General features: G+C 71.1%; 48 protein-coding genes and 3 pseudogenes. 21 read left to right on the plus strand and 30 right to left on the minus strand.

Annotated features, from left to right (window positions below):
• A pseudogene (locus tag ACIQD6_RS14055) lies at positions 1-840 on the minus strand (hypothetical protein); the annotation flags it as partial.
• A 415-nt stretch (positions 841-1,255) separates the two neighbouring features.
• Positions 1,256-1,458: pseudogene (locus ACIQD6_RS14060) on the minus strand (DNA-binding protein); the annotation flags it as partial.
• Positions 1,459-1,632: 174 nt separating this feature from the next.
• Here ACIQD6_RS14060 and ACIQD6_RS14065 point away from each other — a divergent pair.
• Positions 1,633-2,369: pseudogene (locus ACIQD6_RS14065) on the plus strand (LLM class flavin-dependent oxidoreductase).
• Positions 2,370-2,424: 55 nt separating this feature from the next.
• Here the strand turns inward: ACIQD6_RS14065 and ACIQD6_RS14070 are convergent.
• Positions 2,425-3,444, minus strand: coding sequence for a LysR family transcriptional regulator (locus ACIQD6_RS14070; protein WP_401881761.1), 1,020 nt, complete (start codon positions 3,442-3,444; stop codon positions 2,425-2,427).
• 411 nt (positions 3,445-3,855) lie between these two features.
• Between ACIQD6_RS14070 and ACIQD6_RS14075 the strand changes: the two genes are divergently transcribed.
• The 6 genes from ACIQD6_RS14075 to ACIQD6_RS14100 all read left to right on the plus strand — a co-directional run bounded on the left by ACIQD6_RS14075 (position 3,856) and on the right by ACIQD6_RS14100 (position 11,288).
• Positions 3,856-4,848, plus strand: coding sequence for an aminotransferase class I/II-fold pyridoxal phosphate-dependent enzyme (locus ACIQD6_RS14075; protein ID WP_401881763.1), 993 nt, complete (start codon positions 3,856-3,858; stop codon positions 4,846-4,848).
• A gap of 277 nt (positions 4,849-5,125) precedes the next feature.
• Positions 5,126-6,148, plus strand: a complete 1,023-nt coding sequence (locus ACIQD6_RS14080; RefSeq protein WP_401881764.1) for a polyprenyl synthetase family protein — start codon at positions 5,126-5,128, stop codon at positions 6,146-6,148.
• 2 nt (positions 6,149-6,150) lie between these two features.
• Entirely contained in the window at positions 6,151-7,263 is a 1,113-nt protein-coding gene (locus ACIQD6_RS14085) for a UbiA family prenyltransferase (protein WP_401881766.1), read from the plus strand.
• On the plus strand, positions 7,257-9,023 hold the full coding sequence (locus tag ACIQD6_RS14090; protein ID WP_401881768.1) for a prenyltransferase/squalene oxidase repeat-containing protein: 1,767 nt from the start codon (positions 7,257-7,259) through the stop codon (positions 9,021-9,023). The genes ACIQD6_RS14085 and ACIQD6_RS14090 overlap by 7 nt, the downstream gene beginning before the upstream one ends.
• Positions 9,020-10,327, plus strand: coding sequence for an FAD-dependent oxidoreductase (locus ACIQD6_RS14095; RefSeq protein WP_401881770.1), 1,308 nt, complete (start codon positions 9,020-9,022; stop codon positions 10,325-10,327). The genes ACIQD6_RS14090 and ACIQD6_RS14095 overlap by 4 nt, the downstream gene beginning before the upstream one ends.
• 100 nt (positions 10,328-10,427) lie before the next feature.
• Entirely contained in the window at positions 10,428-11,288 is an 861-nt protein-coding gene (locus ACIQD6_RS14100) for a TauD/TfdA dioxygenase family protein (RefSeq protein WP_401881772.1), read from the plus strand.
• Positions 11,289-11,473: 185 nt separating this feature from the next.
• Here the strand turns inward: ACIQD6_RS14100 and ACIQD6_RS14105 are convergent, their stop codons facing one another.
• Positions 11,474-12,487, minus strand: coding sequence for a sulfotransferase family protein (locus ACIQD6_RS14105; protein WP_401881773.1), 1,014 nt, complete (start codon positions 12,485-12,487; stop codon positions 11,474-11,476).
• Between the two features lie 207 nt (positions 12,488-12,694).
• On the opposite strand from ACIQD6_RS14105, the gene ACIQD6_RS14110 reads away from it, so the two are divergent.
• The gene (locus tag ACIQD6_RS14110) at positions 12,695-16,060 is read left to right on the plus strand and encodes a glycoside hydrolase family 2 TIM barrel-domain containing protein (protein ID WP_401881775.1); all 3,366 of its coding nucleotides are present in this window, start codon (positions 12,695-12,697) and stop codon (positions 16,058-16,060) included.
• 121 nt (positions 16,061-16,181) lie between these two features.
• Here the strand turns inward: ACIQD6_RS14110 and ACIQD6_RS14115 are convergent, their stop codons facing one another.
• From ACIQD6_RS14115 to ACIQD6_RS14130, 4 genes are all read right to left on the minus strand, one after another.
• Complete coding sequence (locus ACIQD6_RS14115) at positions 16,182-16,517, minus strand: SCO5918 family protein (RefSeq protein WP_401881777.1); 336 nt, start codon at positions 16,515-16,517, stop codon at positions 16,182-16,184.
• A 279-nt stretch (positions 16,518-16,796) separates the two neighbouring features.
• Positions 16,797-17,000: a cold-shock protein gene (locus ACIQD6_RS14120; RefSeq protein WP_006604711.1), complete on the minus strand. Its 204-nt coding sequence runs from the start codon at positions 16,998-17,000 to the stop codon at positions 16,797-16,799.
• A 339-nt stretch (positions 17,001-17,339) separates the two neighbouring features.
• Entirely contained in the window at positions 17,340-17,687 is a 348-nt protein-coding gene (locus tag ACIQD6_RS14125) for a MerR family transcriptional regulator (RefSeq protein ID WP_401881779.1), read from the minus strand.
• A 291-nt stretch (positions 17,688-17,978) separates the two neighbouring features.
• Positions 17,979-18,158, minus strand: coding sequence for a hypothetical protein (locus ACIQD6_RS14130; protein WP_401881781.1), 180 nt, complete (start codon positions 18,156-18,158; stop codon positions 17,979-17,981).
• Positions 18,159-18,407: 249 nt separating this feature from the next.
• On the opposite strand from ACIQD6_RS14130, the gene ACIQD6_RS14135 reads away from it, so the two are divergent.
• Positions 18,408-19,562: a sensor histidine kinase gene (locus tag ACIQD6_RS14135; RefSeq protein WP_401882843.1), complete on the plus strand. Its 1,155-nt coding sequence runs from the start codon at positions 18,408-18,410 to the stop codon at positions 19,560-19,562.
• Positions 19,550-20,194 carry a response regulator gene (locus tag ACIQD6_RS14140; RefSeq protein WP_401881783.1) on the plus strand — a complete coding sequence of 215 codons (645 nt, stop codon included), beginning with the start codon at positions 19,550-19,552 and terminating at the stop codon, positions 20,192-20,194. Before ACIQD6_RS14135 ends, ACIQD6_RS14140 begins: the two co-directional genes overlap by 13 nt.
• 99 nt (positions 20,195-20,293) lie before the next feature.
• Here the strand turns inward: ACIQD6_RS14140 and ACIQD6_RS14145 are convergent, their stop codons facing one another.
• Entirely contained in the window at positions 20,294-22,894 is a 2,601-nt protein-coding gene (locus tag ACIQD6_RS14145; protein WP_401881785.1) for an FtsX-like permease family protein, read from the minus strand.
• Positions 22,891-23,718 carry an ABC transporter ATP-binding protein gene (locus ACIQD6_RS14150; protein WP_401881787.1) on the minus strand — a complete coding sequence of 276 codons (828 nt, stop codon included), beginning with the start codon at positions 23,716-23,718 and terminating at the stop codon, positions 22,891-22,893. The genes ACIQD6_RS14145 and ACIQD6_RS14150 overlap by 4 nt, the downstream gene beginning before the upstream one ends.
• A 208-nt stretch (positions 23,719-23,926) precedes the next feature.
• On the opposite strand from ACIQD6_RS14150, the gene cutA reads away from it, so the two are divergent.
• Positions 23,927-24,250 carry a divalent-cation tolerance protein CutA gene (cutA, locus tag ACIQD6_RS14155; RefSeq protein ID WP_401881789.1) on the plus strand — a complete coding sequence of 108 codons (324 nt, stop codon included), beginning with the start codon at positions 23,927-23,929 and terminating at the stop codon, positions 24,248-24,250.
• A gap of 54 nt (positions 24,251-24,304) precedes the next feature.
• Here the strand turns inward: cutA and ACIQD6_RS14160 are convergent, their stop codons facing one another.
• Entirely contained in the window at positions 24,305-25,237 is a 933-nt protein-coding gene (locus tag ACIQD6_RS14160; RefSeq protein WP_401881791.1) for a cupin domain-containing protein, read from the minus strand.
• Between the two features lie 185 nt (positions 25,238-25,422).
• On the opposite strand from ACIQD6_RS14160, the gene ACIQD6_RS14165 reads away from it, so the two are divergent.
• The gene (locus tag ACIQD6_RS14165; RefSeq protein WP_401881793.1) at positions 25,423-25,821 is read left to right on the plus strand and encodes a nuclear transport factor 2 family protein; all 399 of its coding nucleotides are present in this window, start codon (positions 25,423-25,425) and stop codon (positions 25,819-25,821) included.
• 80 nt (positions 25,822-25,901) lie between these two features.
• On the opposite strand, the gene ACIQD6_RS14170 is transcribed toward ACIQD6_RS14165, so the two are convergent.
• Complete coding sequence (locus tag ACIQD6_RS14170; protein ID WP_401881795.1) at positions 25,902-26,534, minus strand: TetR/AcrR family transcriptional regulator; 633 nt, start codon at positions 26,532-26,534, stop codon at positions 25,902-25,904.
• A gap of 95 nt (positions 26,535-26,629) precedes the next feature.
• Here ACIQD6_RS14170 and ACIQD6_RS14175 point away from each other — a divergent pair, with 95 nt between their 5' ends.
• Entirely contained in the window at positions 26,630-27,376 is a 747-nt protein-coding gene (locus tag ACIQD6_RS14175; protein ID WP_401881797.1) for an SDR family NAD(P)-dependent oxidoreductase, read from the plus strand.
• A 114-nt stretch (positions 27,377-27,490) separates the two neighbouring features.
• On the opposite strand, the gene ACIQD6_RS14180 is transcribed toward ACIQD6_RS14175, so the two are convergent.
• The 9 genes from ACIQD6_RS14180 to ACIQD6_RS14220 all read right to left on the minus strand — a co-directional run bounded on the left by ACIQD6_RS14180 (position 27,491) and on the right by ACIQD6_RS14220 (position 40,007).
• The gene (locus tag ACIQD6_RS14180; RefSeq protein ID WP_401881799.1) at positions 27,491-27,769 is read right to left on the minus strand and encodes a hypothetical protein; all 279 of its coding nucleotides are present in this window, start codon (positions 27,767-27,769) and stop codon (positions 27,491-27,493) included.
• 87 nt (positions 27,770-27,856) lie between these two features.
• Positions 27,857-29,275: a metallophosphoesterase gene (locus tag ACIQD6_RS14185; protein ID WP_401881801.1), complete on the minus strand. Its 1,419-nt coding sequence runs from the start codon at positions 29,273-29,275 to the stop codon at positions 27,857-27,859.
• A 51-nt stretch (positions 29,276-29,326) separates the two neighbouring features.
• Positions 29,327-31,555, minus strand: a complete 2,229-nt coding sequence (locus ACIQD6_RS14190) for an MMPL family transporter (protein WP_401881803.1) — start codon at positions 31,553-31,555, stop codon at positions 29,327-29,329.
• 193 nt (positions 31,556-31,748) lie between these two features.
• Complete coding sequence (locus ACIQD6_RS14195) at positions 31,749-33,026, minus strand: alpha/beta hydrolase (protein WP_401881806.1); 1,278 nt, start codon at positions 33,024-33,026, stop codon at positions 31,749-31,751.
• A complete protein-coding gene (locus ACIQD6_RS14200; RefSeq protein ID WP_401881808.1) occupies positions 33,023-34,162 on the minus strand; it encodes an NAD-dependent epimerase/dehydratase family protein in 1,140 nt (379 codons plus the stop codon). The genes ACIQD6_RS14195 and ACIQD6_RS14200 overlap by 4 nt, the downstream gene beginning before the upstream one ends.
• Positions 34,137-36,515 carry an MMPL family transporter gene (locus ACIQD6_RS14205; RefSeq protein ID WP_401882845.1) on the minus strand — a complete coding sequence of 793 codons (2,379 nt, stop codon included), beginning with the start codon at positions 36,513-36,515 and terminating at the stop codon, positions 34,137-34,139. The genes ACIQD6_RS14200 and ACIQD6_RS14205 overlap by 26 nt, the downstream gene beginning before the upstream one ends.
• Positions 36,515-38,260, minus strand: a complete 1,746-nt coding sequence (locus ACIQD6_RS14210) for an FAD-dependent monooxygenase (protein WP_401881811.1) — start codon at positions 38,258-38,260, stop codon at positions 36,515-36,517. Before ACIQD6_RS14210 ends, ACIQD6_RS14205 begins: the two co-directional genes overlap by 1 nt.
• Entirely contained in the window at positions 38,257-39,027 is a 771-nt protein-coding gene (locus ACIQD6_RS14215) for an HAD family hydrolase (RefSeq protein WP_401881814.1), read from the minus strand. The genes ACIQD6_RS14210 and ACIQD6_RS14215 overlap by 4 nt, the downstream gene beginning before the upstream one ends.
• Positions 39,024-40,007: a ScbA/BarX family gamma-butyrolactone biosynthesis protein gene (locus ACIQD6_RS14220; RefSeq protein WP_401881817.1), complete on the minus strand. Its 984-nt coding sequence runs from the start codon at positions 40,005-40,007 to the stop codon at positions 39,024-39,026. The genes ACIQD6_RS14215 and ACIQD6_RS14220 overlap by 4 nt, the downstream gene beginning before the upstream one ends.
• 344 nt (positions 40,008-40,351) lie before the next feature.
• Here ACIQD6_RS14220 and ACIQD6_RS14225 point away from each other — a divergent pair, with 344 nt between their 5' ends.
• The 6 genes from ACIQD6_RS14225 to ACIQD6_RS14250 all read left to right on the plus strand — a co-directional run bounded on the left by ACIQD6_RS14225 (position 40,352) and on the right by ACIQD6_RS14250 (position 46,021).
• The gene (locus tag ACIQD6_RS14225) at positions 40,352-41,134 is read left to right on the plus strand and encodes a BTAD domain-containing putative transcriptional regulator (protein ID WP_401881820.1); all 783 of its coding nucleotides are present in this window, start codon (positions 40,352-40,354) and stop codon (positions 41,132-41,134) included.
• A 426-nt stretch (positions 41,135-41,560) separates the two neighbouring features.
• The gene (locus ACIQD6_RS14230) at positions 41,561-42,424 is read left to right on the plus strand and encodes an oxaloacetate decarboxylase (RefSeq protein WP_401881822.1); all 864 of its coding nucleotides are present in this window, start codon (positions 41,561-41,563) and stop codon (positions 42,422-42,424) included.
• A gap of 347 nt (positions 42,425-42,771) precedes the next feature.
• Positions 42,772-43,107 carry a hypothetical protein gene (locus ACIQD6_RS14235; protein WP_401881825.1) on the plus strand — a complete coding sequence of 112 codons (336 nt, stop codon included), beginning with the start codon at positions 42,772-42,774 and terminating at the stop codon, positions 43,105-43,107.
• Positions 43,108-43,130: 23 nt separating this feature from the next.
• Complete coding sequence (locus ACIQD6_RS14240; protein ID WP_401881828.1) at positions 43,131-44,192, plus strand: bile acid:sodium symporter family protein; 1,062 nt, start codon at positions 43,131-43,133, stop codon at positions 44,190-44,192.
• A 113-nt stretch (positions 44,193-44,305) separates the two neighbouring features.
• Entirely contained in the window at positions 44,306-45,112 is an 807-nt protein-coding gene (locus tag ACIQD6_RS14245; RefSeq protein WP_401881830.1) for a hypothetical protein, read from the plus strand.
• Positions 45,113-45,196: 84 nt separating this feature from the next.
• Positions 45,197-46,021, plus strand: coding sequence for a triphosphoribosyl-dephospho-CoA synthase (locus ACIQD6_RS14250; protein ID WP_401881832.1), 825 nt, complete (start codon positions 45,197-45,199; stop codon positions 46,019-46,021).
• A gap of 125 nt (positions 46,022-46,146) precedes the next feature.
• On the opposite strand, the gene ACIQD6_RS14255 is transcribed toward ACIQD6_RS14250, so the two are convergent.
• The 8 genes from ACIQD6_RS14255 to ACIQD6_RS14290 form a co-directional block, all read right to left on the minus strand.
• Entirely contained in the window at positions 46,147-47,736 is a 1,590-nt protein-coding gene (locus ACIQD6_RS14255; protein ID WP_401881835.1) for an aldehyde dehydrogenase (NADP(+)), read from the minus strand.
• 91 nt (positions 47,737-47,827) lie between these two features.
• Positions 47,828-48,802 (minus strand): MASE1 domain-containing protein, encoded by a 975-nt coding sequence (locus ACIQD6_RS14260; protein ID WP_401882848.1) that lies wholly within the window; start codon positions 48,800-48,802, stop codon positions 47,828-47,830.
• Positions 48,803-48,955: 153 nt separating this feature from the next.
• Positions 48,956-49,810, minus strand: coding sequence for a PP2C family protein-serine/threonine phosphatase (locus ACIQD6_RS14265; protein ID WP_401881837.1), 855 nt, complete (start codon positions 49,808-49,810; stop codon positions 48,956-48,958).
• Positions 49,811-50,035: 225 nt separating this feature from the next.
• On the minus strand, positions 50,036-51,214 hold the full coding sequence (locus ACIQD6_RS14270) for an LLM class flavin-dependent oxidoreductase (RefSeq protein WP_401881839.1): 1,179 nt from the start codon (positions 51,212-51,214) through the stop codon (positions 50,036-50,038).
• 49 nt (positions 51,215-51,263) lie between these two features.
• A complete protein-coding gene (locus ACIQD6_RS14275; protein WP_401881842.1) occupies positions 51,264-52,529 on the minus strand; it encodes an acyl-CoA dehydrogenase family protein in 1,266 nt (421 codons plus the stop codon).
• Between the two features lie 34 nt (positions 52,530-52,563).
• Entirely contained in the window at positions 52,564-53,127 is a 564-nt protein-coding gene (gene ssuE, locus ACIQD6_RS14280; protein WP_401881845.1) for an NADPH-dependent FMN reductase, read from the minus strand.
• 108 nt (positions 53,128-53,235) lie between these two features.
• Entirely contained in the window at positions 53,236-54,375 is a 1,140-nt protein-coding gene (gene sfnG / locus ACIQD6_RS14285; protein ID WP_401882851.1) for a dimethylsulfone monooxygenase SfnG, read from the minus strand.
• 362 nt (positions 54,376-54,737) lie between these two features.
• Complete coding sequence (locus ACIQD6_RS14290; RefSeq protein WP_401882854.1) at positions 54,738-54,830, minus strand: putative leader peptide; 93 nt, start codon at positions 54,828-54,830, stop codon at positions 54,738-54,740.
• A gap of 160 nt (positions 54,831-54,990) precedes the next feature.
• On the opposite strand from ACIQD6_RS14290, the gene ACIQD6_RS14295 reads away from it, so the two are divergent.
• Both ACIQD6_RS14295 and ACIQD6_RS14300 read left to right on the plus strand, forming a co-directional pair.
• A complete protein-coding gene (locus ACIQD6_RS14295; protein WP_401881848.1) occupies positions 54,991-56,031 on the plus strand; it encodes a LysR family transcriptional regulator in 1,041 nt (346 codons plus the stop codon).
• A 166-nt stretch (positions 56,032-56,197) separates the two neighbouring features.
• Complete coding sequence (locus ACIQD6_RS14300; protein ID WP_401881851.1) at positions 56,198-56,551, plus strand: hypothetical protein; 354 nt, start codon at positions 56,198-56,200, stop codon at positions 56,549-56,551.
• 14 nt (positions 56,552-56,565) lie between these two features.
• Here the strand turns inward: ACIQD6_RS14300 and ACIQD6_RS14305 are convergent, their stop codons facing one another.
• Positions 56,566-57,456, minus strand: coding sequence for an SDR family oxidoreductase (locus ACIQD6_RS14305; protein ID WP_401881854.1), 891 nt, complete (start codon positions 57,454-57,456; stop codon positions 56,566-56,568).
• Positions 57,457-57,671 lie beyond the last annotated feature (215 nt).

Genomic DNA, 57,671 nt, shown 5'->3' on the forward strand with positions numbered 1-57,671 from the left:
CCGCTGGTACCGCATCGGCAACCGCCAGCCCTCGTGCCGGGCCAGCCTGGACGCGTCTCGTGCTTCGGCCTCCGAGATGCCGCCCTTGGCCGTCAGCATGTCCAGCAGGCGGTCTTCCGGCGTGTCCGGGCACTGCTCGCACGCGACGCAGATCCGCCACACGCGGCCCCGGATCTCCAGCTCGACGGCATCCGGCTGGGCCGGCCCTCCGCAGTAGGCGCATCCCCATGCCGTACGAGCGGCGACCGTGGGACGGACGGTACGCGGAAGCGGGCCGACCGGTGGCAGGTCGCGCAAGAGCCCTTCCAGGATGGCCAGTTCCGCGGGGAGCGGTTCCTCCGGCCGCGGCTTCCGAACCGTCGGCGCGTCCTGGAGCGGGAGTTGAGGAGCCAGTGGACGCAACCCCAGGACGGCGCGCAGGGCATCGACACGTGCCTCGTCGGCGATCGGATGGCCCGTCACCGTGCCGTACACCTGGGGCCGTCGTTCGGTGACGCACAGCTGGTCGGTGGCCTCGGCCAGGAACCTGGCCGGGATCCGGCGCTTCTCCACGGCGGCTTTGACCAGAGGCAGGACCTTCCGGATCTCCGGCCCGTCCATGGCCAGGAGGATGCGGTGGGCGGCGTTCACCCCCTGGTCGCCGATCTGTTCCCCGCCCGGCCAGCTCCGCAGGGAGGCGCACGCCATCGCCAGGTACTTGAACGCCTCGCGTCGGCACTGGGCGGCGTAGCGGACCCTGCTCGCCTTCTCCGCCGGGCCTGCCTCGCGGACACGCCGTCGGGTGTCGTCCACCCGCGCGGCCCACTGCTCCAGTCCGGCCTGAATTTCCTTCGTCAGCATTCCGGTTCATCAGAGGGTCGTAGCGGCTCGGGCGGTTCTCGATCACGTATCGCCTTGCTGTGGACAACGTCCACAGCAAGGCGAACTCATTCTGGACCGCGGCCGCTCGACCAGTACGGCGGAACGGGGTCTGGATCACCCGTCCGAGTGCATAGCCGCCAGTAGGCCCTGGGACGAAATACTCATTCCGGTCACTGCGGCTGGGGGCGCTGAAGATCTCGCGCGAGCCTGGCACGGATCTTCAGTGCGCTCCCGGCGGAAGCCACGCGTCCTTGGCGGCGCTGCCCGCGGGCGACATCGAGGAGGTCCCTGGGCGCACGTCGAGCGCCGTACAGCGGACCTCCCATGAGCCAGGACTGAGCCAGAACGTACGGGCCGACTCACGTTCCCGGGGTGTTCGGGTCCTGGGCGTCGGCTACACGGCGACGAGGCGCACTTGTCGCCACAGAGCTTCGTCATGTCATCGATGTCCGAGGTGAGCATGACCACCGGGCGGCGCTGCCGCAGCGCCATCTCGGCCACCGCGGCGTCGATGGCGTATTTGTGGCCGTGCAGCCCGGCGTTGATCAGCATGGTCGAGGCGGAGTTGGCCTCCTCTTGAGTGTCGGACACAGGCACGGGCACAGGCGCCGGCACGGGCGGTGGCACGGGCACGGGCGGTGGGACGGGCGGTGGGACCGACGCGGATCGGGCGCGTGGACTGGACGCGGCGCTTGAGGTACTGGCCGATCACGCGCTGGTCTGGCCGGACGGTACGGGACTGCTACGTATGGCGGCGCCGTTGCTGGGTGCGTGGGACGCGCCGTTGGGGTTGGACCGGCCGCTGGCGGAGCTGCTGACGGGCATGAACTCCGACGAACTGCGGCGCATGCTGACGGCGTTGGGCATCAAGCCGCCCGGCACCAAACAGCAGCGGCTGGAGGCATCTCCTCGCCCGTCGTCGTGCTCGCGGCGGCCTCCCAGCGCACCAGCCGTATCCAGTTGGGCACCGCGGTCATCCCACTGGGCTGGGAGAATCCGCTGCGGCTGGCCGAGGACCTGGCGACCGTCGACATCCTGTCCGGCGGCCGCCTCAATCCGGGTGTCAGCGTCGGGCCGCCGATGGGATACGAACGGGTGCGGCACGCGCTCTATCCCGACACCGCCGACAGCGAGGACTTCAGCTACGAGCGGGTGCGACGGCTCATGGCGTTCGTGCGCGGGGAGCGTGCCACCGACTTCAGCGGTACGGAGGGGTTCGAGGCGTTCTCCGAGCCAGGAAGCGGCTGCCGCGCACTGCCACGCCGCAGGGGCCGGCCCGCCTGATGTTCGCGCCCGACCTCGTCGGAAGTTCCGCCGAGATCGCCGAACGGCTCTACGCCCAGGCCGCTTTCCGGGAGGTCGACGAGGTCGCGTTCGCGTTGCCCTTCACCTTCGAGCATGACGACTACGTCCAGATCCTCACCGACATCGCCACCGAGCTCGGCCCCGCACTCGGCCGGCGAGCGGAGTCGGCCGCTCCCGCCGCCGACTCCGCGAAGAAGGGCTGACCGCGCCGGTGTTGCCCGCGCGTCCGGCACGTCCGGCACGTCCCGCGCGTCCTGCTCAGGCCGACGGCCGGAACTCCGACGGTTGGATCAGGGACAGCGGCGCCACGTCGTCACGATCAGCGGCGGTGCCGGTGCCGGTGCCGTCGGTTCCGGTGCCGAGGCCGACCGCGGCGTCGGCTGCCATGCGGGCGTCCGCCGTCGCTCGTACCGCGGAGACCAGTGCCATCACCGCCGGGACCTTCATCGTCTCCGGGCGCAGTACCGCGTGCACCCGCCGTACGGGCCAGTCCCGGAGCGGGCGGATCGCCACCCGGGGGTCCTGGTACGGCGGGAGGGCCAGGCCGTGGGTCAGGGCCACCCCGACGCCGTGGGCCACGAGGCCATGGGCCGTGGCGTGGTCCTCCGTGATCGCGGCCGTCCTCGGCGAGAAGCCGATCTCCGCGCAGGCCGACAGGAACTCCGACCGGCCGCTGTCCAGGATCCACTCCTCGTCGAACAGGTCCGCGAGGCCCAACGTCCGCTGTTCGGCGAGGTGATGACCGGCCGGCAGCAGTACGCAGCGCAGGTCGCTGAGCAGGGGGATGCTCACCGTCGTGCTGACATCGTCCGGCTCGGACTCGGTCTCCGTCTCGACCACCAGGGCGAGATCCGTCGTGCCCTCCCGCAGGGCCCGGTACGCGTCGCCCGATGTCGCCTTGTCGGCCACGACGCCCACGTCGGGGCGGGCAGCCCGCAGCCTCGCCACGGCCTCGGGCAGCAGGGCGACGCAGACGCTGGGGATCGCCGAGACCCTGACCGTGCCCCGGGCCTGGGCGGCGTACGCGCCGAATTCGTTCTCCACGGCCCGCAGGGTGGCCAGGATCGTTTCGGCACGTTCGGCCAGCCGGTGCCCCGCCGGAGTGAGCCGGACTCCCCGCCCGGACCGGACGGTCAGGGGGACACCAATGGCGCGTTCCAGCGAGCGCATACGGTAACTGACAGCGGGCTGGGTGTAACCGAGTAATTCGGCGGCGGCGGTATACGACCCGGCGCGGGCCACCCCCGCTATTACGGCCAACTGCTGGATATCGAGCACGCCAACACTGTAAGAGGTGTTGATGAATGCGCGAAAAACTCTTATTGGACGTGCAGTCGTGTCGGCGGCAGACTCTCTGCAGGCAACAGCGGCGCGACGACCGTCAACCGAACCAAAGAGCCCTCACCCCGCACAACCTCGCACACGAGACGCTCGGTTCCGGGCCAACCACCGGACACCGAAGCCCGCGCCCCGCCCTGCCGCGCCCCGCCCTTCAATGCCCTCAGCACCCTTCAGTCCTTTTCCCGGCCCCCACCACGAGCGGCGGCACCGGAATCCCTCCCGGCTGTCCTGTCGCTTTTGACTTCACGGGATTCTTGCACGGAATTCCGGATTGGATGGAATATGTCCGACGAAGACGGCTGGAACCGAATGCAACCTGTGGTGGCACAGGGTGTGACATACCATCAGATGTCATTGAACGAGACCTTCTACCCGCCGCTGGAAACCGTGCGGCGAGCCGTCCTGGACACGACCGCCGAGGCGCACCGCACCCTGGACGCCCTGAGCACCGGGCTGGCCGGGACGATCGCCGGACACCTGGGGGTCCCGGCGGGGGACGTCCTCGTCGGCCCCGGTTCCGGCGCGCTGCTGCAACAGTTGTTCTCCGCCTGTACCGGCCCGGAGACCGTGACCGTGCACGCCTGGCCGTCCTGGGAGGCGTACCCGATGATGGCGGCGAACGCCGGCTCCGGCACCGTACGGGTACCGCTGCGCGACGACGTCCATGACCTCGACGCCATGGCCGACGCCGTCACCGACGCCACGGGCATGGTCCTGATCTGCAACCCGAACAACCCGACCGGCACCACCGTGGGCCAGAGCGCGCTACGGCGCTTCCTGGACCGGCTGCCTTCCCACGTCACGGTCCTGATCGACGAGGCGTATCTGGACTTCGCGGACACGGACCCCGAAGCCGCCGCCCACGGCGTGGAGTTGTACCGCGACGACGAGCGAGTGTGTGTCGTGCGCACGTTCTCCAAGTCGTACGGACTGCTCAGTCTGCGCGTCGGTTACGTGGTCGGCCACGAGCGGGTGCTCGCACCGCTGCGCGGAGTCCAGCCCTTCTTCCGGGTCAGCGCCGCGGGGCAGGCCGCGGCGATCGCGGCGATCGCCGGCCACGACGAGATACGCGTACGGTGCGCCGCGACCGTCGAGGAGCGCGAACGCCTGCGCGGGATCCTGCTGGAGCAGGGCCTGCGGGTGACGCCGAGTCAGGCCAACTTCCTGTGGCTGCCCATGGAATCGGGTGTGGAGGCCTTCACCCAGTTCTGCGCGGACCACGGGGTGCTCGTCTGCGGGAAGCCGGGCGAGGGCGTCCGGGTGACCGTCGCCGAACGCGAGGCGAACGACGCCTTCGCGCTGCTCGCCGGGAAGTTCCACGCGGTCGACGGCGGGATCTGAGCGGCCGTTCCGGTCTCCGGTGCGCCATGCCCTGGTGCCGCGTACCGGCCCTGGTGCCGCCAGCCAGCCCTGGTGCCGCGTGCCGCCACGCCACTGCGTCGCGCGCCGGTGCCACGTACCCCGCTGCATACGCCCGTCCGCCGCTCCGCCCGGACCGCACCCGTACGCGCATCCGCGCCCGCACGCGTATCCGTACCCGTACGCGCATCCGCGCCCCCGGCCCCGTACTCCCGGATCCGTCCCCCGGACTGTCGGCACTCCCGAAAATGGTGGTCGTATGACTCCGCCGTACCCGGCGACAGAAGTACCCCCCAATCTTCTCTCCACCGCCCGACCGACCATCACCCGGCTCGTCCGCGCGCTGGACGAACGCCTGCCGCAGAGCGGCGAACGCCTCCACGAGATCGCCCGCTACGCGCTCCTTCCGGCCGGAAAGCTCCTGCGTCCGCTGCTGCTCGTGGAGTCCGCCCGCGCCGTGGGCGGTGACTACGACGAGATCATCCCCGCCGCGCTCGGCGTGGAGTACCTGCACGCCGGATCGCTCGTCCACGACGACGTGATCGACGGCGACGTACTGCGGCGGGGCCGCCCGACCGTGGTGGCCCGTTACGGCGTCGAGGACGCGGTGGTGACGGGCGACGCCCTGATCATGGGCATGTTCGCGGCCGTCACCGACTGCGCCGACCACGGTCTGCCCGCCGACCGGCTGGTCGACGCCGTACGCGTCCTCGCCCGCGCCGGTGTGGATCTCTGCCGGGGCCAGGCCATGGAGGCGGAACTGCGCGGCGACCCGCGCTGCGGTCTCGACCCCTATCTGACGATGATCGCCCTGAAGACCGGGGCGCTGTTCCGGGGCGCCTGCCAGGCCGGTGCGGTCCTGGGCGGCGGGTCACCCGCCGAGCAGCGCGCGCTCACCGAGTTCGCCGAACACCTCGGGCTCGCCTTCCAGATGCACGACGACCTGCTGCCGCACACCAGCGACGCCGGGACCACCGGCAAGTCCGGCCTGAGCGACATCGCCAACGGCCGCCCCACCTTCCCCGTCCTGATGGGCTACGCGATGACCGGACCGGCCGGGCGCGACGCGCTGGAAACGGCGCTTGACGGGACGCTGCCCGCCCCGGAGGCGCTCGCAGTCGTACGGGAACTGCTGGAGTCCACCGGGGCCCTCGACGCGGCCCGGGAACGGGCCCGCGCCGAGGTGCTTCGTGCCAAGGAGTGCCTGACGGTACTGGACGACTCACCGAGTACGACGGTGCTCGCCGCCGTCGCCGACTTCTCGATCGACCGGGAGCTGTGAGCGTGGCCGGCGCGATGGCCCGCGCCTTCGGTGCGCATCTGCGGACCTGGCGGCCCTACACCCTGGCCTACCCGGGCCTGGTCGGTCTGGCCGGGGCGGCGCTGGCCGCCGGATCGCCGTCCGGCGGAGCGGCGTTCAGCGGAACTGCGTCCGGCGTACCGCTGCTGGTCGCCTGGGCCGCGCCCACCCTGAGCTGGCTGGCCGCCCACTATCTCGGCGACTACTTCGACCGTCATCTGGACGCCATCAGCAAACCCCAACGCCCCATACCATCCGGTCAGTTGAGCCCGCGTACCGCCGTGGTGTGCGGGGTGCTCTGCGCCCTCGCGGCGGCCTTCGTGACCGTACTGGCCAACTGGCGGGCGCTGTTGCTCGTGGCGGGCGCCATGGCGGGCATCGTGGCCTACAGCCTGGTGCTGAAGGGGCGCGGACTGTCCGGGAACGCCATACGCGGCGTGCTGACGGCGCTCACGGTGGTCTACGGGGCGATGACGGCCTCGGCCGACCCGCCCTGGCAGGCCGTCGTACCGTTCGCCCTGGTGTTCCTGGCGCACGACGCCGCCTCCAACCTGGTGGGCACCCTCCGGGACGTCGAGGGCGACCGCAGCGGCGGTTACCGCACGCTGCCGGTACTCCGGGGCCTGCGGGTGGCGGCCCGTACGGCGGCGCTGCTCTACCTGGGGGCGATCGCCGTCGCCGCGCTGTCGGTCCCGCTGGTCCCGGCCGATCCGGTGGGTTTCGCCGCGCTGCTGCTCCTCGCTGCGGTGTGCGGCGGCTTCGCCTTCTCCCTGGTGCTGCGCCGCGAGCTGTCGGTCACACCGGCGCTGGCGCTGCGCGCCCATGAGGTACTCGTGGCGGAACGGCTCATCCTCGCGGGCGCGGTGATGGCCGGGGGCTGGGGAGCGGGTGTCGCGGGAGCGGTGACCGGCCCCCTGCTCGTCGTCAGCCTGCTGACGCAGGGGCGGATGCGCCGCCGCCACGAGTTCCCGCCGGACGCCGGGTCGGCGGCGGGCGCCGGGGTCGCAGCGGACATCCCCGACCCGCCCGGTACGGAACTGTCCCGTACAGCTCCGTCCCGTACGGCACGACGGAAGGATGACGCCACCCCATGCTGAACCCCACCCTGGCCGAACAGGTCGACAAGGCCGTCACGTCCGGCGCCGAGGCACTCTTCGCCCGGCAGCGCCCCGGCGGGGTCTTCGCGCCCGGCCCCGACCGCTACTCCCCCGCGAACACCGCCGTGGCCCTCATCGCCCTGCACCTGGCCGAACAGGCCGACGGCAAGAACCCCGACGGGCAGGTCGACGACGGGCTGGTCGAGCGGGGCGTCACCCGGCTGTGCGAGACCCAGCGGGAGGACGGCGGCTGGGCCATGCCCGGTGTCCCCACCGAAGTGCTGTCCACCGCCGTCGTCACCGACGCGCTCCAGCTCATCGCTCCGGAGCGGGCGGCGTCCGCCGTACGGGCGGGCCGCGAGCGGCTCGCAGCGCTCGGCGGGCCGCAGGCCCTCGCCGAACCGGCGATGACCGGGCTCATCCGGCAGTTCGACGCCCTCGCCGGCCTCGGCGACGAGGCGGAGCTGCCCCGGCTGCCACTCGAACTGCTGCTCCTCCCCGGCCTGTCCCGCCGTCTGCTGAGCCTGCGCCTGCCGATCTTCGCGAGCATGGCGCTCGGCCAGGCCGCCCGGCGCCGCCAGGGCCCGCTGCGCAGACGGCTGAACGCGCTGGCGCGGCCCGCCGCGCTCTCCGTGGTGCGCCAGGCGTACGAACGCGAGGGCTCCACCGGGGGGTTCAGCGCCGACCCCTGGCTCACCAGCCTCATCTGCATCGGCGTCACGCGGTCCGGCCTCGCCCCCGACATCTCCCGGGCCGCCGCCCGGCGCCTGCGGTCCATGGCGCGCCCCGACGGCTCGTGGGACCTGATGGAACTGGACATCACCTGGTCCGGCTTCGCGGCCTCCGCCCTGCTGGAGGCGGGCCGGGCCGACGATCCACGGCTCGCCGGAACCCGCGCGATGTTCCACGAGCGCCAGCAGAACACGCCCTTCACCGCCCTCGGTTGTCCGGGCGGCTACTGGGGCTTCTCCAGCGCGCGCAGCTGGCCGATGGCGCTGGAGACCGCCGAGATCAGCTCCGCGCTGCTGCGGCTGCCCGGCGGCGCAGGCGACAGCGACGGGCACGACAGCGACGGGCACGGCGACGACCACGTACGGCGCGGCATCGCGTGGCTGACCTCCGTACAGGACTCGGCCGGGTCCTGGAGTCTGGCCGTACGCAACAGCCGGCCGGGCGGGTTCGGGCCCTGCCCCTACATGACGGCCAAGGCGGTGGACGCGCTGCTGGACTCCGGCGTGGGTACCGACGACCCGCGCGTCACCAGGGCGGTGCGCTGGCTGCTCGCGCGGCAGGCACCGGACGGCTCGTTCGAAGCCCTCTGGTACCGGGGCCGTACGCCGGGCACGGCGGTCGTACTGGAGACGCTCTGCCGGACCGTCGGCGCCACGCACCCGGCGGCCGAACGGGCCCGGGAGCGGCTGGTCGGCACCCAGCGGGACGACGGGTCGTGGGGTACGGGGGACGACGCCGAGCCAGGTACCGGAGAGGACGCCAAGGGCAGCACCGAGGAAACCGCCTGGGCGCTCCACGCGCTGCTCGCGGCGGGCCTCGGGCCCGGGGACCGGACCGTCGAGTCCGCCGCACGCCGGCTGGCCGGCGCCCAACGGCCGGACGGCGGCTGGGCCGGAGCCCCGGTGAACGAGTACATCCGGTTCTGCTACCGCTACGCGGACGACCAGATCGCCTCCGGCCTGGCCGTACGCGCGCTGGCGCGGCTGCGGACGGCGGCCACCCGGGACCCCGAAGGAGCAGCGGCATGAGCGGCGACAGGAATGCCGACGACGGTTCGCACTACGACGTCGTGGTCTGCGGCGCGGGCGCGGGCGGACTGGCCTCGGCCCGCGCCCTGGGCGGCCTGGGACTGCGCGTCCTCGTCGTCGACAAACAGCGCGTCCAGCGCCCGGTCGCCAAGGGCGAGGTGCTCCAGCCCGGGGCGCTGCGCGTGCTGCGGGAGTGGGGGACCGAGAAGCTCCTGGAGGAGCGGGCCGGGGAGCGGCTGGGGCGGCTGGTGGTACGCGACCCGTCCGGCGGTCCGCTGATGTCACTGGACTACGGCCAACTCCCGCCCGATGACCGCTGGTTGCTGGCCCATGACCATCTGGAGATCCTCGACGCGCTCGCCGCCGGCCTCGGCCCCGGTGTGGAGGTGCGCCGAGGTGTTCTCGTCGAGGAGCCGCTGCGCGACGCGTCGGGCCGGGTCACCGGCGTACGGCTCGCCGAGGGCGGGCGGCGGTACGACGTGCGCGCGTCGCTGACCGTCGCCGCGGACGGCATCTCCTCGCGGCTGCGCCGGGCCGTCGGCATCGACGCCAAGCGCGTGGACTACCCGCACCGGCTGCTCTCCTTCGAGCTGAGCGGGGTCACGCCCCGGCCCGACGACTTCTCGGCGTATCTCAGCGACCGCGGGCTGCGCCTGGTCTACCCGCTGCCGGGCGACCGGGTCAGGCTGTACGTCCAGGCCGGGCCCGACGAACTGCGCGGCGTGGACCGGGCGGAGCTGGCGGGCTGGTGCGAGCGGATGCTCGCCGAGGTGCCCGCGCTCGAACCGCTGACCGGGCCGCTGCTCGGCGCGCTGGACAGCCGCCAACTGCTCCCGGTCTCACGGTTCCTCTCCCCCACGCTGTCGGTGCCCGGTCTCGCGTTCGTCGGCGAAGCGGCGTACGCCGTGCACCCGATGGCCGCGCAGGGGATGAACACCGCGATCACCAGCGCCGCTTCCCTGGCCGGGCGGCTCGCGGACCGGCTGGACGGGGCGCGGGGCATGTCCGATGTGGACGCCTCCGTGGACGCCGCGTTGCGCGACTACCAGGAGGAGAGGCAGCCCATCCTGGCGCACGCCGCCCGTACCAGCGACAACGCGGCGCGCATGGTCACCGACCTGTCGTGGCGCGGCCGGGTCCTGGGCCGGCGGGCCGTCAGACACACCGGGGCCAATCCCCGGCTGCTCCACACCGTCACCTACAACATGTCCGGTCTCGGCCCCCGGCCGATGTCCTTCCTGGACCGCCTCCACCAGATCGGCCTGCTGCCGGACCCGCGCGCCCAGCGGGTGCCGAACGCCTGAGTGCCTGCCGGGTCCTGAGAGCCCGGCCACCTACAAGCACACACATCGCCCCTGTGCATCGACCATCGACCATGTACCGACCATGTGAGGACGGAATCCCGTGCGGAATCAGGAAATGCTCGTAAGTCCGGTGTCCGGCGCCCTCGGCGCGGAGATCCGAGGGGTAGACCTGACGGACATCACCGACCATGACTTCGAGCGGATACACGAGCTGCTGCTGCGCCACCTGGTGATCTTCTTCCCGGAGCAGTCGCACCTCACCCCGGAGGCGCACATCGCGCTGGGCCGGCGGTTCGGCGAGGTGGAGGTGCACCCCTTTCTGCCGAAGGTCGAGGGCTACCCGGAGCTGGCGCTCATCGAGTCCGACAAGGGCGGCAAGGCCGACGAGTGGCACATCGACGTCACCTTCAGCCCCAAGCCACCGGTCGCCTCGATCCTGCACCTGGTGACCTGTCCGGAGTCCGGCGGCGACACCATGTGGAGCAACCAGTACCTGGCGTACGAGACGCTGTCCGACCCGTACAAGGAACTGGTGGACGGGCTGACGGCGGTCCACGTGCTCAAGGCCCCGGAGGTCGGCGAGCTGAAGGCCGAGCATCCGGTCGTCCGGATCCACCCGGAGACCGGGCGGCGCTCGCTGTACGTGACCCGCATGTGGTCGTCGCACATTCCGCAGCTCAGCCGGCACGAGAGCGACGCGCTGCTGCAGTTCCTCTTCGAGCACTCCGAACAGCCGCGCTTCAACTGCCGTTACCGCTGGCAGCCCGGCGCGGTGGCCATGTGGGACAACCGGGCGACGCAGCACCTGGCCATCAACGACTACTCGGAGTACCGCAAGGGCCAGCGGGTGACCATCCTGGGCGACCACCCGACGGGGGACGCCCCGCGCTGGAAGGAGTACCAGCGGGCCGGGGACGAGCGCTACTGGCCCCGCCGCGTCAACGCCAAGGCCGGCTACTGACCGGCTGAGCGTGTTTGGGTGTGACCGGCCGGCTCCGAGAACCGGCCGGCTCCGAGAAGAGGAGCCGGCCGGTCGCGTACGGCCCGGTCGCGTACGGCCCGGTCCTGTACGGTCCGGTCCCGTACGCGACCCGCCCAGCTCCACGCGCTCCACACGCTCCACACGTTCTACGCGTGCTCCACGCTCTACACGCGCCCCAGCGCCTTCGCCCCCGGCTCGCAGCTCTCCCGGAGTCCGGCCAGTTCCTCCGGGGCCAGACTCGCGGTGGCGCCGCGCCGCCCGCCGTCGAGCAGCGCACGCCCGGCCGCCAGCCACTCCGGCAGCGGCTCCACGCCGAGATGACGGGCGAGGCGGGTGAGTTCCCGGTCGGGAGCGTCCAGGAGGTCCTCGTACGACAGGGACATGCGGATCTCCGCCGGGAGCGCGTCGAGGTGTTCCAGGCCCTCGATGACCGCCTCCGACCACAGCTTGCCGAACTCCGCCACGGGGACGGGCCGTTCCATCAGCGGTCGCAGATCTGCCTCGTCGTCACTGAGCAGCGCCTCCAGGTCGGCCGGCACATCCGCACCACCCCTCGCGTCCGGTACGGCGGCGGCCTGGTCCCGCATGAGCTGGATCAGGCGGAAGCCCAGATGGCGGCTCATGGACAGCGCGCAGTCGGCTCCGTCCCGGTGGAGGTGGACGAAACGGGCCTCGGGGAACAGCTCGCGCAGCCGGGGCACCGACCGCAGCGAGTACCCCGAGCGCTCCGCCACCGCCAGGCTGCCGAACCGCTCGGCCAGGACCTCGAACAGCGCCCGGTAGTGGTCGGCGACCGGGCCTCTGGGGCGCGCGGACAGCGTCGCGGCGAGCGCGTCGAACAACTCGTCCGGATCGTCGGTGAGATGGGGCAGGGTCATCATGCTGATCGCGGGGATGCCGCCGTCCCGGGTGGTGAAACGCCCGGTCGAGTCGGAGTACACGTACTCCGGCAGCCTCATGCCGTCACGGAGGAGACGGTTGGCGAACGGCCGGGGAGTCGCGAGGAGCCGCCAGAACTCCTCGCCGGTCAGGTGCTCTTCGGGGAACGCGCCCGGCTCCGCCGCGGCCACCAGCTCGCTGAGGCTGAGGACGTGCGGATGCAGGCGCATGATGCGCGACAGGGCAGTGGAACCGCACCTTCCCGTGCCTACGACGAAGGTGAGTGGCCGCGACGTCATGGTGCTCCCGTGAAAGAACGCCGGGGCCCTGCGCCCCGGTCACACGGCCCACGACTACCCAACCTGCCCCGGACACATGTTCACCGCTCGTCTTTCCACTGAACGCGCGCGAGAGGATCGGGTGCGTGGTCTTGTGCGTGGTCTTGTGTGGCGGGCGGCCGCGTCTGATGCTGGTGGTTCTTGTTGCCTTCCGTTCGGAGTCGCCACATGACTGCCGATAGTCCGAGCAATATGCACCAACCACGCCGTCGTTCGCTCCTCGTCTCCGGGGCCGCCCTCGCGGGATGGGCCGCCTTCGCCGGGCAGAAGCAGGCCTTCGCCGCAGGCCGTGCCGAACCGCCCGAGTGGGACGCGCGGCCGGGGGTCTTCCAGGTCAACCGGGAGGAGGCACGGGTCAGACTCGTGCCGTACGCGAACGCCTCGGAGGCCCTGCGCGGACGCCCCGAGGAGTCGCCCTACTACCGTTCCCTCAACGGGAGTTGGCGGTTCAAGTGGTCCGAGAACCCGGATCTGCGGCCCGTCGGGTTCCATGAACCGGAGTACGACGACAGCGGCTGGGCCCGTATCCCCGTTCCCTCCAACTGGGAGATCGAGGGCTATCCGGAGCCGATCTATCTCAACATCCGGTATCCGTGGGTCGGGTACGAGTCCCCCGAACCGCCGCGGATTCCCAGCAAGTTCAACCCCGTCGGCTCCTACCGCCGTACCTTCACGGTGCCCGGCGACTGGCAGGGCCGGCGCACGCTGATCTCGTTCCAGGGAGTGAAGTCCGCGTTCTTCGTGTGGGTGAACGGCGAGCGCGTCGGCTACAGCGAGGACAGTTACACGCCCGCCGAGTTCGACATCACCGAGCACGTCCGGCCGGGCCGCAACAGCCTGGCCGTCGAGGTGTTCCGCTGGTCCGACGGGAGTTGGCTGGAGGACCAGGACATGATCGACCTGTCCGGGATCTTCCGCGACGTGTACCTGTACGCCATCGCGCCGGTGCACGTACAGGACCTGTTCGTCCGTACGGAGCTGGACTCCGCCTACCGCGACGCCGAGTTCACGCTCACCACGGTCGTACGCGACCGGACCGGCGACGGTGACCGTGCAAGCGACAGCGACCGTCCAGGCGACCGCGACCGTGACGGCGACGGCTCGCGGTCCGGGGACGGGTACCGGATCGAGGCCGCGTTGTACGACGCGAAGGGGCGGCCCGTGCTGGGGCGTCCGCTCACCGGCCGGGTCACCTTCGAGGGCGCGGACGCGGAGGGCGGCGGGGCCAGGGACGCGACCGTCACCCTCCGGGCGGACGTGAAGGCCCCCGCCCTCTGGTCCGCCGAGGCGCCGAACCTCTACACGCTCGTGGTGACCCTCACGGACGGATCCGGACGGGCCGTCGACGTCCAGCGGACCCGCGTGGGCTTCCGCGAGATCGGGTACGGCCCCGGGGCGTACACGCTCAACGGCCGCCCGCTCATGCTGCGCGGGACCAACCGCCACGAGTCCGACCCCGACCACGGGCAGGCGGTCCCCGAGGAGCAGATGGTCCGGGACATCCTGCTGATGAAGCGGCACAACATCAACGCCGTGCGGACCTCGCACTACCCGAACCATCCACGGTGGATGGAGCTCTGCGACGAGTACGGGCTGTACGTCATCGACGAGGCGAACGTCGAGACACACGGCGTGCGGGACCGGCTGCCGGCCTCGCTGCCCGAGTGGACGGACGCCTGTCTGGACCGGGCGCGCTCGCTCGTCGAGCGCGACAAGAACCATGCGTGCGTCGTCGCCTGGTCGCTCGGCAACGAGGCGGGCAGGGGCGACAACTTCAAGGCCATGGCCGACTGGATACACGCGCGGGACGCCTCCCGGCCGGTGCACTACGAGGGCATGAACGACGTCGCAGACCTCCACAGCGAGATGTACACCAGCCCCTCGGGCGTCGAGGCGTACGGCCGGTCCGGCAACCCGAAGCCGTACCTGCTGTGCGAGTACACGCACTCCATGGGCAACAGCGGAGGCAATCTCCAGGAGTACTGGGACGTCTTCGAGCGCTATCCGAACCTGCACGGCGCCTTCGTGTGGGACTGGGTCGACCAGACGATCCGGCTTCCCGTACCCGGCGACCCCCGGCGCACCTATCTGTCGTTCGGTGGCGACTGGCACCGGGACCACCCGGGCTATCCGACGGACGGCAACTTCTCCTGCAACGGTCTGGTCGACTCGGACCGGCAGCTCCACCCCGGCATCCTGGAGCTGAAGAAGCTGTACCAGCCGGTGGGTGTCACGGCCGCCGAACCGGCCGCCGCGGGCGCCAACGCGGGCTCCGGCACCGTCATGGTCCGCAACAAGCATCTGTTCAGCGACCTGAGCGCGTACGAACTGCGCTGGACCGTGACCCGGGACGGCGAGCGCGTGCAGCACGGCACGTTGCCCGCGCCGAAGATCGCACCGGGCGCCGAGGACACCGTACGCATCCCCGTGCGCAGGCCCGGCACGCTCACGCCCGGCGCCGAGTACTGGCTGAACATCGCCTTCGTACTGCGCGAGAAGACCCGCTGGGCCGATGCCGGGCACACGGTCGCCGCCGAGCAGCTCGCCCTCGACTGGTACGCACCGGCGCCCGCCCGCCCCGCGTCGCCGCCCGCCGACCTCCCCCTCACTCTCACCGAGAACGACACGAGCGTGCGGGTCACCGGGCGGAGCGTCGAGGTCGTGTTCGACAAGCGGACCGGGACTCTCGATTCGTACCGGCACCGAGGGCGGCTGCTGCTGGCGGGCGGGCCCGTGCCCAACTTCTGGCGCGGGCCGACCGACAACGACATCGGCCGCTCGTTCCAGACGAAGGCCCGCACCTGGCGGAACGCGGGCGCCGACCGGACGGTGACGTCCGTCGAGGTCACGCGGCCGACGCCCGGCGAGGTCGTGATCGAGGTGGCCGCGACCCTGCCCACCGCACCGGCGGCCTCCGAGTGGCACACCGTCTTCCGGGTGCTCGGCAGCGGTGAGATACGGGTCCGGCACACCCTCAAGGCGGCGGCCGGCCTGCCCGATCTGCCCATGGTGGGCGCGCTGTTGACCGTGCCGGCCGGGTTCGAACGGCTCGACTGGTACGGACGCGGGCCGCACGAGAACTACTGGGACCGCAGGAGCGGCGCTTTCGTGGGCCGGTACCGCTCCACGGTCGACGAGCAGGTCGCGCCGTACGCCAAGCCCCAGCAGATGGGCAACATGACGGACGTACGACGGCTGTCCCTCACGGACCGGTCCGGGGCGGGACTGACCGTGGCCGCCGACCCGGCGGGCGACGCGGTGGACAACGAACCGGCGGGCGACGGATCAGCGGGCCGTGCTCCGGCGGGCGACGGGGCGCTGTTGGAGACCAGCGCCCTGCACTACTCGCCCTTCGACCTCGACGGGCCACGGCATCCGTACGAGCTGAAGCGGCGGGACGAGACGGTGCTCGGCGTCAACCACCGGCAGATGGGCGTCGGCGGCATCAACTCGTGGGGCGCGGCTCCGCTGGAGAAGTACCTGCTGCACGCGGGCCGCACCTACACGTACGGATACCTGCTGCGACCCGCCTGACCCGCACCCGGAGCGAGACCTGAGCCGTACCCCGGAGCGAGAACGGAGGACGTGTACCGGAAATCCCGTCAGGCGGGAATTCCGGTACACGGAAGCTGTGGGAGTGCGAGCCGGTCCACGGTCACATGGGGGCCGGCGTTCCCAGCAAGGTGGGGGCCGGCGTTCCCAGCAGCGCCGACGCGGCGGCGAGCGGCGTGAGGGCGGCGGGGGCGGGCTCGGGCTCGGGAGCCGTACGGCAGGTGAAGCCGAGACGGGTGAGCGCCCGTGTCACCTCGCCGGCGGAGAAGTCCCGGCGGTCCTGCCTGGTGATCACTTCCCCCACCTGCTTGACGGGGTAGGTGCGGCGGTCGATGATCACGGATTCCCCCGTGACGGGTTCGGGCTTGATGCCCTTCATCGATTCCCGCACCTCACTCTTGGTCAATTCGAAGGGATAGCGGGCGATGACACAGCGCATCGTGCCTCAACAAGGTCGAGAGGAAACCGGGAGTGGAGCGGGCGTACGGCTGTCACGGTCTCGGCGGTCGTTGTCCGTGGGGGCTGCCGCTGTGCGGTTCATCGAGAAGATTTCCCGACGCGGCACGCGCGCACGGAGGAATTACCGGCGGCCATGAGCCACGAGCCGTGAGCCGTGAGCCGTGACAAGCGAACGAAGCAGGAAAAGCGACGTGGCCGGGTCCCGCACCCCAAGGTGCGAGCCCCGGCCACGTCGTACGCCTCGGCGTGGGCGCCAGAGTCAGGCGGGAACGATGTTCTCCGCCTGCGGGCCCTTCTGGCCCTGCGTGACGTCGAAGTTCACCTTCTGGCCTTCCTGGAGCTCGCGGAAGCCCTGGGCGGCGATGTTCGAGTAGTGGGCGAAGACGTCAGCGCCGCCACCCTCCTGCTCGATGAAGCCGAAGCCCTTTTCCGCGTTGAACCACTTCACGGTGCCAGTAGCCATGTTTCTTTTCTCCTTCGGGGCAGTGCCGAGGCCCGCACTGTGCGAACCCCGCGTCGCCGATGATTGCCCCGCCCGGAAAACAACACCGGAAATACAAAAGCGAACCCGCCGGAACATAGTGCCCGGCAAGAACGCTGCAAGCTTTGGGAACCACAACTGCAACTGATTTCGACAGTAGCACGGCGCAATCGGTCGGGCGCGGCCCGCGATATCACTCCGCCCGCCAGGCCATAAACCCTCACCGCATATTGCTCGAAATTCTGTCCCTGCGGCCACAGATAGTGACGCGCACGAGGCCCCCGGCCGACGAGCCCGGAGAGCCCCGGGCGGCTCCGGCGGTCAGCGGTCGGCGGTCCCGCCCGCGTCCGCCGTGGGCTTGCGCAGTTCCTCGTTGAGGCGCAGCGCCTCTTCGAGCTGGTCCTCCAGGATGACGATGCGGCAGGCGGCCTCGACCGGCGTCCCGCCGTCCACCAGTTCGCGTGCGCGCGCGGCGATGCGCAGCTGGTAGCGGGAGTAACGGCGGTGGCCGCCCTCGGACCGCAGGGGGGCGATGAGCCGGGCCTCGCCGATGGCCCGGAGGAAGCCCGGTGTGGCGCCGATCATCTCGGCCGCGCGGCCCATGGTGTACGCGGGGTAGTCGTCATCGTCGAACCGATCGCTGGTGCGCGACGGGGTTTTCGGGGGCACTTGCACCTCTCCTGGCACGCGTCGAGGGGCCCCGGCGTCGTACCGCACCGGGGCCCTGAGGGGCTTCCGCGCCGTCCACCGGCGCCGAGGCGCCGGCTTCCGGGCCGTCGCCGCCCTCGTGCCGCGTATCGCTGAATTCGTCTGCTACGCCAGGAACCCTAGACACAGGGGAATCGCATGTCTACCGCAGCCACGACAGGTTTTCCTGAGCCATGGAGAGAATTAATGTGCTCGTACCCGGCACTCGTGGACGGTCCCCCGGTCCCCCGGCCCCGTTCCGTGCCGCGCCCCTCAGTGAGTCCGGACGTCTTCGCCCTTCTCCCGCGTCAGGAACAGGCCGACGCCCGACGCGATCACCACGACACCGGTGACGAGGCTGACGAGGATCTGCGTCGTCCCGACAAGGATGAAGCTGGTGACGGCGTTGGCCGCCACGGCGACGGCGAGCAGGAGCCAGAGCAGGGCCTTCATGGGAGTTCCTTCCGAGGGGCGCGGTGAATCAAGCGGTGAATCAGCAGGGCCGGCCGGGAGCCACGATCGTCTGGGGCCGGTCGGGATCGGCTGGGGTTCGCTGGGATCAACCTTGCCGTCACCGGACCGCCCCATCGATGGGGCGTCCTCCCGAACCGGGGGTGTAGCCCGCTACACCCCCGTCCGGGCAGCAGGCTCACCCGCGCCCGCGAGTACGGCGAGCCTAGGCTGACAGCCATGGGCATGGGCATGAGGGAGACAGTGCGGCAGGCGGAGCGTGCCACGGTTCAGCTGGGTACGGCGGCCGGGATCGCGCTGGCGTCGTGTCTCTATGTCGCGCTGCTGATGGTCGCCGCCGTCGCCACGTTGACCGTGATCGGCGCGGGCGTCCTGCCCGAGGCGGTGCTGCCGCTGCGCAGGCTCGCCGGCTACAAGCGGCGGTGCGTCGCCCTCTGGACGGGCGAGAAGATACCCGAGGCGTACGTACCGCTCACCGGCGAGCTCTTCGAGCGGGTGCGCAAGGCGGTCAGGGACCCGGGCACATTCCGCGATCTGCGCTGGCTCGCCGTCCACCTCTGCTACGGCCTCTTCCTGCTGTACTTCTCCCTGCCGCTGTGGGTGATCGGCCTGGCCGTGGACGGCGTGTGGTGCGGGCTGCTGGGCCGCCGGGCCGTGGTGCTGCCGCTCATCCCCCGCCTCGCCGACCTCGACGCGTCCTGGTCAGGGGCACTGCTGCTGCCGTCACCGAACGCCCAACTCGCCGAGCGGGTCGAGGAGTTGACCGTCACACGGGCGGGAGTGATCGCCGCGCACGGAGCCGAACTGCGCCGTATCGAGCGGGACCTGCACGACGGTACGCAGGCGCACCTGGTCTCGCTGTCGATGCGGGTCGGCCTCGCCCGGCGTGCGTACGACAAGGACCCGGAGGCGGCGCGCAAGCTCCTCGACGACGCGCAGCTCCAGGCGGAGCAGGCCCTCACCGAGCTGCGGCACGTCGTACGGGGCATCCACCCGCCGATCCTCACCGACCGCGGCCTCGTCGGCGCGGTACGGGCCCTCGCGGCCGGCAACGCGCTGGATGTCTCGGTGCGCGAGACCGGCGTGGAGGAGACGCCCCGCGCCCCGGCGGCGGTCGAGGCCGCCGCGTACTTCGTCGTCGCCGAGGCGCTCACCAACGCCGCGAAGCACAGCGGTGCGGAGCGGGCGTCGGTGGAACTGATCCGTACGGCACGGCAGTTGACGATACTGGTACGTGACGAAGGGCGGGGCGGCGCCGACCAGTCGGGCGGCAGCGGGCTGCTCGGCATGCGGCGCCGGGTCGCCGCCCTCGACGGCACTGTGGAACTGACCAGCCCCGTCGGAGGGCCGACCGTGATCGAAGTGGAGCTGCCGTGCGCGTGGTGATCGCCGAGGACAACGCCTTGCTGAGGGAGGGGATGGTCCTCCTGCTGACCTCCTCGGGGCACGAGGTGGTGGCGGTCGCGTCCACCGGGCCCGAGGTGCTGCCCGCGCTGCTGGAGCACCGCCCGGACGTCGCCGTACTCGACGTACGTATGCCGCCCGGCTTCCGCGACGAGGGACTGCGCGCGGCGCTCGCGGCGCGACGCGAGATCCCCGGCCTGCCGGTGCTGGTGCTCTCGCAGTACGTCGAGGAGGCGTACGCGTCCGAACTGCTGGCCGGTGGCGCGAGCGGCCTCGGGTATCTGCTCAAGGACCGGGTGGGACGGGTGGACGAGTTCCTCGACGCGCTGGAGCGGGTCGCCGGCGGCGGCACGGCGCTGGACCCCGAGGTGGTGACGGAGCTGCTGACCCGGCGCCGCGACGATCCGCTGGACTCGCTGACACCGCGCGAGCGTGAGGTGTTGCAGCTGATGGCCGAGGGCCGGGACAACACGACGATCGCGAAGACGCTGGTGGTGTCGGACCGGGCGGTCAGCAAACACATCGGCAACGTCTTCGCGAAGCTGGGCCTGCCGCCGGGTGACAGCGGGCACCGGAGGGTGCTGGCGGTACTGGCCTACCTCAACAAGGAGTAGGGAGAGGGAGCGGACCGCTCCCTCTCCCTGCTGAGGCGGTCCCGCTCCCTGCTGAGCCGGTCCCGGTCCCTACTGAGCCGCTCCCGGGCCCGCTCCCGCTCAGCGGGCCCTTACCGCGTACCTTCCCCGCAGCACCTGCCACACCGGAAGCAACGTCCCCGCCACCGCCGTCACACCGACCACCACCACGATCACCACGGCCTGCTCGGCCGGCAGGTACGGCGCCGTACGCGTCATCGCGACGCTGAAACCGACCAGCGGCAGGGACGCGACGACCGCGCCGACGACCAGCCCCGTCACCGCCGTGACGCCCGCCTCCAGCCAGAGCATGCGCCGCAGTTGGCGCCGTCCCGCACCGGCGAGCCGCAGCTGCGCCAGTTCGGGGCGCCGTCCGATCGCGATGAGCGACAGGGTGCTCAGGATGGCGATCACCGTGAAGCCGCCGATCGCCGACACCGCCGCCAGGGAGACCACTTCGCCCAGGGCCTGGTCCTCCGCCTCGACCCGTACCGGCGCGGAGTTCGGCTCCACGCGGGCCCCCGGGACGGCCGACGCCACCGCCTTGGTAACCGTGACCCCGTTGTCAGGTTGGTCCGTGGCGACCAGGACGCGTCCCGGGCCGGGCGCCGACATGTGCTTCAGCAGCTCGTCGCGCGAGAAGAGGAAGTCGCCCAGGGCCAGGGCTCGTTCGTACGTGGCCACCACCCGCAGCCGCGCCTGCGCGCCGTCCCCGAAGCGCAGTGTCACCGTCGAGCCGGGCTCCACGTCCAGGGAGCGGGCACGGTCCCGGCCGATCGCGACCGTACCGGGGCGCAGTTCGTCCACGTTCCCGTCGCGCGCCTCCGGGTCGAGGGTCCGCGTCAGCCCCTGAGGGGTGACACCGAGCGCGGGCAGCCGCTCCAGGACGGGCGAGCCGGCATCCTGCCGGGCCAGCACCACGGTGCTCCGTACGACCTCCGTCGCCGCCCGCACCCCCGGGACCTCCCGGATCCGCTCCACCGCGCCGTCCGGCAGCCCGCCCTCGGCCGACACCACGAGGTCGGCCCGCGTCGCCCGCAGCGCCTGCGCGTCCCCCGCGTGACCGACCGTCGCGCCCGACGAGAGCTGTACGCCGACGAAGGCGGTGACCAGGACGATCGGGGTGATGGCGGCGCCCAGCCGGCGTGCCGACGCCGTGCAGTTCGCGGCGGCCAGGCGGCCGGCCGGACCACCGAGGACCCGCAGCGGCACGCCGAGGACCTTCATCGCGCCCTCGGCTGTCCACGGCCCCAGCAGCGCGCACGCGATGACCATCGTCACCGCCGCCGCACCGGCCGCCGCGGCTGCCGCCGTACCGCTCTGCAAGGTGGCGGTCCCCGCCGAACTCACGCCCCCGAGCAACAGCACCAGCCCGCTGACCCGGCGCGCCCTGCCGGGCTCCTTCTCGCGCAGCGCCTCCGCCGACCGCGCCTTCGCGGTCCCCGCGCAGGCGATCAGGGCGGCGGCGCGGGCGACCAGGACGGTGACCGCGGCGGTGAGCAGGGGCGCCGCCACCAGCCAGGGAGGGAAGGGGAGTTCGAGGCCGGCGGGCAGTACGCCCCGCGCGTCCAGCAGCCGGAGGAGTCCGAGACAGGCGGGGACCGCCCCCACGGCGCCGACCAGCGCGGCGACGGCCGCGACCCGGCCCACCTCCTTGCCCACCGCACCACGCACCTGGCGTGGCGTCGCGCCGACCGCGCGCAGCAGGCCGAGTTCGTGATCGCGCTGCCGCAGCGCCTGCACGACCGTCGACGACACGACGAGCAGGGCGATGAGCACGACGGTGCCGGCCACGGAGGCGAGCAGCGCCAGGATGCCCGAACGGGCGGTCGCCGCCGTCAGGAACTCGGCGTCGCCGCGCTCGTCACCGGTCAGTACGCGCAGCGGAGCCGTATCACCGTCCGCCCGCCGGCCCACGCTCCCGGCGTCCGACGCGTCCAGGGCGTTCCGTACGCGCGTACTCAACTCCCCTGCCGGAACGCCGGGTTCGGCGACGATCCCGATAGCGTCCAACGAGCCCGGGTGCCCGGCCAGGCGGCGGGCCTCGGCCCCGGTGAAGTAGACGGCGGCGCCGGGGCCGTCGGCGACCCCGGCGACGGTGTACGTCGCGTCCGCGCCGGAGACCCGCAGGGTGACGCGCTCCCCGACGCGGGCGGTCCCGCCGCCCACGACGACCTCGCCCGCGCGTCGCGGGGCGTGTCCCTCCCGTATGCCGTACGGCGCCAACTCGGCGGCGTCCCAGGCCCGTCCGGAAACGGCGCCCGCGCTACCGGACGCGCTCAGGACTCCCACCTGGAACACGTCGTCGGCGACGGCCGCGCGCACGCCCGGCACGTTCCGTACGCTCTCCAGCACCGGCTCCGGCACGCGTACCCGCTCGGTGAGCCCGGCCGTCGCGGTCTCCGGCTCGCCGCCCCACATCTTCGCGGTGAAGCGGGTGTTCTGGTCGCCCGCGACGACGAGGTCGGCCCCCGCGTACCGCTCCACGCGCGCGTGCCCGAGTCCGGCCGACGCGAGGGCGAGCCCGAAGGAGCCGAGCAGCAGCGAGGTGAGGGCGAGGGCCGCGAAGACGGCGGCCCAGGCCTTGCGGTGAGTACGGGCCGCCCGCACGGCCAGGAACGTGGTGACCTTCATGCTGGTCGCGCCCTTGACGCTCATGTCTGTCGCACCCTTGACGCTCATGCCGCCCGCTCGCCTTCGCGTCCCATGCCCCGCATGAACTGCCGTACTTCGGCGGCGTCCGGCCGGTCCAGGCGGGCGACAACCCGCCCCTGGCCGAGGAACAGGGCTTCGTCGGCCCAGGCGGCGGCCGCCGGGTCGTGGGTCACCATCACCACGGTGTGACCGTCGCGTTCGACGGCCTGCCGCAGCAGGGCGAGTACGTCCTGCGCGGTGACGGGGTCCAGCGCCCCCGTGGGCTCGTCGGCGAAGATGATGTCGGGCCCGGTGACGAGCGCGCGGGCGATCGCCACACGCTGCTGCTGCCCGCCGGACAGCTCCGACGGCCGGTCGTCGCCCCGGTCCCCGAGCCCTACGGCGTCGAGCCCGCGCAACGCCCGGTCACCGGGCCGCGTACCGCCGAGCATCAGCGGCAGGGAGACGTTCTCCGCCACGCTCAGCGACGGCACGAGATTGTGCGCCTGGAACACGAACCCGATGCGCTCCCGGCGCAACCGTGTCAGCGCGGCCTCCCGGAGCGAGGACAGCTCCGTACCGCCGATGCTCACCGTTCCCGCCGTCGGGCGGTCGAGTCCGGCGGCGCACTGGAGAAGGGTCGACTTCCCGCAGCCGGACGGCCCCATGACGGCGAGGAACCGGCCGCGCGGCACGGCGAGATCGATGGGGTGGAGAGCGGCGACTCCGCGCCGGTACTCCCGGGCGACCCCTTTCAGGGTGAGGGCGTCGGGTACGGCGGATACGCCGGGTACGAGGTCCGCCCGTTCCGCCACCGCCACCGCTGTCGCTGTCGCTGTCGCTGTCGCGGAAAGGTGCCGCTGCCTGAACATCCGTACGCCCTCTCGGTGATGAGCCGGATCGAAGTGTCGATCGCTGTGCCACCGAAGACACTAGGAAGGAGAGGGGGCGCGAACGAGAGAGTGCCGTCCCGTCCTGATGGTGGAGCAGACTCCACCATCGGCGAGACCATCGACGGGCGACATGTCGCTGTCGGCAGGCGGGGTACGGTCCCAGCACGCCGGTACCGAAGGAGATCCCGTGGCCGACTACTTGACCGTACTCACGACGACCGACAGCGCGGAGAAGGCACAACACCTGGCCGCCAGCGCCGTCGATGCCAGGGTGGCGGCCTGCGCACAGATCGACGGGCCGATCACGAGCGTCTACCGGTGGGAGGGCGCGGTACAGACCGACCCGGAATGGCGCGTGCTGTACAAGACCACGGTGGACCGCTTCCCGGAGCTGGAGGCGCAGATCCGGAGCGTGCACGACTACGACACTCCGGAGATCATCGCCACCCCGATCACGCACGGCGGCGCCGACTACCTGTCATGGGTGAGCGAGGAAACCAGGCCCAGTTGATACGTCTGATACGTCACGTCCGCGCTTCCGCGTGAGCAACCTGATCGCGGCCGTTCATCGACTGAGATGATCGCGATACTCACGTCGGTAGACGCCCGGCGCGTCCCCGAAAGCCCTCTTGAATGCCTTCCCGAACGCGAATGCCGAACCGTAGCCGACCTGTGCGGCAACAGCCTGGAGCGCCAGATCGGTATCGCGGAGCAGGCGAGCGGCGATCATCATGCGCCAACGGGTCACATAGGCCAGGGGCGGCTCACCGGTGAGCTCACGGAACTGTCGGGCGAATAGCGTTCGCGACACGCCCCCGGCCGCCGCGAGACTCCCGACGGTCCAGGGCTCGGCAGGCGACTGCTCAATGCGTTCAAGTGCCTTGCGAATAGCGGGATCTCGCAGAGCTCGCGCCCAGCCTTGTGCCCCACGCTCCGCCTCGCGGGCGTACCACGTGCGCAGCGTGTAGATCATCAGCAGGTCGAGGAGGGCCGGAACCGCCGCGCCCAGCTCCGGCCCGTCACGGGCGACCTCGGCGCCCAGCAGGTCGACGACGGAGCGCAGGGGCTCCCCGATCGCAGCCCTCGCCGGCAGATGGATCACCGAAGGAAGGCCGGCGATCAGGGGATGCGGCCGAGCCCGGTCGAGTGCGTAGACGCCGCACAGCAGAACGGTTCCCGGCGCCTGGCCGGTGACCGGTTTCGGCAGTGGCCAATGGTCCACCGGGGCCATTGAGGACACCTCGACGATGGGCGAGCCGGGGTGACTCGCCAGCGTGTAGCCCTCGCCTGTCCGGGCGAAGACGACATCGCCGACCCCGAGCTGGACCGGGGCCGGGACAGCCGGAGGAAGAATCCAAGCCGCTCCCTCCAGCACGACATGAAGGCCGGCGCCCTGGTCACCCGTGAGTCTCATACCCCAGGAGCCGTAGAGATCTTTGAGGCGGGCGACCGGCTTCGAAGTCCGCATCGACATGGCGATATTGCCGACAACGTCCACGCGAACCCTCCCTCCCAGCGATGCGTCTGTCTCGATCCTACGAGTATCGGCCCGGATCGGGACGATCAGACATCAGATGAGGACTCAGAGCCATTACTCGTCGCGGAAATGGCCCCTAGCGTCGTACCTGCGGGACCGTGCAAGACCGTGCAGGCCCCGAGATGACCACAGAGAGAGGCGCGACCATGACCAATTCCGCCACAGAGGCACGCAACCGCGACATCGTCCGACAGGTATACGCAGCAGCGTTCAGCGGTGACGTGGCGGCGTTCCGCGCGGCCATGCATGAGGACTTCGAGGAGAACGTCCCCTCGGTCCTGCCATGGGGCGGCGTGCATCGCGGACCTGACGCCTTCTTCCGCGACGTGCTGCCCAAGTTCGGGGCAGCGGTCGACCTTCAGAGCATCCGTGTGGTCAGTCTGTCGGCCGATGGAGAGCACGTCGCCGCGCTGCTCAGCGGACGATCGACCGCTGGAGACGAGCTCTGGATCGCCGAACACTGGATCCTGCGCGATGAGAAGTTGTGGCGGATGCGGAACTTCTACTTCGACACCGCTCCCCTTCTGAAGGAGAGCATGGAGTAGCCCAGCCCTCGCCGATCGCGCACGAAACGCGGTGCGGTCGCATGAGCCAGTTACCCGGCCACGAAGCGGACAGCGTCGGCTCAGCCGCCCGGCCGATCCGGGCCCGTGCCAGGTGGCCAGCTTCGCAAGGCCATGTCCGCCACCTGCTGGAGGTCGTCGCGACTGGCACCGCCGGCGGCTTGGACTGCGATGCCGTTGGCCACGGTCATGAGGTAACGGGCGAGTAGGCCGGGATCGGCGTCGGGGGGCAGGTCGCCTTCGTCGACGGCTTGCCGGAGCCGGTCGCGGAGGAGGGAGGTGTGCTCGTCGCGCCAGGCGACGAGGGCGTCGCGGGCGTTGCTTCCCGGGTCACCGGCGGCGAGGGATCCTTGGACGCCCAGGCACCCGGTGGGGCAGCCGGGGCGGGTGGTGGCCCGGACGGAGCCGTTGAGGAACGCGGTGGCCACCTGCCGGGCGGTCGGTTCTCGCAGGGCCCGGGCCCCGTACGAGGCGGGGCCCTCGGTGTAGCGCTCCAGGGCCTTGCGGAACAGGTCCTCCTTGTTGCCGAAGGCCGCGTACATGCTGGTGCGGGTGATGCCCATGGCGCTGGTCAGGTCGGTGAGGCTGGCGCCTTCGTAGCCCTGCTCCCAGAAGACCCGCATGGCGTGTTCGAGGGCCTTGTCGGCGTCGAAACCCCTCGGTCGACCGATCGGCGCCCTCTGTCCCGTCTCCATGCGATGGATCGTACCTCTTCTGTACCGGTCGGTGCGTAAGGTGCTACGGTCTTATTCAGTATCGATCGGTACCGAACTTTGCGGAGGTCATGATCATGGGACAGCTTGAAGGTAAGACCGCCGTCGTCACCGGCGGCGGCACCGGGATCGGCCTGGCCACCGCCGTTCGACTGGCCGCCGAGGGCGCGCACGTGTTCATCACCGGCCGGCGCGAGACCGTGCTGGACGCGGCCGTCGAGACCATCGGCCCGGCAGCGGCCACCGCGGTGGTGGGTGATATCTCCGACCCCGCCGACCTGGACCTGCTCTACGACACGGTCCGCGCCCGGGGCCGGGGCCTGGACGTGCTCTTCGCCAACGCCGCCACCGCGTCGTTCGCCACGCTGGAGCAGGTCACCGAGGAACACTTCGACGAGACCTTCGGCGTCAACGTCCGGGGCACATTGTTCACGGTGCAGAAGGCGCTGCCGCTGCTCAACGACGGCGCGTCGGTGATCCTGAACTCCTCGGTGCGCGCCGATGACGGTGTCGCGGCGTTCGGCACGTACGCGGCCTCCAAGGCGGCGATCCGGTCCTTCGCCCGCACCTGGGCCAACGAGCTCAAGGACCGCGGCATCCGGGTCAACGCCATCTCCCCGGGCACGATCGACACTCCCGCGCTCGACGCCGTGACCGCGGGAGACGCGCCCCTCACCAAGTCACAGTTCGCCGCGGGTGTCCCACTGGGCCGGATCGGGCACCCGGAGGAGGTCGCCAACGTGGTGGCTTTCCTCGCTTCCGAGCAGAGCAGCTTCATCCTCGGAACCAACCTGTACGTCGACGGCGGCGAGAACCAGATCTGACCCGCGGGCGGCATCCGTCGGGCGATCACCAGCGGCGCCATCACGATCGGCGGGTACGGGTACGGATACGAGCAAGGGGCCGGGTTCGGGTTCGGGCCCGAACCCGAACCCGGCTCACGACGCGTCGAGTTCCAGAAGCGAGCCATGAGGACGCGGTGCCCCGGTCCCGACAAAGATTCCCAGGACCTCGGAGAGCGGGTTCCCCGGAGCGGTCTGCTCCCACAGAAGCGCCTCGGGGATCAGCTCGGGCACGGTGTCCGGGACGGTGTCCGGGGCTCCCGTGTCGCTCCCGTCGCTCACCATGTCCGGCCCGTCGCTCACCCTGTCCGGGGAGTCCTCCGAACCGTGGTGCTGGGCGTCATCCGAGCTGTCGAGGCGTACTGACTTCCCCATGGCCTGCTCTCCCGTTCCTGTTTACCTGTTGACCCGTCCTTGCCGAACTTCCCTGCCTAGCGCCCTTGCCTAGCTGCCCAGTGTCTTTCAGACGTCCGCCGGACGTAGTTCCAGCAGAGTGATGTCCGGCGGCACGCCGACCCTGACCGGAGGACCGAAGAAACCGGCCCCGCTCGTCACGTACAGCGTGGTGTCGTCCACCTTGCCGAGCCCGGCGCTGACCGGATTGGACAGCGCCGTCACACCGGTGAGCGGGAACATCTGTCCGCCGTGGGTGTGGCCGGACAGCTGGAGGTCGACCCCGTGGCGGGCGGCCTCCTCGGCGAACACCGGCTGGTGGGCCAGGAGTACGACGGGCCGCGAGGTGTCCCGCCCGGCCAGCGCCCGCTCCAGGTCCGGGCCCCGGCCGGTCTCCTCGCCGGCCAGGTCCTCGACCCCGGCCAGGTCGAGGAAGGTGCCGTTGTGCCGGATCTCCACCCGCTCGTTCACCAGCGGCCGGACGCCGACGGCGCGCATCTCGTCCAGCCAGTCCTCCACACCGTCGTAGAGGTACTCGTGGTTCCCGGTGACGAAGTAGCTGCCGTACCGCGACTCCAGGCCCTTGAACGGCCTTGCGGCCGGGCCCAGTTGCGACGCCGTACCGTCGGCGAGGTCGCCGACGATCGCCACCAGGTCGGCCTCCAGCTCATTGATCATCCGGACGATCCGCTCGGTGTGGGACCTCCCGAGCATCGGCCCCAGATGGACATCGCTGACGACGGCGATACGGAGTCCGGCCAGGCGCGCGTTCACCTTGGAAAGGGTGATCGGCACCCGCTTGATCAGCGGGTCCCCGAGCGCCACGGACATTCCGTGGCCGACCGTGCCCAGGGCGGTGGCGCCCGCGAGGACGCCCACCGCCCTGCCGAGGAAGAGCCTTCGTCCGACGAGGAGTTGACTCGGCGGGGCGGGAGTTTCCGGAGCTCCCGGATCCCCTGGGGTCCCAGGGGTCCCCGTCGGCTTCGAGGACTCCGGTACCTCCGAGACCTCCGGGACCTCCGTAGCCGTCGACGCATGAGAGGTGGCGGACGCGAGTTCCGCCGTGTCCGCCGGACCGGACGCGGCCACCGTGCCTACCGCATCCACCGTGGAGGACACGGTCACCGGCTCGGCCTCCGGTCCGGCTTCCCGCCCGTCCTCCCGCTCCGCGCGCCGCCACCGCCGTACCAGAAACGCCCTCGGCACCTCCAGTACGACGAGCCCCATCAGCAGGTAGATCAGCACCCCTATCAGGGTGTATCCCGGCCAGGCCACCCAGCGTCCGGCGCCGTCCTCCGACGGGTCGAACAACGGGGTGACGATCCGGGTGCCGGGAGCGGCCAGCGCCGAGACGACCACCGCTCCCGTCCCCAGCCGCCGGCCCAGGGTCGCGGGTCTGCTCGTGTCGCGGACCAGGCGTATCCACAGGTAGTAGTGGATGGCGCCCGAGCCCGCGAGCATGAGCACCCACATTCCGATTCCCAGCATCGACTCTCTCCTCGGCGAACTTCTCGGCTGTCCCGGCCGTTCCTGACGGTGTCAGGAACGGCCGGAGGTCACGCCGACGCCCGCGGTGTCGGACCGTTCACCGACAGGATCGGACGGTGCCGACTCGGAGATCCCGAACCGGTCGTGCACGGCGCGCAGCGGCGCCGGGGCCCACCAGTTGGCTTTTCCGGCGAGCCGCATGAAGACCGGCACGAGCACCGCCCTGATCAGGGTGGCGTCGACCAGGATCACCACCACCATGCCGATGCCCAGCATCTTCAGGAAGACGACCCCGGACGAAGCGTAAGTGGCGAACGAGGCCGCGAGGATCACAGCCGCCGAAGTGATCAGCGGACCGCTGCGCTCCAGACCCACCGCCACCGCGCGGACGTTGTCGCCGGTGCGGTCGTACTCCTCCTTGATGCGCGACAGCATGAAGACCTCGTAGTCCATCGAGAGACCGAAGGCCGTGCAGAACATCAGGATGGGAATGCTGGGCTCGATCGAGCCGCTCGGGGTGAAGCCCAGCAGGCCGGACAGATGGCCGTCCTGGAAGATCCACACGAGGGCGCCGAACATCACACCCATGCTGAGGGTGTTGAGCACCATCGCCTTCGCCGGGAGCAGCACACTGCCGGTCATCAGGAACAGGATGACGAACGTGACCACCAGGATCAGCCCGAACACCAGCGGCAGCCGGTCGACCAACTCGGTCCGGAAGTCCTTCAGTTCGGCCGGATAGCCACCGATCCGCACCTCGTTCGCGTCCGCGGACGCGCCCTGGGCCGCGGTGGTACGGACGTCGGACAGGACACGGTCGATGTCCTGGTCGAGGCCGTGGTGGCCGGCGACGACCGAGTACCAGGTGTCCTTGTCGCTCTCGAACCGGCTGGAGGACTCGTTCGGTTCGGAGATCTTCCGGCCCTCGGCGTACGAACCGGTCAGGGCGTCGACCTGCTGGATGTCAGTGATCTTGGACAGCGCGACGGCCGTCGCGTCGATCGAGTCACGGTTGGCGCCGGTGCCCGCCTGGCCGGGGCGCAGGACCTGGATCGCGTCCATCTCCTCACCCGCGAAGTTGTCGCGGATGTCCTGCTGGACCATCCTGCTGGACACGTCCTTGGGCAGCACCCGCTCGTCCGGCACACCGAAGGTGAGGCTCAGCGTCGGCGTGGCGAGACCCAGCAGTACGACCAGCGCCGGGATGCCCCAGAGCAGCGGCCTGCGCATCATGCGCAGCGCCGTGGTGTGCCACCAGCCCTCGTCGGAGCGGGCCTCGGCGTTCTTGCGGACGACCTTCGTGCCGAGCCGGGCCAGCGACGCGGGCAGGATCACCAGCGCGGCGAAGACCGAGGTCAGGACGGTGGCGACACCGGCGTACGCGAACGAGCGCAGGAACGGGAACGGGAAGAGCAGCAGGCACGCCAGCGACACCAGCACCGTGAGACCGCTGAACGCGACGGTACGGCCGGCGTTGGCCACCGCGTGCTCGACGGCCTCGGCGGTGGAGCGCCCGGCCCGCAGCTCCTCGCGGAACCGGTTGATGACGAACAGGCTGTAGTCGACGCCCAGTCCGACGCCCATCACCAGGGCGAGGTTGGCGGCGAACGTCGAGACCTCGGTGAAGTACGTGACCCCGCGCAGCAGCGCCAGCGTGGTGATCACCGAGAACAGGCCCATGCCGAGAGTGAGGAGGGCGGCCGAGAACCGCCGGTAGATGACGAACAGCAGGAGCAGCACCAGCGGGAACACGATCATCTCGGCGCGCAGGAAGTCCTGCCGGGACTGCTCGGCACCCTGCCGGAACACCTCGTCGCCGCCGCCGACCCGCACCTTCACCAGCGCGGTGTCCCGGCTGAAGTCCGGGGAGAACTCCCCGAGTTTGGTACGCGCTTCGGTGACCGTACCGGCCATCCGGGCGATGACCAGGGCCTGCTTGCTGTCCGTACCGCGCATGGCGGGGGAGTTGCCGCGCGACCAGTACGAGGCGACCTCGGCCACGCCGTCCTGGTTCGCCAGCTCCTGCTCCAGCTTGCGGCCCTCGGCGGCGACGGCCGCGTCGTCCACGGTGCCCTGCTTGGCCGTGACCATCAGCAGCACGCTGGGGGTGCCCTCGTCGAACTCCTTGCCCAGGTAGGCGCGGGTGTCCAGGGACTCCGAGCCAGGGCTCTCGAAGCGGCTGAGCACCAGCCGGTCCATGGCGCCGGCGGCGAGCGCGAGGCCCACCACGGTCAGGGCCACGCTGAGCCAGATCACCAGCCGGGACCGGGTCGCGGTCACGCGTCCCCATCGTCGCAGGGCCGGCGGGCTCTCCGCGCGGCTGCCGCCGCTGGCAGCGGATTGACGTGTGTTCGGCATTCTCAACTCTCCGGATAGGTGGGGGGATCAGGGGTGATCTCGGGGGTGATCAGGGGTGATCAGGGAGGGGACGGGGGGTTGGGGGCTGAGCGGTGGGGCTACGGGGTTCGGGGAATCACAGACCTCGGGCGTCGAGCCAGGCGTCGATCTGGTCGAAGGTGCGGGGCGCGGAGCGAGCCATCGTCGCGTAGTGCCCGGCGCCAGGGATGTCGATCAGTTCGGTTTCGGCCCCCGTGAACAGCCGCCGGTGCGCGGCGCCGCCGGTGACCCGGGCGTCGTCGTCCCCGTACACCAGCAGTACGGGCACCTTGATCGACTTCAGGTGCTCCAGGTCCGTGAAGACGGAGTCGAGCTGCGAGGTCATGTCACCGCAGGGGTGCCGGTTCTGGTGCGGGGTCGCGGCGTCCATGACACGTTGCTCGGTGTCGTGGAAGTTGCCCCGCCGGAACTGGTCGGGACCCAGGTCGTAGTAGACGTAACCGCTCGGGTCCGAGGCCTTCCGGCTCGGCTGGCCACCGGCCATGCAGCTCTGGAGCGCGCTGAAGAAACGGGTGTTGGCCTCCGGGGTCAGGCCCCGGTCCGTCCAGTCCATGATCATCAGGCCGTCGATCCCACCGAAGGAATACGCCTCGATCTGGACCACCTGGCCGCCGTTGGACTGCCCGGCGAGGGTTACGGTGTCGAACGTGGCGGGTGCGTCCAGGCCCGGGGCGGACCCACTCCCCTTGTCCCCCTCCTTGTCCGAAGCGTCAGCTTTCTTGTCCGAAGCGCCGGCCTTCTCGCCCGCCGTGGAGCCCAGCGCGTAACTGCCCTCGCGCAGCTGCCCCACGATCTGGTGCGCGATGTCCGCCTCGGCGCCGATGCAGGTGCCGAGCCCGTCCGGCCGGTCGCTGCTCCCGTAGCCGAGCCGGTCGAGGGTCAGCGAGGCGTGGCCGCGCTTGGCCAGTTCCTCCGCGTAGTGATAGCCGGGCACGTCGAGGCGCCAGTACCACTCCCCCGCCGCGATCCCGTGCTGGTAGAGCGTGATCGCCCGCTTCTTGCCGGACAACACCGAGGCGGGCGCGGTCAGATGGCCGCGCACGCGGTGGGTCGCGCCGTCGGTTCGGCAACCGGTCTTGCTGCGGTTGGTGTTGCGTACGGTGAAGGTGACCGGGACGTCCACGATGTTCTCGGCGGCCAGCCGCGCGGCGGTCGCCTTGGTGGCCCGTTCGCGCTCGGCCGGGGTCGGCACGGACCCGGTGGGCGATGCGCCCGCAGACGTGCCGCCAGGCGTGCCGGCCGCCTCGGCCGCCGTCGGGGAGTCCGCCGACGCGGCCATGGCCGCCGCCACGGGGCTCGCCAGCAGCGCGGCGGCGGCGCCCAGTACGGCGATCCGCCTGATGATGCCGCTCATGCGCTCCTCGTTTCTCGTCGCGCCGCCTGCGAGGCGGGCAGCTGTCCGTGTGCGCGGTGCCAGGCGGCCTGGTCGGTGATGGTCTGTTCCAACGGGCGGAAGGTGACGTCGAGTTCACGGGCCGCGCGGGCGGAGGAGACCCTCCGGTGGTGTCCCTCCAGCAGCACCCGCATACCGGTACGGGTGGCGACCGGCTCCTTCCCGCGTACCTTCGCCTGCCACTCCAGGGCCGAGGCGAGCCCCATCGCGGCCGGTGAGGGCAGCTTGCGGGGCACCGTCCCGGTGCCGGTCGCGCGGACCACGGCCGCGCAGATGTCGTGCAGCGGATACCAGCTGCCGCCCGCGATGTAGCGACGGCCCGCCGCGCCGCGCGAGGCGGCGGCGACACAGACGGCGGCCGCGTCGCGGGTGTCCACCACATGGTTGCCCGCCGTGGGCAGCGCCTTGATCTCGCCCCGCGCGACCGCCAGGAAGAGCCGGCCCGCCGCGGTGGGGCCCGCGTCGCCGGGGCCCCACATCCAGCCCGGCAGGACGAGCGGCACGCGCAGCCCGTACGCCGTGCCGTACTTCTCGCCGTACGTCGCGGCGAACTCCTGGCCGAACCGGTCGATCATCCGCTCGGCCCGGATCTTGCTGGAGCGGTAGTGGTTCTCCTGGTCGGGAGCGCCGTTGGGGGTGTCCTCGTCGCCGGGCGCGTGGATGTCGCCCCGGCTCAGTACGGCGATGGAGCTGGTCTGGACGACCGCCGGCACCTGCGCGTCCACGGCCGCCTTCAGCAGTTCCTCCACCGCGTCCACATTGGTGCGGTAGAGCAGTTCCACGTCATGGCCGGGCTGGTAGTACTCGCGGAAGTACGCGGCCGTGTGGATCACCGCGTCCATCCCGCGCAGGGCGCCCGCGTACGAGCCGATGTCGGTGACGTCACCGGAGACCAACCGCAGCCCGGGGTGGTCCGGCAGCAGGTCGCGGGCGCGCTCGGCGTCCCGTACCACCGCGGTGACCTCCGTACCGCCGGCGAGGAGCCGTTCCACGACGGCGTGGCCGAGCAGGCCGGTGGCTCCGGTGACGAGTGCGGTGCGCAGCCCGGTGGGTTCCCCCGGTCCCACGGACTCAGAGGGTGGCGGAGTGTCGCTCATTGGGCTTCCTTCCAGGGGATTCGGGCGAGTCGGAGGGATCGGGGGAATCGGGAGAATCGGAGGGATCGAGGGAATCGGGGGAATCGGAGGAATCGACGGGACCGGCCCGATCGGACCCGGACGCGTCGGCCGGGAGGTCCTCAACCGGTCCCTCGCGCAGGCCGAGGCGGCGGTGCACCCGGCGCAGCGGCTGTGGCGCCCACCAGGCGCGCCGGCCGAGCAGCCGCATCACGGCCGGGACGAGCAGTGTCCGTACGACCAGGGCGTCCATCAGCACGGCGAGGGCGACGCCGAAGCCGAGCATCTTGGTGTTGGTGATCCGTGACAGTCCGATCGACACGAACACCACGCTGAGGACCACGGCGGCAGCCGTGATCAGCCCGCCGGTGGTGCGCATGCCGCGCAGCACCGCTCCCCGGTGGTCGCCGCTCCGGTCGAAGTCCTCCTTCATCCGGGCGATCAAGAAGACGCCGTAGTCCATGGACAGGCCGAAGGCGACGCAGAACATCAGTACCGGCAGCGTCACCTCCACGTCCCCGGTCGCGGTGAAGCCGAGCGGTCCGGACAGATGACCGTCCTGGAACACCCACACCACCGCGCCGAACATGGCTGTCAGGCTCAGCGCGTTGAGCGCGACCACCAGCAGCGGCATCAGTGCGCTGCCGGTCAGCAGGAACACCAGCAGCAGCGTCGCGATCAGTACGAAGCCGAGCGCGGGCGCCAGGCCGCGGCCGATGGCCGCCTTGCTGTCCACCAGTGCCGCCGCCGGGCCGCCCACCGACGCCCCGTCGGACGCGGAGGCGTCCCGGAGCGCTTCGGCCAGCCGCTGGTGCGCGGCCGAGGTCGCGGACGTCTCGTCCTCGGCCACGACGGTGAGCAGGTTGTAACCGGCCGCCCGGCGGGACGCGTCGGCGGGCGTGGGAATCTCCGAGCGCCGGCCGTCGCGGTAGGTGCCGTTGGACGAGTCGACCCGGGTGACCCCGTCGAGCCCGGACAGCTTGGCGGCGAGCCGCCCCGCGGTCGCCCGTGCCTCGGCGCGGGGAGCCCCGCCCGTACGCAGCAGTACGGGCACCGAGCCCTCGGGCGAGTCGTCGAAGTCGTCGCGCAGGCTCTCCTGGACGGCCCGTGCCTCGCTCGACGCGGGCAGCTGACGGTGGTCGGCGGTCCCGAACTCCGCGCCCAGGAAGGGCAGTCCGAGGACCAGGAGGAGACCCGTGACCAGGACGGTGACCAGCGGCGCGCGCTTCATGACGGCTTCGGTGAGCCGCCCCCGGGGGGCCGGTCCACTCGCGGCTCCGCCACTCCCGGCGGAACCCTGCTTCCGGCGCCGTACCCTCAGCGCGTCCACCCGGTGCCCCAGCAGCGCCAGCACGGCGGGCAGCACCGTCAGGGCGGTCAGCGCCGCCACCAGCACCACGCTGATCCCCGCGTAGGCGAGGGAGCGCAGGAAGTACAGCGGGAAGACCAGCATCGCCGCGAGCGAGACCGCCACGGTCAGCGCGGAGAACAGGACGGTACGGCCGGCCGTGCGCACGGTGCGCAGCACGGACGTCCGGGCGTCCGCCCCCGTGTCCAGCTCCTCCCGGAATCTCCGTACGATCAGCAGCGCGTAGTCGATCGCGAGGCCGAGGCCGAGGGCCGTGGTGAGGTTCTGCGCGAACACCGACACCTCGGTGAACCCGGTCACCACCCGCAGCAGCGCGCCCGTCCCGAGGACCGTCGCCAGTCCCACCAGGACCGGCAGCAGCGCGGCGACCACCCCGCCGAAGACCCAGACCAGCACGGCCAGGGTGAGCGGCAGGGCGATCAGCTCGGAGCGCGTCAGGTCCTCGGCGACGGTGCTCTCGATCTCGTTCTGCACGGCGAGCGCGCCGGAGACCCGTACCGTCAGATCGCCCTGCTTGCCGTCCAACTCTGGTGCCAGCCGCTCCAGTTCGGCTCGGGCGATGTCGTCGCCGCCCTCGATCCGGGCGGCGATCACCGCCTGCTCGCCGTCGCGGGAGCGCAGCTCCGCGAGACCGGTCTGCCAGTACGAGACGACCCCGACGACCGACTTCTCGAAGGCGAGGCGCTCGGCCAGCCGTACGCCCTGCTGGGCCACGTTCCGGTCGTCGACCTGCGCACCCTCGGGCACGGACACCAGCAGTACGAGGTTGGGCTGCTGCTCCGGGTAGTGGTCCTCCAGTACGCGCTGGACGCGGGCGGACTCCGAACCGGGGTCCGTGGTACCGCCGTTGCTGAGCCGGTCCGGCAGATCCGCGCCGAGCAGCACGGCGTCCAGGATCAGCACGACGGCCGCCACCAGGAACAGCCACGGCCTGCGGGTGACCGCCGAACCGAGCGACTTCAGCATCACGCCGCCCGTCCCAGAGCGGCGGACAGCACCGACACCCCCGCCACGAGCCCCGGCAGATCGAGGTGCGACGACCAGGCGCCGACCGCGCCGTCGGGCCGTACGTAGATCACCAGCGGGCCCCGCGCGGCCAGCGAGGTCAGCTGCCGGCTCCGGTCGACGACGCGCGCGAACGGCGCCGTGTCGTCCCACTCCCCGGCGGGCGTACGGCAGGTCAGCAGCACCACGTCCGTCTGGCCGCCCACCGTGGAACCGGCCACCAGCTCGGCCGCCCGGTGCGCGGTGCGTACGACGTCCACCGACTCCGCGCCGTCCTCGACCACCAGCAGGGTGTGCCGGCCGGCCGAGAGAAGGTCGTGGAGCGAGGCCGAGGCGGTGCCGCCCAGCGGCTGCCACGGGGTGTCGGGCAGCCGTACCCCGGGCCGCAGCACGCTCTTCGCACCGGAGCCGCCGGACCTGCCGGACGCACCCGACCCACCGGACCCACCGGATCTGCCCGACCCACCGGACCCGTTTGGTCTTCCGCCGGCCGCCGGGATCCGGCCCGGGATCGCCGGGCTGGACTCAAGTCCCGGGTCGAGCTGGGCGAGTTCGGGCACCATCTTGCGGTCCAGCGCGCCGGTGGACGACGCCACCTTCAGTACGGTGTCGCGCAGCACCCGCTTGGGCCCCGCCCGCAGCATCCACAACTGGGTCTGCCGGTCGGAGTTGCGCAGCGCGCGCAGCGCGGCGGGCCGCCGCTCCGCCTCGTAGCTGTCGAGCAGCGCCGGGTCCGCGCCGCGCGAGACGGCGGCCAGCTTCCAGCCCAGGTTGAAGCCGTCCTGCACACCGGTGTTGAGACCCTGGCCGCCGGCCGGGCTGTGGCAGTGCGCGGCGTCCCCGGCCAGGAAGACCGGCCCCGAGCGGAACACCTCGGCGACCTTCGTATGGACCCGGAAGGTGGAGCGCCACCACGTGGCACTTATCTTCCAGCCCCGCGGGCCACGGGCGGTCAGCAGTTCCTGGAGCTCCTCGTCGGAGAGCGGGCGCACCTCACCGGAGACGTCCCGGTCGAAGAAGATCCGGTGCCCGCCGCCGGGCAGCGGTACGACGACCAGCACCCCCTCGGGGGTGAGGTGGTACTGGGCCTCGTCCTTGGGCAGGTCCCCGCTGATGTCGCCGTCGCCCAGCAGGAAGTCACGGGCGTACGTGCTGCCCTCGAAGGCGATCCCGGCGGCCTCGCGCACCTTGCTGTTCGTGCCGTCCGCGGCGACGAGCCAGCGCGGCGACGTCACCGTGGCGGAGGCGGAACCGGGGACCGCGATGGTCGCGGAGACCGGCCCCCGGCCGTCGCCGCCGATGATCTGGGTGTCGACGAGTTCGGTGTTCCACTCGACGTTGCCGCCAAGCTTGAGCAGCCGCGCGTACAGCACGCCCTCGGTGATGGACTGCGGTACGCACAGCGGGCGCGGGAACGCCGTGTCGGCGAGCGATCCGAACCGCACCTGGCCCGCGCGCTTGCCGTTGGACCAGTAGGACGCCCCGGACAGCGGCAGCGCGCGCTTCACCAGGCTGTCCGCGGCGTCGATACGCCGCAGCACCTCCAGCGCGCCGCTCCACAGGATCAGCGCCTTCGGCTCGCTGGCAGGCCCCTTTCTCCGGTCGATCACCCGGCACTCCACACCGTGCTGGAGCAGCGTGCACGCGGCGGTGAGGCCGGTCGGGCCGGCTCCCACGATCAGCACGGAATCCTGTTGTGTCGTCATACCCGGTTCCTGACTTGGTAGGTCCCGCGCGAGCGGAGCAGGGCGACGACCTGGTCGATCGCCTCGTCTGCGGTGGTGAAACGCACGGCGAGCATGCCGAGGTCGGAGGCGGCGGCGCAGTTCTCCTCAAGGTCGTCGAGGAAGAGGCATTCGCGTGGGGACGCGGGCAGCCGGCCCAGCAGCCGTTGGTAGATCAGCGGGTCGGGCTTGCGTACGCCCTCTTCCGAGGAGTCCACGACGAGGTCGAACAGCTCGTCCACGGGGAGCTGGGCGCGCCAGCGTGGTCCCCATTCGGCCACATTGTTGGTGAGCAGGGCGGTGCGGTAGCCGAACCTGCGCAGCGAGCGGAGAAAGCAGACCATCTGCTCGTCGACGGTCCTGGCGCGGAACCAGAGCTCGCCGAACTCCCGCCCGCCGAGGAGGTCCAGGCCCCTGCGGACCGTCCCCGCCCCGGCCGGGCTCTTGAGAGCCGTTCCGGCCCCGGCCGAGCCCGGACCCGCGCTGCCCGGGCCCCCGCCGCCCGGCAGTGCGCTGTCCGGCAGCTCGGCCAGGACTCGCTCCACCATCTCCGTCTCCGTGCAGTCCCCGGTCTCCAGGTCGGCCATCGGACTGCGGCCGTGGCGTGCGGTGGCCTTCGCGAAGGCGTCCTGAAGCGCGGTCACCGGCACGCCCACGGCGTCGGCGAAGGCCGCGAACGTCTCGTCCAGCGGATTGGTCATGACGCCGCCGTAGTCGACGACGACGGTGGTGATGGCCGCGGAGGTCACTGCGCCACCTCCATGCGGAACGACGCCACCACGCTGTCCCGCTGCACGATGTCGACCACGACCGGCACGATCAGCGTGCCGAGCGACGCGTCGAGGCGGAACTGCTCGACCCGCGCCACCGCCTTGGCGGGCAGGTCCAGCTCCGCGAACTCCTGGAAACGCGCGTCCAGCGAGGTCACCTGAAGGCCGTTGGCCGAAATGGAGTGCAGCGACGAGACGGAGGCGGCGGCGAGCTGCCGGGCCGCTTCCATGAGGAGGTTGCCCGGAATATGGTCCAGCTGGTGATCGAAGAGGTGGGGGTGGGTCGTGTCGCTCAGCACGGTGGCGGAGAGCGTGCTCGCCGCCACCACGGCGGGCTGGGTGATCACCACGTTGTACGCGTTGCGGCGCCCCACCGAGGCGGGATCGGCCGCGACATGAACGGGCAGCGCCCCGAGGACACCGGCGAGCGCGTCACGGCGGCGCGCGCGCAGCGCCTTGTAGACGTTGCGGCTGAAGAAGGCCAGTCCGCCGCTGAACCGCAGGACCGGCTTGCCCTCGATGGTGAACGAGCCGGAGAAGTCGATGGCCTGCACCCGGCCGTTCCGCTTGCGCTGCGGCTCCACCGCGAAGGTGACGACCGCGCGGGCCGGCGCGCTGCCGGTCCGTACGGCGGCCAGGTCCACCATCTGTATCCGGAGGTCCCGGAAGATGAAGGACTCGTCCAGGTCGACCTTCTCGTAGGCGTGGGCGAGGAACACACCGCCCTGCCGCAGCACTTCGACCAGGAGGAGGAAGTCGTGGGTGGAGGCGTTCTCGCCCATGATGTGGGCGCGGGGCAGCTGGGCGGCCACCTCGTAGGTGTCCTGCTGGTCTTCCGTACGCCGGGAATCGGTGAGGAAGACCTCGGCGATGGCTGCGCGGTGGACCATGGCGCGCGGAACGGTGCTGTCGTACCTGAGAGCGGAACGGAGCTGGTCCTGTTGTGCTGAGCCGGTCATCGATCCTCCTGGCAAGTAAGCGGGAACCGCTTCACCTTGCAAGGAGGGGCTGGACCAAACGCTGGTCGTGTCGCTGGACCAAGCGCGGAACCTGGCCACAGATCACGCAGCGCGCCTTCCCCACATGGCGAACGCCAAAAGGTTGCACGCTGTGACCTATCTCTCGGCGATCCAATGACCGGCAATAACCGGCCAGTAGTGCCTATGGTGTTGATGTTATTCGGACGATTAACGGGGGTTTTATGTCCGGCGTGTTACTGCGAGAACGCGGCTCCGAGCCCCAAGGAGAACCGTCGACGTGGCGTTTCCGCCTATTCGGTCCACTTCAGGTCACCCAGGAGGGCGTGGCGCTCGAACTGGGCCCGCCGAAACAACGGGCCCTGCTCGCCACGCTGTTGCTCAGGCCATGCATCGAGACAGGGGTCGATCAGCTGATCGACGCCCTCTGGGGCGAGGACTACCCGGCCTATGCGAAGAATCTGATCCAGAAGTCCATCTCAAGCCTCCGCGGTCTTCTGACGGCCGAGGAGCCGAAGGACGGGGGCATCTCACTGGAGTGGTCGGGCGGCGGCTACCTGCTGAACACCGGGACCGCCGAGGTCGATCTGTACCGGTACGAACGACTGGCGTCGGCCGGCATCGCCGCGGCCCGCGAGGGAGAGATCCTGGAAGCGGCGGAGCTGCTGGAAAAGGCACGCGTCATGTCGACGGGCCCGCTCGTCGAAGGGCTCGAAGGGCCGATGCTGGAGCGGGAACGGCTGTACCGGCAGGAGCGCTTCCTGGCGGACATGGAGGTGCGCGCCGAGCTGGAACTGGAGCTGGGCAGGCACCGCAACGCCGTGCCGTTCCTGCACTACGCGGTCCACAAGTACCCGTTGCGTGAGCGGTTCGTGTGGCTGCTGATGCTCGCGCTCTACCGGTCGGACCGCGGCAACGAGGCACTGATGCTGTACGCCGACCACCGCGGCCGGATCGTCGAGGAGATGGGTGTGGAGCCGGGCCCGAGCCTGCGCGCGCTCCAGGCCCGACTGCTGCTCCAGGACCCGCAGTTGATGGTGCTGTCCACACTGAAGGAGGAGCACGGGGAGCGGAGGATCGGTAAGCAGCAGCCGGCTCCGCACTTCTGACCACCGGCCACCCGGTCGTGAGAGCGGGTGACCGACGCCCGGATTGACCGGGCAACCGGGTCCCGCGTCGGATGACTACCGACGCGGGACCCGGAACCCGGAATCCGGAACCCGGGACAGGCCTGACGGGCCTGAGGGGCTGGGGCCTGACGGATCGGAGAGGCCTGACGGGCCTGAGGGGCCTGAGAGGTGTCTGACGGGTCTCCAGCCGCCGGAAACAACGGTGAAATCTTCATCCCATAAGCATTTCTCACCTATCAACAGACCGCAGGATTTTGCCCGTTCGGGTAAAGACACGGTGTGTCGTTTTACGGAGTCTTGGTTTTCTGTAAAGGTTTGGCCCGTCAGCACGTCGCTTGAACTCGCGACCGGATGACCGGGTAACCGGATGACCGACCGGGCGGGTTCTTTATTGAAAGAGAAACCATGCGCTACGGCCCTGCCCTGCGTGAAGCGGTTGAATCTCCCCGCACGACCCCGCTCATCGGCATTTACGACATGTACTCGGCCTCCATCGCGGCCCAGCACTACAACGGATTCTTCGTCTCCGGCTTCGGATTCGCGGCGTCCCATTACGGACTCCCCGACATCGGGTTCATCGCCTGGCCGGACATGGTCGCCTTCGTCGAGCGGCTGCGGCTCGCCTTCCCCAAGCATCACCTGCTCGTCGACATCGACGACGGCTACGTGGACCCCGAGGTCGCCTGCCATGTCGTACAGCGACTGGAGCGCGCCGGGGCCTCGGGCGTGATCCTGGAGGACCAGAAGCGACCGCGCCGGTGCGGGCACGCCGACGGCAAGCTGATCCTGCCGCTGGAGGAGTACCTGGACAAGCTCAACCTGGTGCTCAGCAGCCGCGAGGACATGCTCGTCGTGGCGCGTACGGACGCCACCGAGGAGTCGGAGATCGTACGGCGGGCCGAGGCGCTGGCGGAGACCGATGCGGATGTCATCCTCGTCGACGGGGTCCGGAGCGTGGAATGGATTCGCAAGATCCGTTCGGTCGTCGGCGACAAGCCGTTGCTGTTCAACCAGATCGCCGGCGGAAAGTCGCCGAGGCTTTCTCTCACCGAACTCTCGGAGCTGGGTGTCGATGTCGCCATCTACAGCACGCCGTGTCTTTTCGCCGCGCACGGCGCGATCGACGGCGCGCTGGTCGACCTGAAAATGGCCGACGGACGCCTGCCGGACACCCGGGAGACCGGATCCGTCGGGGTCAAGGGTTCCACGGAACTCCTGGAGAAGAACATCAGCAGACACCACGGAAGCCGGCTCCCGGTCTCGGTCTGACAGCGGGTTCATCTCTCGTGTCAACATCTCTTTTCCGGTCCGGCACCGGCCGGCACAGGAATCCGGGAAAAGGGGCGCGTTCGATGCGGGCGTCCGCGACGGGAATTCTCGTCGCGGCGAGCGCGAGCGTACTGTGCGGCACCGGCACCGGTGTCGGTGCCGCACAGGCGACGGCCCCGGCCCCGGCCTCGCCGGCTTCCCCGGACACCCCAGCCGCCCCGACAGCCGCTCCGGCCACTCCGGCCACCCCGGCCGCCGCCTCAACTCCCGCAGCTGCCCCCGCTGATCCGGCAGCCCCAGCCCCAACTGCCGCCCCAGCCGCCCCAGTCAGCTCAGCCGCCCCGCCTGTGGCCGAGGAAGATGACGAGGACGACGACGAGACGGGGAACGTGACCGGCGGCAACCGCGGCCTCCTGGTGATCGACAACTCGTACGCGGACTCCTGGCTGGAGATCGACCGCACGCTCAACACCCTGATCAGCAGCAGGGGTACGGCGGGCAGCGACCACGACGGGGGCGGCGGCGCCATCGACGTACACACGGGGGACACCTCCCAGCCCGGCACCGGCACCCATTCCGGCACCGGCACCAGCCCTCAGCCCTGCTCCTGCCAGAGCTCGTCCCCGCTCGGCTGGCTCCCACAGATCGGCCACCCACCGTGGCAGGGCGAAAACGGTGAATAAGGTGAGTACAAGGTGAGTACAACGTGACGTCAACGCCCTGGCTGATCTCCTGGCCGGGCCGTGTGAGGAGGGTGGTCGACCCCTACGTCGCCGCCCTCCTCGGCACGGTCGTACTGGCGACGCTGCTGCCGGCGACCGGCCGGGCGGCCGTGGCCGTCGGGACCACCGCCGACATCGCCATCGGCCTGCTCTTCTTCCTCTACGGCGCCCGGCTCTCCACCCGGGAAGCGGTGGACGGCCTGCGGCAGTGGAAACTCCACCTCGTGGTGGGCGCGAGTACGTTCGCGCTCTTCCCGATGTTCGGGCTGGCCATGGGCGGCCTCGTACCGTTCCTGATCACCGATCAGCTCTACACCGGTCTCCTCTTCCTCTGTGTCGTCCCCTCGACCATCCAGTCGTCGATCGCCCTCACCTCCACCGCCCGCGGCAATGTCCCGGCCGCCATCTGCGCCGGGACGTACTCCAGCCTGGTCGGCATGGTCGCGACCCCGCTGCTCGCCGCCTGGCTGATCGGCTCCACCGTCAGCTTCTCGGCCGACGGCCTGCTGTCCATCGCCACCCAGCTGCTGATCCCCTTCCTCTCCGGGCAGCTGCTGCGCCGCTGGATCGGGGGCTTCATCGGCCGCCACAAGAGAGTGCTCGGCCTCCTGGACCGGACCTCGATCCTTCTTGTCGTGTATACGGCGTTCAGCAGGGGCATGGCCGAGGGGATCTGGCGGCAGGTCACGCCCGTCCGGCTGATCGGACTGCTGAGCCTGGCCGCCGCGCTGCTGGCACTGGCTCTCGCCACGACCTCGTTCACCGCGCGGCGCCTGGGGTTCAGCCGGGAGGACCGCATCACCCTCGTCTTCTGCGGCTCGAACAAGAGTCTCGCGACGGGACTGCCCATGGCCGCGGTCCTGTTCGGGGCGGCGGCCGGGCCGGTGATCCTTCCGCTGATGGTCTACCACCAGATGCAGTTGATGGTGTGCGCGGTCATCGCGGGCCGGTGGTCGCGCGAGCGACCGCATGATCACCGACCGCCGGGCGCCACGGAATCCGTCCCCTCGTCCGCGACGCCCGCGGCTCAGGAGAAGGTCGGTTGATGTTATCGACATGCGAAACTTAGGCAGCTTGTCCCTTTTTACGCGGTTGGTCTATTTGGGTGCAATAGGGCCGCTAGGGCGTTCCCCTCGGTAAGTTGAACGTTGTTACGTTCGTGGAACCACGTGAATTCTGGGAACGGAACACTGTGCTCGCCGAGGCTTTCTGCGCCAGCGATGATCGGGTGCGCCAGGCGCAGGCGGTACTCGACGAGGCACAGGCGGGGCGGAGCAGAACGCTCGCGGCGTTCGCCGTCACCGTCGGCGACGACGGTACGGTCGCGAATCTGCTGGGCCTGAACGAGCGCGAAGTGCGCGTGGCGCGGCGCACGGTGGGCAGGGACGATGCCCGTACCGTCGCCGAGGAACTGTTGCGCGCCCCGCAGGTCCCGCTGGACTCGTTCGCCGACACCACGGTGATGGAAGTCCATCTGCCGCACCCGAGAAGCGAAACGGTTCCTCCGCCGCCGGATACGCCACCGCACGATCTGACCGCGTCCGCCGTGCTCCCCCCGCAGTCGGCTTCGATGACGCCGATGACGCCGATGACACCGGCGGCTCCGATGGCACCGATGGCCCCCGCCGCCGTGTCACCGATGGCGCCCGCCGGGGAGGAGACGGTGGCCTGGTCGTCCAGCATGGACTCGGTGCTGCTGTGGAGCTGGAAGTCCGGACTCGACCTGCAGACCGTGGCCGCCGAACTGGGCCTGGAACTACGGGCACTGCTGCTGCGCGTACAGGCTCTCGCCGACGACGGACGGCTCACCTCCAACACCCCGTCCGCCGACACCGGGCGCATCAGCCACATCAGCCCCTCCAACCACCCGGGCCACCCGGGGCGTCACCGCCGCCACCCGGAAGACCCCTATCAGGCGTACTTCAGCCCCACGACGACGGCGTTCCCGTCCCCCGTCCACCACTGACCCGTCCCCCGCTCTCACGGCCTCACAGGTTTCTGACAGGTCAGGACCGGGTCCCACTCAGACTCGCTCCCTACAGTCGCGTTCATGACAGCGAATCACGCGGACGAGTTACTGGCGCGGTCGGCGACGGACGCCCTGCTGGCCGAAGCCGCACTCACCCCCAAGCCCGGCCTCCCGGACACCCGCGAGGCGGACTTCGGCGCCCTGCGCTGGTCCGCGCGTTCGCTGGCACCCGGTCTCGCGGCCATGGCGGCCGCCGCCCGGCGTACGGACGGCGGCCCCAGCCGCGGGCTGCGCGAGGAACTCGGCTGGATCGGCCGCTCCACCGAGCGGTCCATGGCACGCGCGAACGCCGGAACCGCCCTGCACCACGGTGCCGTATGGCCGCTGGGCCTGCTGGTGGCGTCGGCCGCCCTGGAGCCGGGCGCGGCACCGGACGAACTGCCCGCCGCTGCCCGGCGGATCGCGGCCTTCCCCGACAGATCGGCGCCCCGCAGACCGTCCCCCGGAGGCTCGGTGGCGTCCCGGTACGGCGCGGCGGGCGCGCGGGGCGAGGCGAGCGCCGGATTCCCGCACGTACGACGGGCGTTGGCGGCGCTCAGAACGGCGCGGCAGGCAGGCGCCCGTGAACCGCAGGCACGGCTCGACGCGTTGCTCACGGTGATGTGCACGCTGCAGGACACCGGCGTCCTTCACGCGGCGGGCCCGCAGGGCCTGCGGCAGGTACAGGCCGGCGCCCGCGCGGTCCTGGACGAGGGCGGCACGAACTCCGCCCGGGGCGCGGAGGCGCTGCGTGCCCTGGACGTAGAACTGCGCACGCGGAATCTCCACCCGAGGGGCAGCGCCCACCTGCTGGCCGGAGCGCTGTTCGTGGACTCGCTGAAGTGCCGTACACCAACACCTCGTTGACGTACGGCGAACAGAACACCCCGTCTCGGCCGTGGTTCCTGTACCGGAATTCCCGTCATACGGGAATTCCGGTACAGGAAAAGGGAGGTTGGCCTGAGCGAGGGGCCGGCCTGGCGGCACGCCGCTCAGCGTGGCTCGCGGGCGCCGTCCAGGCGGCGGCGCAGGCCGTACGGGTTCTCGTCGTCCAGGACCGCGGGGAGCAGGTCGGCGGGGACGTCCTGGTAGCAGACCGGGCGCAGGAAGCGGCGGACGGCGAGGGTGCCGACAGCGGTGGAGCGGATGTCCGAGGCGGCCGGGCAGGGGCCGCCGTGGACCATGGCGTGGCCGACCTCGACGCCCGTGGGCCAGCCGTCGTAGAGGATGCGTCCGGCCCTGGTCTCCAGGAGCGGGAGCAGGGCACGGGCCGTGTCGGCGTCTCCCGGGCCGTGGTGCACCGTCGCGGTCAACTGGCCGCGCACCGCGGGGGCGACCTCTCTGAGCTGGTCCACGTTCCGGCAGGTCACCACCGTCGCGGCGGCCCCGAACACCTCGTCCTGGAGCGCGGGTTCGGCCAGGAACACCTCGGCCGGTGCCGTGAACAGCCTGGCCACACAGGTGTTGGCGCCCTCGCCGGGCCGGCCCGCGACGATCTCCCGTACGCCCTCGACCGCCGCGAGCGCCGCCGTGTCCCGGTCGTAGGCGTCGCGGACGGCGCGGCTCAGCATGGTCCGGCCGGTGTACGCGGCCAGCACGGCGGCGGCCGAGGTCAGGAACTCGGCCAGTTCCAGCCCGTCGACGGCCACCAGCAGGCCCGGCCTGGTACGGAGCTGTCCGGCGTCCCGCGTCAGCGCCTCGGTGAATCCGCGTACGAGCACGGCGGACCGGTCGCGGAGGGCGCCGGGCAGCAGGAACACCGGGTTGACGCCTCCCGTCACCGCGTACACCGGGATCGGTACGGGCCGCTCGGCGGCCGTCCGCGTCAGCGCCGTCACGCCCGCCCGCGAGCCGGTGAAGCCGACCGCCTGGATCCGGGGATCGGCGACGAGCGCCCGGCCGGTCTCCGTACCGGATCCGAAGAGCAACGAGAAGACGCCCTCCGGCAGTTCGCTCCGGCGGACGGCGGCGGCCACGGCGGAGCCGACGAGTTCCGCCGTACCGAGGTGGGCGCTGTTCCCCTTGACCACGACGGGGCAGCCCGCGGCGAGCGCGGAGGCGGTGTCGCTCCCCGCCACCGAGAAGGCGAGCGGGAGGTTGCCCGCGCCGAACACGGCCACCGGGCCGATCGCCAGATGACGCTGCCTCAGGTCCGGCCGGGGCAGCGGGGTGCGGTCGCGCAGCGCGCGGTCGACGCGCACCTCCGCCCAGGCACCGTCCCGTACCTCCGCCGCGAAGAGCCTCAACTGGCCGGTCGTACGCTCCCGTTCGGCCCGGATGCGGTCGGCCGTCATCCCGCTCTCGGTGACCGCCCTGGTGATCAGCTCCTCGCGGAGGTCCTCGATGTGGTCCGCGACCCGCTCCAGGAAGGTCGCGCGCCGCTCGGGGGAGGTGGCCCGGTACGCCACGGCCGCCCGCTCGGCCAGTTCGCAGGCGCGGGCCACGTCGTCGGGGGTGGCGGAGCCGTACGCGGGCTCCAGCACCGTGTCCGTACGGGGATCGACCGAGGTGAGCGCCGGGCCCGCGCCGGTACGCCGTTCGGTGCCGAGGAACATCGCTCCTGTCAGGGACGTCGGGGGCATGGGGCGCTTCCTCTACGGGGTGACGGCGTGGGGCGCGTGGTGGTCCTGGGGGCTGTTCGGGGGCGGCGGCGGGTACGGATCCGGCAGCGGCTCACGGGCCCTCCCCCGGCCACCGGTTCGCCGACTCCCCCGGCGCGAGGCGCTCCACCACTTCCGCCAGTTCCATGCACGCCTGCTCGATCTTCAGCCGGACATTGTTCTGCTCGGTGACGATCGCCGACAGCAGCAGGGCGGTCAGCGCGGCCGACCCGTTGAGGGCCTGGAGGGAGACCATCACCGCGATGAGGTCGTGTTCCGCGAACGGGCCGGTGTGTTCGACCGCCGCCCCGATCGTCAGTACGGACATGAGCAGGGCGCACGGCGCCGCCCCGGCGAGCTGGAACCGCAGGGCCGCCCAGATCAGCAGCGGGAAGACGAGAAAGAGGAGGGGGACGGTGCTTCTGGTGGCCAGCGGGAGGACCACCACCACCGTGACCAGCAGCGCCGCTGCCTCTGCCCACCGGCCGGTGGGCAGAGGCAGCCGGGCCCGGCACAGGACGAGCAGCACCGGCGTGACCACCAGCACGCCCATGGCGTCACCGGTCCACCACGCCAGCCAGGTCGACCAGAATCCGTTCGGCAGCAGCCTGCCGCTGAGCAGCAGCACACCGGACCCCACCGTGGCGCTGATCAGCATCCCGGCCAGGGCTCCGAGGAACACCAGCGCCACCCCGTCCCGGAGCCGGTCCAGCTCCGTACGGAAGCCCACCCGCCGGAGCATCAGGTAGGAGCAGACGGGAGCGAGGGCGTTCCCCGCGATGATCGCGATGTCGGTGGCGTGGAACGAGCTGATCGTCACGACGATCAGCAGGGTGCCCAGGGCGATGCCCGGCCAGATCCCGAGGCCGAGCAGGAGCAGCGCGCTCAGGGCGACACCGGTGGGTGGCCAGAGCGGCGTGACGACCGCGCCCTCGATGGCCACCTGCCTCAGCAGGCCGAGCCGTCCGGACGCGAAGTAGACGGCGGCGACGCAAAAGATCCGGAGAGCCGCTACGGACAGACGTCGGATTTCCTCGGTGCGCACCACAGGAGCCATCAGACACAACGCCCGCCGCCCGGGTCGGCCGTGACACGCACTGCCGATGTACGCGCGTCACCCGGGACCGTAGGTACGCGCGTCATCCGGGACCGTAGGTACGCGCGTCACCCGGGCCGCAGGAACAGGACGGCCGCCCGCCTCTCAGCCCAGGGCCGTGCCGTGCGCCGCGTGCCGGTCCGGTGCCGCGTCATGGCGCAGTACGAGTACGGCGGCGTCGTCCGAGTGCCCGGTGAACTCGGCCACCTCCAGTACGTCGGTGGCCAGCCGCCCCGGATCGGCGCCCGCACCCGCGCCGACCAGCCGGGCCACCCGCGCCAGCCCCTCCTCGATCGGGAAGGAAGGGCCCTCCACCACACCGTCCGTGAGCAGGACGAACGCTCCCGCCGGGGCCAGTCGGCGCCGCGTCACCGGGTACTTTTCCCCCGGCGCGATGCCCAGCGGCAGCCCGCCCTCGTCCTCGGCGATACCGGCCCGGCCGTCGACCGTGGCCCACACGGCGGGAACATGGCCGGCCCGAGCGCTCTCCAGCTCCCAGGTGAGTGGGTCGAAGCGGAGGAACGTGCAGGTCGCGAAGAGACTGGAGTCCGCCGACAGCAGCAGATCGTTGGCCTGGCTCAGTGTCTCGCCCGGGTCGGCGGCCACCGCGGCGGCGGCCCGCAGGCCGATGCGCACCTGGCCCATGAAGGCGGCCGCCTCGACATCGTGCCCCTGCACATCGCCGACGGAGAACCCGAGCGCGCCGTCGGGCAGCACGAAGCCGTCGTACCAGTCACCACCGATGTCCAGGCCGTCCCGGGCGGGCGTGTACCGGGCCGCGGTCGACAGCCCCGGCAGGGCGGGCAGCGAGGCAGGCAGCATCTCGCGCTGCAACGCCTCGGCCAGTTCCACCCGGGCATGCTGAAGCTCTGCCCCCTGCCGCGCCTGGGCGGTGAGCCGCCCGAGCGTGGTCAGCAGGTCGTCGGCGCTCACCGACCGGGTGGGACGACGCCGGGTCATGCACCGCTCCGAGGTACATCCGTTCATGGACCGCTGTGAGTTCTTCCCCGCAACGGAAAAGGCCGGGGCCCGCTTGCCCGGGCCCCGCACCCATCGTATTTCCGTGGCGCGACTTCCGCCGGGTGGGAGAGCGGGTGCCTGTTCCCCGGCCGACAGGAACGGGACCCGCGCCGACGCTCCAGCTCCGTACGGCCGAAGCCTCAGCGCCGCCGTACCGCCGAAGCCTCAGCGCCGTACCTCCGCCGCGAACGGTACGGAGGCCTCCGCGATCCCCGGCCGGTCGCCCGGCGCCCCCGACGCCGGGTGCTTCCACAGGCCTGCCTCGGCCAGCCGGGGCAGCACCCCCTCGCCGAACCAGTAGGCCTCCTCCACATGGGGGTGACCGGACATGACGAATTCGTCGATCCCCAGCCTGTGGTACTCCGCGATACGTTCGGCCACCTCGGTGTGGCTGCCCACCAGGGCCGTGCCCGCGCCGCCGCGCACCAGACCGATACCGGCCCAGAGGTTCGGCGAGATCTCCAGGCCGTCCGTCGACCCCCCGTGCAGCGCCAGCATCCGCTGCTGGCCCACCGACTCGCTGCGCGCCAGGCCCGCCTGCACCGCTCGTACCGCTTCCTCGGAGAAACCGTCCAGCAGCCGCCGCGCCTCGGCCCACGCCTGGTCGGCGGTGTCCCGGCTGATCACATGCAGCCGGATGCCGAACCGTACGGTCCGGCCCTGCGCCGCCGCCAGGCCACGGATCCACTCGATCTTCTCGGCGACCTGGGCCGGCGGCTCGCCCCAGGTCAGATAGACATCGCTGTGCCGGGCCGCGACCTCGCCCGCTTCCGGGGAGGAACCGCCGAAGTACACCGGCGGCACCGGATCGGGCACCCGGGCCAGCCGCGCCTCCTCGACCCGCAGGTGCTCGCCGTGCAGCGTCACCGATTCGCCCCGCCACAGGTCGCGCACGATGGAGAGGAACTCACCGGTGCGCGCGTAGCGGGCCTTCTTGTCCAGGAAGTCGCCGTACGCGCGCTGCTCGTGGCTCTCGCCGCCCGTCACCACATTGAGCAGCAGCCGCCCCGGCGCGTGGCGCTGGAACGTGGCGGCCATCTGGGCGGCCAGCGTCGGGGACACGAACCCGGGCCTGAAGGCGACCAGGAACTTCAGCCGCTCGGTCTCGCGCGCCAGCATGGCGGTGGTGAGCCAGGCGTCCTCGCACCAGGCCCCGGTGGGAGTGAGGGCGCCCTCGAACCCCAGTTGCTCGGCCGCCCTGCCGATCTGCGCGAGGTAGCCGAGATCGGCGGGGCGCTGCCCACCGGCCGCTCCGGCGCCGCCGGCCGGCACACCGTGCCCGCCGCCGATGACATGACGGCTGTCGCCGTAGGTGGGCAGGAACCAGTGGAAGGTGAGGCTCACGGAACTCTCCAGACAAGAAACGGGGGACTTGAGGGATGGACGGCGATGGTCAGAGCAGGCCGTGGCGCGGCGGCCGCGTACCGCTCAGTACGTAACGGCCGATGTGCTGCACCTTCCAGCGGACCGGATCGTGCAGGGTGTGCGTCCGTGCGTCGCGCCAGTACCGGTGCAGGTTGAGGCCGTCCAGGGCCGCGCGCGTCCCCGCCACCTCGAACAGCGCGCTGCCCGTCTCCACCGCCGCCGTCGCCGCGTGGACCTTCGCCGCGGCCACGGCGATCGACGCCTCGGCCGCGGTGTCGTCGGTGAGACCGGCGGAGGCCGCGTCCACGGCGTCCGCGGCGGCGGCGAGCAGCGCGTCCGACGCCCGTACGCGCAAGGAGAGTTCACCGAACCGCTGGATGAGCAGCGGGTCCTCGGCCGCGGTCCCGTATCCGTCGCCGACGCTCTCGAACCAGGGCCGGCTCTTCGTACGGACGAAGTCAGCCGCCTCCGCGAGCGCGGCCGACGCGAGGCCCGCGTCGATGGCCGCGTGCAGCAACTGGGCCACCGCGCCGTGCAGTTGAGGTCCCTGGAAGGTGAGGTGGTGCGGCACCACACGATCGGCGGGCACCACCACGTCGACCAGCCGTACGGTCCCGCTCGCGGTGGTGCGCTGCCCCATACCGTCCCAGTCGTCCACGACGGTCACGCCCGGCGCGTCCCTCGGTACGTACGCGACATGCAGGGCGCCCGGATGGTCCTCCGCGACATGCGGGGCGCCCGGATGCAGAGCGTCCGCCCGGTCACCCGCCCGGTCCCGGTCCTCCGCCCGCGCCAGGACGGGGATCCAGTCGGCGAACAGCGCGCCGGTGGAGTAGTGCTTCTCGCCGTTGAGCAGGTACGACGACGTGTCCGGCCCGGCGCTCAGCCCGGTCCGGATGTCCTGCACATGCTGGGTGCCCTTCTCCGACTGGGCGTTGCCGAACCGCCGCCCGGCCAGTACCTCGCCGAAGAAGAACGTCCGCTGCCGCGCCGTGCCCTGCCTGCGCAGCACGTTCACGTATACGAAGTGGCTCTGCGGGATCTGCGCCAGGCTGGCGTCTCCGGTCGCCAGCAGCCGGAAGACCTCGGCGAGCGTACGGGCACAGACGTCCGCGCCCCCGTGCTCGCGGGGCACGGTGATGCCGAGCAGTCCGCTGCGCGACAGCCGGTCGAGTTCGGCGCGCGGCAGCGCCCGCTCGGCGTCCCGCCGCGCGGCTCCGGCCCGGAAGGCCTCGGCCAGCTCGGCGGCGACCGCGAGCGCTTCGGCCGCGCCGGCGATCACATGGGAGGTCACGTGATCCGAGACAACGGGCGTGTGAGCGGACACGTCAGGCCGCCACGGCCGTGGCCGGCCGGTGGACGGGTGCCAGCGCCAGGGAGAACTGGTCGACCACCTGGTCGAGCGCCTCCCGCGCGGCCGGATCGACCGCCACTTCCCCGTCCTCCTCCCGCACGGTGATGTGCCGGTCGAGGACGAACCAGCCCTGGACGATATGGGCCGCGCCCATGGACGAGAGCACCGGCCGCAGCGCGTAGTCGATGGCCAGGACATGTGCGGTGGACCCGCCGGTCGCCAGCGGCAGTACGGTCTTGCCCGCCAGCGCGTACTGCGGCAGCAGGTCCAGCAGGGACTTGAGCAGCCCCGAATACGCGGCCTTGTAGACGGGCGTTCCGACGACGACACCGTCGGCCTCGTCGAACAGCCGCCGGGCCTCGACGATCGCGGGATGTCCGAAGTCGGCCCCGAGCAGGGCTTCGGCGGGCAGCGTACGGACGTCGAACGGCACCACCCGGTGGCCCTGGGCGACGAGCCGGCGGTCCAGGTGGCGGAGCAGCCGGCCCGTACGGGAGGTCGGGGACGGACTGCCGGAGACGGAAAGGATCGTGGCCATACGGAATCACCTCGGGTGGCGGGTCGCCCGCTCCGCCGGTACGGCACCGGACGGGACAGGACGAACAACAACGGCAAACGGCAAAGGGGGAGGTTCGGAGGGCGGAGTTCAGGACCGTAGGGACACCGGCCCGGAAACCCGTTCGTCGTCCGGCAGTTGGGCCTCCAGCTCACGGACCAGCGGCAGCACCCGCTTGCCGAAGTACTCGACCTCCTCCAGGTAGTGCAGGAAGCCGAGGAGGAAGAGATCCACACCGAGGCGTTTGTACGCGACGATCCGCTCGGCGATCTGTTCCGGCGTCCCGATCAGCCCGGTCCGGAAGCCGTCGTTGTACTGGACGAGATCCTCGAACGACGAGTCCTGCCACATGCCCTTCCCGTCGCCCGCCGAGCGCCCCGCCTGCTTCACCGCGTCGCCGAACCCGTGCACGGCTTCGGTGTCCGCCTTCGCGACGATCTCCCGCAGCACGTCACGCGCCTCGGCCTCGGTGTCCCGGGCGATGAGGAAGCCGTTGAGCCCGAAGCGGACCCGGCGGCCCGCGTCCGCCGCGGCTGCCCGTACGTCACCGATCTGCTCGGTCACCCCGTCGAAGTCCTTGCCGTTGCTGAAGTACCAGTCGGAGACCCGGCCGGCCATCGCACGGGCCGCGGTGGAGTTGCCGCCCTGGAAGATCTCCGGATGGGGCCGCTCGGGGGTGTTGAGCGGCTTGGGCTTCAGCGAGAAGTCCCTGATCCGGTAGAAGTCCCCGGCCAGTTCGGCGTGGTCCTCGGTCCACACGGAGCGCAGCGCGCGGATGAACTCCTCCGAGCGCCGGTACCGCTCGTCGTGCTCCAGCCACGGCTCCCCCAGCGCGGTGAACTCGCCCTTGAACCAGCCGCTGACGACGTTCACGGCGAACCGTCCCTTGGACAGCTGGTCGGCGGTGGCGCCGAGCTTGGCCAGCACACCGGGGTGCCAGAGCCCGGGGTGGACGGCGGCGATGACCTTGAGCCGCTCGGTCGCGAGCAGCAGGGCGAGGCTGAAGCTGGTGGACTCGTGCTGGTACTCGGCGCCGTAGCTGGCCATGTAGCGGACCTGGCTCAGCGCGTAGTCGAAGCCGCTGTTCTCGGCGAGGACGGCGAGCTCGCGGTTGTAGTCGTACCCCCAGTCGGTGCGCTGTTCGATGGTGCTGGTGACCAGACCACCACTGACATTGGGCACCCAGTAGGCGAAGCGCAGGGGCTCGGCGGCGGCGGGCAGGAGGGACATCGGGAACTCCCGGTGTACGAAAGCGGGCAGGGCGAAGTGAAGCCCGGCGATCTTGATTTCGCCACGTCGCTCCACACGAAACGTGAAGAACTCGTTAAATCAATGACCGCGGGCACGGAACGGGGATCGAGGAAATCCGGGGGAATGGGGGGGGAGCGATATCACCGTGCGGAAGGCGTACGGAAGACCCTGGGATCTTTTCCGGCACACACAGCAACAGCCCCGGCGGGCGCGGGGGTTACGGCGATGCGGGGGAGGTACGGCGATGCGTGAGGGGTACGGCGATTCGGACGGCGCTCGGCGCGGGCCTGCTCAGCCTCGCGGGACGGCGCTCGGCCCGAACGTACTCGACCCGCGCGTGCTCAGCCGGTACGCCGGCAGAGGGCGTCGGTGCGACAGAGGGCGCTGGAGACACGTACGAGGTCGACATGACGCCGACGGGTCAGTTCCCGCATCAACACGTCACCGCCTCTCCGCGTATTCGACAGCACCTGGGATTCGATCCTTGGATTCGATGAAACCAGAGCCTACCGGCGATGTCCTTACCGGTCGATTCGGCATATACGACCCGGTGATAGGGTTTCCCTTCCAGCAATGCCGAAAGGCGATGGCGCCGTGCGAATAGAACAGCTCGAATACATCGCGGCCGTCACCAGGCTCGGCTCCCTGCGCCGCGCGGCCGAGGCCCTGCATGTCTCCCAGCCGGCCCTGAGCGAGACCGTCCGCAATCTGGAACGCGAACTGGGCGTGGACCTCCTGGACCGGCGCCGCTCCGGGGCCAGGATCAGCGCCGCGGGCCGCGAACTGCTGCCCCACATCATCGGCGTCCTCGACGCGGTCGACACCCTGCGCGGCGCCGCCGACGACCAGCACCGCACCAGCCGCATGATCCGTCTCGGCACGGTCAACGCGGCCACGGTGCCGCTGCTCGTACCGACCATCCAGACGTTCCGCACCGCGCATCCGGAGACCCAGGTCGAGGTCATCGGGGCCCAACAGGCCGACATCCACCGTGAGCTGCTGGAAGGCGGCCTCGATCTGGGTCTGGTCAACTACCTCCAGGGCGACGACAAACCCCCGGGCTTCCACACCACCGAACTCCTGCGCGGCCGCCCGGTCGTCTGCGTACGCTCCGACAGCCCCCTGGCGGCCCGGCGCACGGTCTCGGTCACCGACCTCCTCGCCCAGCCGCTCATCGTGATGCGCGCCGGCTATGTCATGCACCGCTTCGTGCACCGGCTCCTGGAGGGCCGGAGCCCGACCTTCTCGTACTCCACGGACGGCGCGGAAATGGGCAAGCTGATGGTCGCCGAAGGCCTCGGCGCCACGGTCCTGCCCGACTTCAGCGTGATCGGCGACCCCCTGGAACGCACGGGCCTGATCACCTACCGCCCCCTGGAGGGCGACGACACGGCCGTACACATGGTGATCCAGCGCCCCCTCTCCGCCACGATCCCGGCAGCGGCGCGCGACCTGCACGCGATGTTCCTGAAGAGCGCGGAAACGTACGCACACGAAGCCACCGAACGCGCCGCCACCCAGGACACGGCCACGCGGGAAGGGGTGGCGGATCAGGACGGGGGTGCCCAGGACGAGGCCACCCGGGACGCGGCAGCGACCGGGAACCGGCCCACTCGGGACCAGCCCGGCCACTGACGCGCCTGGCGTGCGCCCTGGGGCGTGCAGGTTTTGGCAGCGCCGGCGTCGCGCCCCTCATGCCTCACGTCATGATTTGCACGTAATCGTTCCTCTTGTCCGTCGCCTGCCAGACTGATCCCGCCAGCCGTAACCCCCGCCCGTACACCCGGCGAATGGACAGTAAATGAAGCGCCTCACACGGAAGTTCGCGCTGCTTTCCGTCATCGCTACGGCGACCCTCGCGAGCGCCGTCCTGCCTGCGGCCCAGGTACAGGCGCGGTCGGCGCCGATCTGTGCCGTCGGGGTCTGCACCTTTACGGAGCCCAGCTTCAGGGGAACGCTGCGGGTTCTGGAGGACGAGCAGTCCGGCCTCACGCTCAAGCCGCCGGTTCGAAGCGCGGTGAATTCGGCGACCCATCGACGGTGTTTCTACGAGTTGCCGGGCTTCGCCGGCGGGAAGAAGCGCGAGATCGCCGCCGGCGAAGCGGTCAAGAATCTCGGCTTCCACGCTCGTTCCGTCAGGCCACGACACTGCTAGTGCCCGTCGCGGCACTAGAAATTCAGGCCGGAGCCAGCACCGTCCTCGTTCGCCGCGCCGCCCGGCCCCAGCAGGGCACTCGACACCGCGACCGCCCGCGGTTCCAGGGCGGGCATGTAACGCAGGGCGCGGCGGGAAGCGGCGGCAGGCAGGGCCGCTCGTGCGAACTGGGCCGCGCGCAGCCAGGGTTGGGCGTAGATGTGGCGCGCCCGGCGCTCGACGCCGGAGACCAGGCGGTCGGCCGCCGGGGCCGGCGGATACGTCCGGTCCGCGGGACGGGGCAGGCGCGCGCGCAGTTCGCGCAGGGTGTCGTCCCGTGCGGCGCTCCTGGCCAGGTCGGTGTCGGTCCAGCTGAGATAACCGACGCCGACCCGCACCCCGTGGTGCCCGACCTCGGCTTGGAGGGTGTGGGCGAAGGCCTCCACGCCCGCTTTCGAGGCGCAGTAGGCCGTCATCATCGGTGTGGGGGCGAGGGCTGCGAGCGAGGCGATCTGGAGGTAGTAGCCGCTGGAGCCGATCAACGCGGGGAGGAAGGCGCGGGCGGTGACAGCGCTGCCGATGAGGTTGACCTCGATGACCCGTCGCCACGCGTCGGGCTCGGAGTGCCGGAAGAGGCCACCCGCCGCGACTCCGGCATTGGCGACGACGACATCGACCCTACCGAAGCGCTCTTCGACGCGCCGTGCCGTGCCCGACATGGCGGCCACGTCCGTCACGTCCGCGTGCCAGTGGTCGGCCTCGCCCGGCAACGAGGCTGCCACACGCGCCAGTTCGGTCTCCTCAAGTCCGACGAGCGCGAGCCGCGCGCCACGCGCCGAGAGGGTACGGGCGAGCTGCTCGCCGAGGCCGCGAGCCGCGCCGGTGACGACCGCGGTGCGTCCCCGGAGCGGCAGATGACTGCGCATGGGTGGGCCCTCCAGGGGTTTCCAGGTTTTCCAGGGTGCGGAGTTCGGTGTTCGGGGGTGCGGGGGTGAGGAGAGGCCGTCCCCCCAACTGCTGTCTGGGGGACGGCGGTACGGATACGGGCCGTACGGGTACGACAGCCGTACGGACAGCCGTGCGCGCCACGACGCGACACGCGTCGCCGTCAGGCGCGTCTCCGTCAGGCACGTCTCCGTCA

Source organism: Streptomyces sp. NPDC088400, from assembly GCF_044753355.1.
GTDB lineage: Bacteria > Actinomycetota > Actinomycetes > Streptomycetales > Streptomycetaceae > Streptomyces.

Coding starts and splice junctions, on each gene's coding strand:
- ACIQD6_RS14230 (WP_401881822.1), top strand. CDS start 41,561: ATGCGCTACGGCCCTGCCCTGCGTGAAGCGGTTGAATCTCCCCGCACG.
- ACIQD6_RS14175 (WP_401881797.1), top strand. CDS start 26,630: ATGGGACAGCTTGAAGGTAAGACCGCCGTCGTCACCGGCGGCGGCACC.
- ACIQD6_RS14145 (WP_401881785.1), bottom strand. CDS start 22,894: ATGAGCGTCAAGGGTGCGACAGACATGAGCGTCAAGGGCGCGACCAGC.
- ACIQD6_RS14205 (WP_401882845.1), bottom strand. CDS start 36,515: ATGCTGAAGTCGCTCGGTTCGGCGGTCACCCGCAGGCCGTGGCTGTTC.
- sfnG (WP_401882851.1), bottom strand. CDS start 54,375: ATGTCCCTCCTGCCCGCCGCCGCCGAGCCCCTGCGCTTCGCCTACTGG.
- ACIQD6_RS14305 (WP_401881854.1), bottom strand. CDS start 57,456: ATGCGCAGTCATCTGCCGCTCCGGGGACGCACCGCGGTCGTCACCGGC.
- ACIQD6_RS14080 (WP_401881764.1), top strand. CDS start 5,126: ATGACTCCGCCGTACCCGGCGACAGAAGTACCCCCCAATCTTCTCTCC.
- ACIQD6_RS14165 (WP_401881793.1), top strand. CDS start 25,423: ATGACCAATTCCGCCACAGAGGCACGCAACCGCGACATCGTCCGACAG.
- ACIQD6_RS14150 (WP_401881787.1), bottom strand. CDS start 23,718: ATGTTCAGGCAGCGGCACCTTTCCGCGACAGCGACAGCGACAGCGACA.
- ACIQD6_RS14210 (WP_401881811.1), bottom strand. CDS start 38,260: ATGACGACACAACAGGATTCCGTGCTGATCGTGGGAGCCGGCCCGACC.
- ACIQD6_RS14195 (WP_401881806.1), bottom strand. CDS start 33,026: ATGAGCGGCATCATCAGGCGGATCGCCGTACTGGGCGCCGCCGCCGCG.
- ACIQD6_RS14265 (WP_401881837.1), bottom strand. CDS start 49,810: ATGACCCGGCGTCGTCCCACCCGGTCGGTGAGCGCCGACGACCTGCTG.
- ACIQD6_RS14135 (WP_401882843.1), top strand. CDS start 18,408: ATGAGGGAGACAGTGCGGCAGGCGGAGCGTGCCACGGTTCAGCTGGGT.
- ACIQD6_RS14075 (WP_401881763.1), top strand. CDS start 3,856: ATGTCATTGAACGAGACCTTCTACCCGCCGCTGGAAACCGTGCGGCGA.
- ACIQD6_RS14095 (WP_401881770.1), top strand. CDS start 9,020: ATGAGCGGCGACAGGAATGCCGACGACGGTTCGCACTACGACGTCGTG.
- ACIQD6_RS14290 (WP_401882854.1), bottom strand. CDS start 54,830: ATGCGGGAACTGACCCGTCGGCGTCATGTCGACCTCGTACGTGTCTCC.
- ACIQD6_RS14115 (WP_401881777.1), bottom strand. CDS start 16,517: ATGCGCTGTGTCATCGCCCGCTATCCCTTCGAATTGACCAAGAGTGAG.
- ACIQD6_RS14250 (WP_401881832.1), top strand. CDS start 45,197: ATGACAGCGAATCACGCGGACGAGTTACTGGCGCGGTCGGCGACGGAC.
- ACIQD6_RS14220 (WP_401881817.1), bottom strand. CDS start 40,007: ATGACCGGCTCAGCACAACAGGACCAGCTCCGTTCCGCTCTCAGGTAC.
- ACIQD6_RS14110 (WP_401881775.1), top strand. CDS start 12,695: ATGACTGCCGATAGTCCGAGCAATATGCACCAACCACGCCGTCGTTCG.
- ACIQD6_RS14120 (WP_006604711.1), bottom strand. CDS start 17,000: ATGGCTACTGGCACCGTGAAGTGGTTCAACGCGGAAAAGGGCTTCGGC.
- ACIQD6_RS14170 (WP_401881795.1), bottom strand. CDS start 26,534: ATGGAGACGGGACAGAGGGCGCCGATCGGTCGACCGAGGGGTTTCGAC.
- ACIQD6_RS14130 (WP_401881781.1), bottom strand. CDS start 18,158: ATGAAGGCCCTGCTCTGGCTCCTGCTCGCCGTCGCCGTGGCGGCCAAC.
- ssuE (WP_401881845.1), bottom strand. CDS start 53,127: ATGGCCACGATCCTTTCCGTCTCCGGCAGTCCGTCCCCGACCTCCCGT.
- ACIQD6_RS14200 (WP_401881808.1), bottom strand. CDS start 34,162: ATGAGCGACACTCCGCCACCCTCTGAGTCCGTGGGACCGGGGGAACCC.
- ACIQD6_RS14105 (WP_401881773.1), bottom strand. CDS start 12,487: ATGACGTCGCGGCCACTCACCTTCGTCGTAGGCACGGGAAGGTGCGGT.
- ACIQD6_RS14180 (WP_401881799.1), bottom strand. CDS start 27,769: ATGGGGAAGTCAGTACGCCTCGACAGCTCGGATGACGCCCAGCACCAC.
- ACIQD6_RS14255 (WP_401881835.1), bottom strand. CDS start 47,736: ATGCCCCCGACGTCCCTGACAGGAGCGATGTTCCTCGGCACCGAACGG.
- ACIQD6_RS14300 (WP_401881851.1), top strand. CDS start 56,198: ATGAAGCGCCTCACACGGAAGTTCGCGCTGCTTTCCGTCATCGCTACG.
- ACIQD6_RS14090 (WP_401881768.1), top strand. CDS start 7,257: ATGCTGAACCCCACCCTGGCCGAACAGGTCGACAAGGCCGTCACGTCC.
- ACIQD6_RS14185 (WP_401881801.1), bottom strand. CDS start 29,275: ATGCTGGGAATCGGAATGTGGGTGCTCATGCTCGCGGGCTCGGGCGCC.